Annotated in this window: 50 protein-coding genes and 1 pseudogene (1 of these 51 only partly in view); 29 read left to right on the forward strand and 22 right to left on the reverse strand. The window is 73.0% G+C overall.

The genetic code is table 11. The features are described from left to right. Positions 1 to 355 precede the first annotated feature (355 nt). From CLV63_RS26080 to CLV63_RS26095, 4 genes and pseudogenes are all read right to left on the reverse strand, one after another. Positions 356 to 934, reverse strand: a complete 579-nt coding sequence (locus CLV63_RS26080; RefSeq protein ID WP_106585872.1) for a dihydrofolate reductase family protein — start codon at positions 932 to 934, stop codon at positions 356 to 358. Positions 935 to 1,115: 181 nt separating this feature from the next. Further along, the gene (locus tag CLV63_RS26085; protein ID WP_106585873.1) at positions 1,116 to 1,679 is read right to left on the reverse strand and encodes a dihydrofolate reductase family protein; all 564 of its coding nucleotides are present in this window, start codon (positions 1,677 to 1,679) and stop codon (positions 1,116 to 1,118) included. Positions 1,680 to 1,870: 191 nt separating this feature from the next. Then, positions 1,871 to 3,256: pseudogene (locus CLV63_RS26090) on the reverse strand (sugar porter family MFS transporter). 47 nt (positions 3,257 to 3,303) lie between these two features. After that, complete coding sequence (locus tag CLV63_RS26095) at positions 3,304 to 4,089, reverse strand: 6-phosphogluconolactonase (protein WP_211301479.1); 786 nt, start codon at positions 4,087 to 4,089, stop codon at positions 3,304 to 3,306. 86 nt (positions 4,090 to 4,175) lie between these two features. Between CLV63_RS26095 and CLV63_RS26100 the strand changes: the two genes are divergently transcribed. The 4 genes from CLV63_RS26100 to CLV63_RS26115 all read left to right on the forward strand — a co-directional run bounded on the left by CLV63_RS26100 (position 4,176) and on the right by CLV63_RS26115 (position 6,528). Next, positions 4,176 to 4,943: a GntR family transcriptional regulator gene (locus CLV63_RS26100; protein WP_146165664.1), complete on the forward strand. Its 768-nt coding sequence runs from the start codon at positions 4,176 to 4,178 to the stop codon at positions 4,941 to 4,943. Continuing rightward, complete coding sequence (locus CLV63_RS26105; protein ID WP_106585876.1) at positions 4,940 to 5,173, forward strand: hypothetical protein; 234 nt, start codon at positions 4,940 to 4,942, stop codon at positions 5,171 to 5,173. The genes CLV63_RS26100 and CLV63_RS26105 overlap by 4 nt, the downstream gene beginning before the upstream one ends. Before the next feature lie 246 nt (positions 5,174 to 5,419). Beyond that, positions 5,420 to 6,091, forward strand: coding sequence for a MerR family transcriptional regulator (locus CLV63_RS26110; protein ID WP_106585877.1), 672 nt, complete (start codon positions 5,420 to 5,422; stop codon positions 6,089 to 6,091). Further along, positions 6,088 to 6,528, forward strand: coding sequence for a PIN-like domain-containing protein (locus CLV63_RS26115; protein WP_106585878.1), 441 nt, complete (start codon positions 6,088 to 6,090; stop codon positions 6,526 to 6,528). Before CLV63_RS26110 ends, CLV63_RS26115 begins: the two co-directional genes overlap by 4 nt. A 131-nt stretch (positions 6,529 to 6,659) precedes the next feature. Here CLV63_RS26115 and CLV63_RS26120 read toward each other — a convergent pair whose 3' ends face one another. Then, positions 6,660 to 8,963 carry an ATP-binding cassette domain-containing protein gene (locus tag CLV63_RS26120; protein WP_106585951.1) on the reverse strand — a complete coding sequence of 768 codons (2,304 nt, stop codon included), beginning with the start codon at positions 8,961 to 8,963 and terminating at the stop codon, positions 6,660 to 6,662. Between the two features lie 96 nt (positions 8,964 to 9,059). On the opposite strand from CLV63_RS26120, the gene CLV63_RS26125 reads away from it, so the two are divergent. After that, positions 9,060 to 9,854 carry a TetR/AcrR family transcriptional regulator gene (locus CLV63_RS26125; RefSeq protein WP_106585879.1) on the forward strand — a complete coding sequence of 265 codons (795 nt, stop codon included), beginning with the start codon at positions 9,060 to 9,062 and terminating at the stop codon, positions 9,852 to 9,854. A 174-nt stretch (positions 9,855 to 10,028) separates the two neighbouring features. On the opposite strand, the gene CLV63_RS26130 is transcribed toward CLV63_RS26125, so the two are convergent. The 3 genes from CLV63_RS26130 to CLV63_RS26140 all read right to left on the reverse strand — a co-directional run bounded on the left by CLV63_RS26130 (position 10,029) and on the right by CLV63_RS26140 (position 13,807). Beyond that, the gene (locus CLV63_RS26130) at positions 10,029 to 11,789 is read right to left on the reverse strand and encodes an arylsulfatase (protein ID WP_106585880.1); all 1,761 of its coding nucleotides are present in this window, start codon (positions 11,787 to 11,789) and stop codon (positions 10,029 to 10,031) included. A 314-nt stretch (positions 11,790 to 12,103) separates the two neighbouring features. Then, complete coding sequence (locus CLV63_RS26135) at positions 12,104 to 12,817, reverse strand: DUF7144 family membrane protein (RefSeq protein ID WP_106585881.1); 714 nt, start codon at positions 12,815 to 12,817, stop codon at positions 12,104 to 12,106. Between the two features lie 576 nt (positions 12,818 to 13,393). Further along, positions 13,394 to 13,807 (reverse strand): DnaJ family domain-containing protein, encoded by a 414-nt coding sequence (locus CLV63_RS26140; protein WP_106585952.1) that lies wholly within the window; start codon positions 13,805 to 13,807, stop codon positions 13,394 to 13,396. Positions 13,808 to 13,964: 157 nt separating this feature from the next. On the opposite strand from CLV63_RS26140, the gene CLV63_RS26145 reads away from it, so the two are divergent. Then, the gene (locus tag CLV63_RS26145; RefSeq protein ID WP_106585882.1) at positions 13,965 to 14,582 is read left to right on the forward strand and encodes a TetR/AcrR family transcriptional regulator; all 618 of its coding nucleotides are present in this window, start codon (positions 13,965 to 13,967) and stop codon (positions 14,580 to 14,582) included. Between the two features lie 87 nt (positions 14,583 to 14,669). Here the strand turns inward: CLV63_RS26145 and CLV63_RS26150 are convergent, their stop codons facing one another. From CLV63_RS26150 to CLV63_RS26165, 4 genes are read right to left on the reverse strand one after another with little or no spacing between them, the layout of a single operon-like run. Next, on the reverse strand, positions 14,670 to 15,590 hold the full coding sequence (locus CLV63_RS26150) for a carbohydrate ABC transporter permease (protein WP_106585883.1): 921 nt from the start codon (positions 15,588 to 15,590) through the stop codon (positions 14,670 to 14,672). Further along, the gene (locus tag CLV63_RS26155) at positions 15,590 to 16,510 is read right to left on the reverse strand and encodes a carbohydrate ABC transporter permease (protein ID WP_106585884.1); all 921 of its coding nucleotides are present in this window, start codon (positions 16,508 to 16,510) and stop codon (positions 15,590 to 15,592) included. The genes CLV63_RS26150 and CLV63_RS26155 overlap by 1 nt, the downstream gene beginning before the upstream one ends. Beyond that, positions 16,507 to 17,853, reverse strand: coding sequence for an ABC transporter substrate-binding protein (locus tag CLV63_RS26160; RefSeq protein WP_106585885.1), 1,347 nt, complete (start codon positions 17,851 to 17,853; stop codon positions 16,507 to 16,509). The genes CLV63_RS26155 and CLV63_RS26160 overlap by 4 nt, the downstream gene beginning before the upstream one ends. 59 nt (positions 17,854 to 17,912) lie before the next feature. After that, positions 17,913 to 19,934 (reverse strand): beta-galactosidase, encoded by a 2,022-nt coding sequence (locus CLV63_RS26165; RefSeq protein ID WP_211301480.1) that lies wholly within the window; start codon positions 19,932 to 19,934, stop codon positions 17,913 to 17,915. A 191-nt stretch (positions 19,935 to 20,125) separates the two neighbouring features. On the opposite strand from CLV63_RS26165, the gene CLV63_RS26170 reads away from it, so the two are divergent. Beyond that, positions 20,126 to 20,848 carry a FadR/GntR family transcriptional regulator gene (locus CLV63_RS26170; protein ID WP_106585886.1) on the forward strand — a complete coding sequence of 241 codons (723 nt, stop codon included), beginning with the start codon at positions 20,126 to 20,128 and terminating at the stop codon, positions 20,846 to 20,848. 63 nt (positions 20,849 to 20,911) lie between these two features. On the opposite strand, the gene CLV63_RS26175 is transcribed toward CLV63_RS26170, so the two are convergent. Beyond that, on the reverse strand, positions 20,912 to 21,718 hold the full coding sequence (locus CLV63_RS26175; protein WP_106585887.1) for an IclR family transcriptional regulator: 807 nt from the start codon (positions 21,716 to 21,718) through the stop codon (positions 20,912 to 20,914). A gap of 100 nt (positions 21,719 to 21,818) precedes the next feature. Between CLV63_RS26175 and CLV63_RS26180 the strand changes: the two genes are divergently transcribed. The 9 genes from CLV63_RS26180 to CLV63_RS26220 all read left to right on the forward strand — a co-directional run bounded on the left by CLV63_RS26180 (position 21,819) and on the right by CLV63_RS26220 (position 31,067). After that, positions 21,819 to 22,511, forward strand: a complete 693-nt coding sequence (locus CLV63_RS26180; protein WP_245929066.1) for an ABC transporter permease — start codon at positions 21,819 to 21,821, stop codon at positions 22,509 to 22,511. Next, positions 22,492 to 23,523 (forward strand): ABC transporter ATP-binding protein, encoded by a 1,032-nt coding sequence (locus CLV63_RS26185; RefSeq protein ID WP_342751441.1) that lies wholly within the window; start codon positions 22,492 to 22,494, stop codon positions 23,521 to 23,523. The genes CLV63_RS26180 and CLV63_RS26185 overlap by 20 nt, the downstream gene beginning before the upstream one ends. Beyond that, the gene (locus CLV63_RS26190) at positions 23,524 to 24,300 is read left to right on the forward strand and encodes an ABC transporter permease (RefSeq protein ID WP_211301481.1); all 777 of its coding nucleotides are present in this window, start codon (positions 23,524 to 23,526) and stop codon (positions 24,298 to 24,300) included. It begins immediately after the preceding gene. 1 nt (position 24,301) lies between these two features. Next, positions 24,302 to 25,270 (forward strand): glycine betaine ABC transporter substrate-binding protein, encoded by a 969-nt coding sequence (locus CLV63_RS26195; protein WP_106585888.1) that lies wholly within the window; start codon positions 24,302 to 24,304, stop codon positions 25,268 to 25,270. Between the two features lie 250 nt (positions 25,271 to 25,520). Further along, complete coding sequence (gene fae / locus CLV63_RS26200) at positions 25,521 to 26,030, forward strand: formaldehyde-activating enzyme (protein ID WP_106585889.1); 510 nt, start codon at positions 25,521 to 25,523, stop codon at positions 26,028 to 26,030. Between the two features lie 36 nt (positions 26,031 to 26,066). Next, positions 26,067 to 27,173, forward strand: coding sequence for a mandelate racemase/muconate lactonizing enzyme family protein (locus tag CLV63_RS26205; protein WP_106585890.1), 1,107 nt, complete (start codon positions 26,067 to 26,069; stop codon positions 27,171 to 27,173). Between the two features lie 62 nt (positions 27,174 to 27,235). Further along, positions 27,236 to 28,759 carry an aldehyde dehydrogenase family protein gene (locus tag CLV63_RS26210; protein ID WP_106585891.1) on the forward strand — a complete coding sequence of 508 codons (1,524 nt, stop codon included), beginning with the start codon at positions 27,236 to 27,238 and terminating at the stop codon, positions 28,757 to 28,759. A 5-nt stretch (positions 28,760 to 28,764) separates the two neighbouring features. Further along, a complete protein-coding gene (locus CLV63_RS26215) occupies positions 28,765 to 29,808 on the forward strand; it encodes an NAD(P)-dependent oxidoreductase (RefSeq protein WP_106585892.1) in 1,044 nt (347 codons plus the stop codon). A gap of 41 nt (positions 29,809 to 29,849) precedes the next feature. Then, complete coding sequence (locus tag CLV63_RS26220; RefSeq protein ID WP_106585957.1) at positions 29,850 to 31,067, forward strand: iron-containing alcohol dehydrogenase family protein; 1,218 nt, start codon at positions 29,850 to 29,852, stop codon at positions 31,065 to 31,067. A 49-nt stretch (positions 31,068 to 31,116) separates the two neighbouring features. Here CLV63_RS26220 and CLV63_RS26225 read toward each other — a convergent pair whose 3' ends face one another. Beyond that, a complete protein-coding gene (locus CLV63_RS26225) occupies positions 31,117 to 31,437 on the reverse strand; it encodes an ArsR/SmtB family transcription factor (RefSeq protein ID WP_106585893.1) in 321 nt (106 codons plus the stop codon). Between the two features lie 79 nt (positions 31,438 to 31,516). Further along, positions 31,517 to 32,128 carry a LysE family translocator gene (locus CLV63_RS26230; protein WP_106585894.1) on the reverse strand — a complete coding sequence of 204 codons (612 nt, stop codon included), beginning with the start codon at positions 32,126 to 32,128 and terminating at the stop codon, positions 31,517 to 31,519. Between the two features lie 83 nt (positions 32,129 to 32,211). Here CLV63_RS26230 and pdxR point away from each other — a divergent pair, with 83 nt between their 5' ends. Together pdxR and CLV63_RS26240 are read left to right on the forward strand one after the other, a co-directional pair. Further along, a complete protein-coding gene (gene pdxR / locus CLV63_RS26235; RefSeq protein WP_106585895.1) occupies positions 32,212 to 33,690 on the forward strand; it encodes a MocR-like pyridoxine biosynthesis transcription factor PdxR in 1,479 nt (492 codons plus the stop codon). A gap of 154 nt (positions 33,691 to 33,844) precedes the next feature. Beyond that, a complete protein-coding gene (locus CLV63_RS26240; RefSeq protein ID WP_106585896.1) occupies positions 33,845 to 34,879 on the forward strand; it encodes an aminoglycoside phosphotransferase in 1,035 nt (344 codons plus the stop codon). Positions 34,880 to 34,921: 42 nt separating this feature from the next. Here CLV63_RS26240 and CLV63_RS26245 read toward each other — a convergent pair whose 3' ends face one another. The 3 genes from CLV63_RS26245 to CLV63_RS26255 form a co-directional block, all read right to left on the reverse strand. Beyond that, the gene (locus CLV63_RS26245) at positions 34,922 to 35,344 is read right to left on the reverse strand and encodes an RDD family protein (RefSeq protein ID WP_211301482.1); all 423 of its coding nucleotides are present in this window, start codon (positions 35,342 to 35,344) and stop codon (positions 34,922 to 34,924) included. 258 nt (positions 35,345 to 35,602) lie between these two features. Further along, entirely contained in the window at positions 35,603 to 36,163 is a 561-nt protein-coding gene (locus CLV63_RS26250) for a dihydrofolate reductase family protein (protein ID WP_106585898.1), read from the reverse strand. 71 nt (positions 36,164 to 36,234) lie between these two features. Then, complete coding sequence (locus CLV63_RS26255) at positions 36,235 to 36,822, reverse strand: NADPH-dependent FMN reductase (protein WP_106585899.1); 588 nt, start codon at positions 36,820 to 36,822, stop codon at positions 36,235 to 36,237. Positions 36,823 to 36,986: 164 nt separating this feature from the next. On the opposite strand from CLV63_RS26255, the gene CLV63_RS26260 reads away from it, so the two are divergent. Continuing rightward, positions 36,987 to 40,310, forward strand: coding sequence for a BTAD domain-containing putative transcriptional regulator (locus tag CLV63_RS26260; protein ID WP_106585900.1), 3,324 nt, complete (start codon positions 36,987 to 36,989; stop codon positions 40,308 to 40,310). Between the two features lie 12 nt (positions 40,311 to 40,322). Here the strand turns inward: CLV63_RS26260 and CLV63_RS26265 are convergent, their stop codons facing one another. After that, a complete protein-coding gene (locus tag CLV63_RS26265; RefSeq protein WP_106585901.1) occupies positions 40,323 to 41,561 on the reverse strand; it encodes a phospholipase D-like domain-containing protein in 1,239 nt (412 codons plus the stop codon). A gap of 305 nt (positions 41,562 to 41,866) precedes the next feature. Here CLV63_RS26265 and CLV63_RS26270 point away from each other — a divergent pair, with 305 nt between their 5' ends. Both CLV63_RS26270 and CLV63_RS26275 read left to right on the forward strand, forming a co-directional pair. Next, positions 41,867 to 42,748, forward strand: coding sequence for a CPBP family intramembrane glutamic endopeptidase (locus CLV63_RS26270; RefSeq protein ID WP_106585958.1), 882 nt, complete (start codon positions 41,867 to 41,869; stop codon positions 42,746 to 42,748). Between the two features lie 32 nt (positions 42,749 to 42,780). Next, on the forward strand, positions 42,781 to 43,959 hold the full coding sequence (locus tag CLV63_RS26275; protein ID WP_106585902.1) for an oxygenase MpaB family protein: 1,179 nt from the start codon (positions 42,781 to 42,783) through the stop codon (positions 43,957 to 43,959). 243 nt (positions 43,960 to 44,202) lie between these two features. On the opposite strand, the gene panF is transcribed toward CLV63_RS26275, so the two are convergent. From panF to CLV63_RS26290, 3 genes are read right to left on the reverse strand one after another with little or no spacing between them, the layout of a single operon-like run. After that, complete coding sequence (gene panF, locus CLV63_RS26280) at positions 44,203 to 45,708, reverse strand: sodium/pantothenate symporter (protein ID WP_106585903.1); 1,506 nt, start codon at positions 45,706 to 45,708, stop codon at positions 44,203 to 44,205. 6 nt (positions 45,709 to 45,714) lie between these two features. Then, positions 45,715 to 46,056 (reverse strand): YhdT family protein, encoded by a 342-nt coding sequence (locus CLV63_RS26285; RefSeq protein ID WP_106585904.1) that lies wholly within the window; start codon positions 46,054 to 46,056, stop codon positions 45,715 to 45,717. A 17-nt stretch (positions 46,057 to 46,073) separates the two neighbouring features. Next, positions 46,074 to 47,189: a M20/M25/M40 family metallo-hydrolase gene (locus CLV63_RS26290; RefSeq protein WP_106585905.1), complete on the reverse strand. Its 1,116-nt coding sequence runs from the start codon at positions 47,187 to 47,189 to the stop codon at positions 46,074 to 46,076. Between the two features lie 72 nt (positions 47,190 to 47,261). Between CLV63_RS26290 and CLV63_RS26295 the strand changes: the two genes are divergently transcribed. The 8 genes from CLV63_RS26295 to CLV63_RS26330 all read left to right on the forward strand — a co-directional run. Beyond that, positions 47,262 to 48,929, forward strand: coding sequence for a PucR family transcriptional regulator (locus tag CLV63_RS26295; RefSeq protein ID WP_106585906.1), 1,668 nt, complete (start codon positions 47,262 to 47,264; stop codon positions 48,927 to 48,929). 36 nt (positions 48,930 to 48,965) lie between these two features. Further along, positions 48,966 to 50,303, forward strand: a complete 1,338-nt coding sequence (locus CLV63_RS26300) for a M20/M25/M40 family metallo-hydrolase (RefSeq protein WP_106585907.1) — start codon at positions 48,966 to 48,968, stop codon at positions 50,301 to 50,303. Next, the gene (locus CLV63_RS26305; RefSeq protein WP_211301484.1) at positions 50,300 to 51,058 is read left to right on the forward strand and encodes an SDR family NAD(P)-dependent oxidoreductase; all 759 of its coding nucleotides are present in this window, start codon (positions 50,300 to 50,302) and stop codon (positions 51,056 to 51,058) included. The genes CLV63_RS26300 and CLV63_RS26305 overlap by 4 nt, the downstream gene beginning before the upstream one ends. Positions 51,059 to 51,192: 134 nt before the next feature. Then, positions 51,193 to 52,038 carry a polysaccharide deacetylase family protein gene (locus CLV63_RS26310; RefSeq protein WP_106585909.1) on the forward strand — a complete coding sequence of 282 codons (846 nt, stop codon included), beginning with the start codon at positions 51,193 to 51,195 and terminating at the stop codon, positions 52,036 to 52,038. Positions 52,039 to 52,365: 327 nt separating this feature from the next. Continuing rightward, positions 52,366 to 52,803 (forward strand): GntR family transcriptional regulator, encoded by a 438-nt coding sequence (locus CLV63_RS26315; protein WP_245929067.1) that lies wholly within the window; start codon positions 52,366 to 52,368, stop codon positions 52,801 to 52,803. Next, positions 52,800 to 53,984 carry a DUF1648 domain-containing protein gene (locus CLV63_RS26320; protein WP_106585910.1) on the forward strand — a complete coding sequence of 395 codons (1,185 nt, stop codon included), beginning with the start codon at positions 52,800 to 52,802 and terminating at the stop codon, positions 53,982 to 53,984. Before CLV63_RS26315 ends, CLV63_RS26320 begins: the two co-directional genes overlap by 4 nt. Before the next feature lie 185 nt (positions 53,985 to 54,169). Next, positions 54,170 to 55,150, forward strand: coding sequence for a CPBP family intramembrane glutamic endopeptidase (locus tag CLV63_RS26325; protein ID WP_106585911.1), 981 nt, complete (start codon positions 54,170 to 54,172; stop codon positions 55,148 to 55,150). Positions 55,151 to 55,352: 202 nt separating this feature from the next. Continuing rightward, a protein-coding gene (locus CLV63_RS26330) for an SWIM zinc finger family protein (RefSeq protein WP_106585912.1) crosses the window boundary here: on the forward strand, positions 55,353 to 56,523 show its 5' portion. It continues 146 nt past the right edge of the window; 1,171 of the gene's 1,317 nt are visible here — the first part of the coding sequence; it begins with the start codon at positions 55,353 to 55,355; its stop codon lies off the right edge, out of view.

The raw sequence follows: 56,523 nt of genomic DNA on the forward strand, positions 1-56,523 counted from the left end.
GCAGGCCTGGTGGGACGGCGGCACCACCGACCTTTCCAACGCCCAGCCGCTGTGCCGGGCGCACAACCTGGAAAAGGAACACCGCCGGGCCCGCAAAGACCTCCACCGCACCCGCACCCCCCCCCCCCCCACCGATCCCCCCGGGCCGCCACCCCCCAGGCCCTGACCCACCCCACACCAGCAATGACCCGCCGGGACCCCCACCCCGGCGGGCCACACCCACGCCCCCACCACAACCGGACCCCGCCAGCACACCCGTACTCAACGCCCGCAGACATCCACACCCGACCGACAGGTATCTGTCAGCCTTTGCGGGCTTCCGATGCAGGGCTGGTGGTTGGGACTGGTGCGGGGGCTAGCGGTGCAGGGTGGGGCGGTAGATGAGTCCCTGGGTGCGGCCGTCGAACGTTCGGCTGTCGATCAGTTCAAGGTCGAAGTCTGCCGCGCCCTTGAAGATCGGGTCGGTGCCGGTCTGGCCGCTGATCACGGGAAAGAGCGTCAACTGGACGCGGTCCACGAGCCCGGCGGCCATCAGCGCCCGGTTCAACGACAGGCTGCCGTGCGAGCGCAGCGGCACCTTGGACTCCTCCTTGAGCCGGGCGACGACGTCGACGGCGTCGCCCGCCTCGACGGTGAGGTCCGGCCATGTGATGGGTCCTTCGAGCGTGTTCGACACCACCGTTGTCGGCATGCTTCGCATCCGGGAGTTCACCGGGTCGATGTCGGCCTCTGAGATCGGGCCCAGCAACTCCACGAACTGCCGGAAGGTGGTGGCCCCGAGGACCATCCGCTGCTCCTCGCCGATCACGGCGAGGCGGTCGGCAAGGTACTCAGGGCCCTGCTTCCCCCAGTAGCCGCCCCAATCACCGTCGGGGCCGTAGGAGCCGTAGCCGTCGAGGGTGGAAAAGACGTCCCAGGTGTAGGTGGCGGTCATGGAACTCTCCTTGAGCGCGGTTGATGGCGTGTTGTGGATACAGAGGGGGACCCACGCCCAAACTCATCTGCCCCCGGGTTTCCGGGTCGTGTGGGCTGTGTAGCCGCGACTGCTCGGGGCGTATAGGGGGCGGCAACACATCACCGCGCCCAGGATCGGCAGAGAACACGGGGCCGACCGGCTAACGCCGCTTCGGGCGGTAGGTCCGCCCGAAGCTCCGCGGACTGTCCTCGTAGATCTCCACCAACTCCCAGTCGACCCGTTGCCCGCCAGGAACGTCGAAGATGCGGATGCCATCACCGAGGAACACCGGGGCGACGAAGACCTGTAGTTCATCGATGAGGTCGTGCTCGATCGCCTGCCGGGCGATATCGGCGCTGATGATCTGCACATCCCGGTCGCCGGCGATTTCCTGAGCGCGACGGATCGCCTCCACGATGTCGCAGTTCAGCGCGATGATGGTCGGGTCGTCGGCGATCTCCTCCGGCCGGTGGGTAAGGATGAACTCGATCCCGGACCACGCGCCGCCGTATGCCTCGGATGTCGTTTCGTCCCGCTCGTCCTGCTGCGCTTTCGCCGCGTCGTAGCCGGCCCGGCCCGAGATGATGACTGCGACATCTCCCGCCATTCGCTCGATGGTGCCCTCGGCCAGCGGTTCCCCGGCGGACATCCAGCTCATGTCGTGACCCGGTCCGGCGATGAAACCGTCGATCGAGCACGTGAACCCCCAGGCGACCTTTCCCACATGTCCTCCTTGCCGGTCGACGGCCCCGTCGACATTCGATGTGTCATGGATACAGAGGAGGCACCACGGCAAAACTCATCGCCCTTGGGCTCCCGGATTCGGGGCACCTTCGATTCAGGCCACCCCTGGGTTCCCGGGCCGCGTGGGCTGTGGAGTGTTGATTGCTTGGGAGCGAGGCCTCGGCTACACCACTATCCGAGGTCCCGTTCGACCTCTTCCAGGGTGCGGCCCTTGGTCTCGGGGACCAGGAGGATCGTGAACGCCAGGAACGCGGCGCATACGACGGCGAACACCCAGAACGTCGCCGCCGTGCCGAGTGCGAGGAGCATGGGCAGGAACGCCAGGGCGACGATCAGGTTCGCCACGAAGTTGACCAGCAGCGACAGGCTGGTGGCCTTCCCGCGGAGGCGCAGCGGGAAGATCTCGGAGATCACGACGAAGCACAGCATGCCAGGGCTGACGGCGTAGGCCACGATGTAGACGGCCAAGCATGCGAAGGCGACCCAGCCCGACCCCGTTCCGACGGTGAAGGTCGTGGCGAGCACCGCCAGACTGACGGTCATCCCGATGACGCCGATGGCCAGCATCGGCTTGCGTCCGACCCGGTCGACGAGCAGCATGCCGACCACGGTCAGCAGCACGTTGACCACCCCGAGGCCGACCGTCGCGAGGAGCGCCGCCGCGGTGTCGAACCCGCTGCTCTGGAGGATCTGCGGCGCGAAGTAGATCACCGCGTTGATCCCGCACACCTGCGCGAAGAACGCCATCAGCATGCCGACGACCAGCCTGCGCCGGACCCGCGGCGCGAACACGTCGCGCCACGCGCCCTGGTCGGCGTTCTCCCTGCCGACGCGGGTGATCTCGGCGAGTTCGGCCTCGACACCGCCCGCCCCGCGCAGCCGGCCGAGGACCGCCCTCGCCTGGTCGGTGCGCCCTGCGGTGACGAGCCAGCGGGGGGACTCCGGGACCGCCAGGATCCCCAGCGCGAGCAGCACACCGGGGACGGCGGCCAGGCCGAGCGACCAGCGCCACGCCTGGGTGTCGGCGAAAGCGGCGTTCACCCCGTAGGCGACGAGGATCCCGATCGTGATGAGCAGTTGGAACGCCGACACCAGGGCGCCGCGGACGCGGGGGGGCGCGAGTTCGGCGATGTACACGGGCACCAGCACGGAGACCGCGCCCACGCCCACGCCGATCACGACGCGGGACACGAGCAGGACGCCGAGGTCGGGCGCGAGCGCCTACATCAGCGCGCCGAGCGCGAACACCAGCCCGGACGCGATGATCGTCGGCCGCCGCCCGCGGCGGTCGGCGATCGGCCCGCAGAGGAGCGCGCCGACGGCGCCGCCCACGAGGACGGCGCTGACGACCACGCCCTCCATGAACCCGGACAGCCGGTACTGCTCCGCGACGAAGCCCGCCGCGCCGCCCGCGATCCCCGTGTCGTAGCCGAACAGGAGGCCGCCGATCGCGGCCACGGCGATCACCAGGTAGACGTGGCCCTTCGCGCGGGGCGGGTGCTCCGCTGTGTTCGCTGCGTCCGCTGTAACGGCAGAGTCCATGTCTCGCCCTTTCATCGCCGGGCCGCGGCCCGGTGTGCGCTCCGCGCGGCGGGGTGTCCGGCTCACCGGTCGGCCGCGGCGTCCACGTACAGGTCGGGTCGGGTGCACGCGGCGATCACCGTCGCGGGCCACTCGGGTTCGTAGCCGTCCGCCGCGGAGATCCGGGCCGCCGCGGCGCGCTTGTCGTCGCCGTGGACCACCATGACGACGCGGCGGCTCTGGTCGGCGATGGTGCGCGGCCCGACCGTCACGCCGTGCCGGGGGACGTCGTCGAGGCCGCCGAAGTCGGGGAAGGTGACGAGGTTGTCCTGCCGGGTGGTGTCGGCCAGCTCGACCGTGCGGCTCCGCGCCTCGAACGGGGTGCCGGGCGGGTTGAACGCCACGTGGCCGTCTGAGGCGCCCGAGGCCAGGATGAACAGGTCGACGCCGCCGGCGTCGGCGAGCCGGTCGTCGTAACGGGCCGGGTCGGCGGGGTCGGGCAGCCAGACGCGGTCGGGGCCGATGCCGCCGTCGGCCGCCGCGGCGCTGAGGGGCGCGGCGATCTCCGTCCGGGCGAACCGGGCGCAGCTGTAGTGGGCGTCGGCGGGTGCCGGTGCGAGGCCGCCGTCGGCCGCCGGTACCGCGTAGTCGTCCATCATCGCGATGACCACGTGGGAAAGGCCCAGGCCGCGATCAACGACCGTGCGGGCGAGCGCCTGGTAGGTGGATCGCGGGGTGCGCCCGCCGGGGCACCCGAGGACGTAGCGGCGCCCCTCGCGCTGCGCCGCGGCGATGCCGTCGGCGATCTCGGTGGCGAGTGCGGCGCCCAGTTCCGCGGGTGTCGCGAACACCGATGTCGGGACGCTCATGACCATACTCCTTAGACCAGATGTACCAATTTCTATGAGGTGGTCCGAACATACAGCAAGTGGTCTACCTGGTGTACTCTGCCGTCATGGCTGATGACACATCGGACCCCGACCGGGCGCCCGGCGCACCGGGGCAGCTCGACGTCGTGGCCCGGGCGCACCGCGTCCTCAGCGACGAACTCAACCGGGGCGTCTTCGCCGCCGGCAGCCGGCTGCCCGGCGAACGCGAACTGTCCGGCCGCCTCGGCATCAGCAGGGGGACCCTCCGCAAGGTCCTCGCCCGGCTGGCCGAGGAACAGCGCATCGAACCCTCACCGCACCGCGGCTGGTACGTCGGCTCCTCGCAGATGGTGAGCGAACCGGCCAGCGAACTCATCAGCTTCACCGAGATGGCGCGCGCCCGCGGGCTGCGGCCCACCGCCCGCGTCCTCGACCGCACCGAGCGGCCCGCGGGCTACGAGGAGGCGGCCCGGCTGGTCCTCGGCCCCGCGGCACCGCTCATCGAGCTGCGGCGGCTGCGCGGGCTCGACGACCGCCCGGTCTGCGTCGAGACCGCGAAGATCCCCCGCGGCGTCGCCCCGCAGCTCGCCGCCGCCGACATGACCGACCGGTCGATCCACGCCGCGCTGGAGGAGCACTCCGGTGTCCGCGTGGTCCGCAGCGACTTCATGGTGTGGGCCGCCGCCGCGCAGGCCGAGACGGCGGAGCTGCTCGACCTCGAACCGGGCGCGCCCGTGCTCATCGGCGAAGCCCTCACCTACGCGCAGACCGGCAGCCCGGTGCTACTCACCCAGACCGTGTACCGCAGCGACGCCTACCGGTTCGCCGCAACCCTGACAAGGACACACCCATGACCTCCGCGATCCGCCGCCCCACCCCGCGGCCGACCTACGACCACCCGACCGTCATCCGCCACACCGATGCGGCGCGCCACCTCTGGGGCGACCCCGGCGGCTCCGGGTACGTCAGCGACCAGGTCTACGTGTCATCCTCCGACCTGCACGTCCTCCAGTACACGCTCGGACCCCGGGGGCGGTTCGGCTGCGGGACGGCCAAGTCACAGTGCCGCATTCGGGTGGCCTGAGAGGAAAGCAGCAATGATGGTGGGGGGCCGAGCTGGAAGGGATCATCCCCGCGGCAATTGGGAGTAGTCCGATGTACTTCGGTTTCTCCGCAGCGAGTGTCGGCTTCAAGCGCTTCACGAACGACCGCATCTCAGCGTCGTTCCGGCCGGATCCGGCCAGCAAGTGCAAACAGCTACCCCGGTGATCCTGGCTCGACCACACTGTGGTTCCTTCGTGTCCATGGGTTGTAGTGGGAGAATAACGACGTGACCAGCGTGTTGGAACGCGAGATGTACCCCGAGGCCGAAGCTGCCCGGCTACTTGGCGTTGCCCAATCCACCCTGCACTACTGGCTTGAAGGCGACGAGCGCGCAGGCAAGAGCTACCCGCCGATCATCCGTGAGTCGCCGCGTCATGTGAGGACCGTGACCTGGGCCGAGTTCGTCGAGGCCAGCTTCCTTCGGGAGTACCGGCGCAAGCACAAGGTGCCCATGATCGAGCTGCGCAAGTTCGTCGGCATGCTTCGGGAGAAGTTCGGGGTGCCCTATCCGCTGGCGGATCGGCGACCCTACATCTCAGGGCGGGAACTGGTATACGAGGCGCAGACCAAAGCTGGGCTCGACCCGGAGTTCTGCCTGGTGGCCGTCGCCAACGACCAGTTGCTGCTGACGCCGCCATCGGAGTCGTTCCTCGACAGGATCACCTGGGACGATGACATCGCCGCAGCGTGGCGTCCCGACCCCCACGCGCAGTCGTCGGTACTCATCAGCCCCACGATCCGATTCGGACGCCCTGCCGTTCAGGGTGTCAGCACCGAAGCCATCTGGGAGCAATCCGAGTCCGGCGAGGAGGTCGAGGACATCGCGCGCGTGTACCAGTTGGACATGACTGATGTGCGCTGGGCGTTGTCCTATGAGAACTCCCGCCGCGCCGCGTGAGCCGCACAAAGCCCGCCGATGTCCGCTTCTACTTCGACGCTGACGTCTTGGGGCTGGCACACGTATTCGCTGCTCTCCGCTCCGACATCACGTATCCCGGTGATCCCGGCGGAGTGAAGTTCAAGCGCAGTCGGCCGCCGTGCCCGATCAAGGAGACACGAACCAGCGACGACGTGTGGATCCCCGAAGTGACCTCGCGAGGATGGCTGATCGTCACCCGGGACAGCATGATCCAGAACCACACCCGCGAGGTCAACGCTGTTCGCGAGCACGGCGCCCGGATGGTCGCACTAAGCGGGGTCGAGGCTGTGGGCACCTTCGCACAACTAGAACTGATCATGTGCCGATGGCAGAACATCTTGCGCTGCCTTGACGAGCCCGGGCCGTTCATCTATGCCGCTACCCGCACGAAATTCCGGCCGGTTCCCCTGGGATGACAAGGAACGCGGCATCGCGCCCCGGGGCGCCGCCCGTCCGCCGTGCCGAACTGGGCACCGACTCCGGCCTCATCGGGGCGGCGCGCGCCGTGCACGCCGCCGCCCCGAGTGACACCGGGGCCTAGGCTCGGCTAGGCGGTCGTTCCCACGTAGTCGCGCAGGTGCCGGGCCGTGAGGGAGTCGCCGCGGGTGACCAGCTCGGTCGGGGTGCCGGTGAACACCACGCGGCCGCCGTCGTGCCCGGCGCCGGGGCCGAGGTCGATGATCCAGTCGGCGTGCGCCATGACCGCCTGGTGGTGCTCGATGACGATGACGGTGTTGCCGTCGTCGACGAGCCGGTCGAGCAGGGCGAGCAGGCGGTCGACGTCGGCGAGGTGCAGGCCGGTGGTGGGCTCGTCCAGCACGTACACCGCCGCCGGCTTCGCCATCTGGATGGCGAGCTTGAGCCGCTGCCGCTCGCCGCCGGACAGCGTGGTGAGCGGCTGGCCCAGCCCGATGTAGCCCAGGCCGACATCGGAGAGGCGGTCGAGGATGACCCGCGCCTTGCCGGACGGGAAGAAGTCGCGCGCCTCGGCGACCGACATGGCGAGGACCTCGCTGATGTCCTTGCCGCGCAGCGTGTGCGTGAGGACCTTGGCGGTGAACCGCCTGCCCTCGCACTGCTCGCACACCGAGGCGACCCCCGCCATCATGGCGAGGTCGGTGTAGATCAGGCCGATCCCGTTGCAGTTCGGGCAGGCGCCCTCGGAATTGGCGCTGAACAGTGCGGCCTTGACCCCGTTCTCATTCGCGAAGGCGGTGCGGATGGGGCCGAGCAGCCCGGTGTAGGTGGCGGGGTTGCTGCGGCGCGACCCGCGGATGGGCGACTGGTCGGCGACCACGACACCGTCCCTGCCGGGGAGGGAGCCGTGGATCAGCGAGCTCTTGCCGGACCCCGCGACCCCCGTGACCACGGTCAGCGCGCCGAGCGGGATGTCGGCGTCGACGCCCTTGAGGTTGTGCAGGGTCGCCCCGGTGATGGACAGGTGCCCGCGGGGGGTCCGCACCTCCTCGCGCAGCCGGGCCCGGTGGTCGAGGTGGCGCCCGGTGAGGGTGCCGGACGCGCGGAGCCCGGCGACGTCGCCCTCGTAGCACAGCCGCCCGCCGTCGGCCCCGGCCCCCGGCCCGAGGTCGACCACGTGGTCGGCGATCTCGATGGTCTCGGGCTTGTGCTCCACGACGAGGACGGTGTTGCCCTTGTCGCGGAGCCGCAGCAGCAGGCCGTTCATCCGCTGGATGTCGTGCGGGTGCAGCCCCACGGTCGGTTCGTCGAAGACGTAGGTGACGTCGGTCAGGCTGGACCCGAGGTGGCGCACCATCTTCACCCGCTGCGCCTCGCCGCCGGACAGCGTGCCGGACTCGCGGTCGAGACTGAGGTAGCCGAGGCCGATCTCCACCAGCGAGTCGAGGGTCTCGCGCAGGGTGTCGAGGAGCGGGCCCACAGTGTCGTCCTCGACGCCGCGCAGGAACTCGGCGAGGTCGCTGATCTGCATTGCGCCGCAATCGGCGATGTTGCGGCCCTGGATCTTCGCCGACAGCGCCTCAGGGTTGAGCCGGCTGCCGCCGCAGGCGCGGCACTCCGCCAGCGCGACGGCCCGGTCGGCGAACTCCCTGTCCTTGGGCCGCAGCGACTCACGGTCCTTGCCGAGGTAGCTCCGCCGCACCCGGAGCACGACCCCTTCGTAGGAGATGTTGCTCGTGCCGATCTTGATCGTGGCGGCCGGCCGGTACAGCAGGTCGTGCCACTGCTCGGGGGTGTAGTCGCGCAGCTTCATGTCGGGGTCGACGAACCCGGACTCGGCGATGATCTGGAGGTACCACGAGCCCGCCGGGAACCCGGGCGCGAGGATCGCGCCCTCGTTCAGCGAGCGGTCGACGTCGACGATCTGGTCGACGTCGATCTCGCCGACCCGGCCCAGCCCCTCGCATTCGGTGCACATGCCCTCGGCGCTGTTGAAGCTGAACGCGGTCGAGGTGCCGACGTAGGGGGTGCCGATGCGGCTGAAGATGATGCGCAGCATGGTGTGCGCGTCGGTGGCGGTGCCGACCGTCGAGCGGGAGTTGGCGCCCATGCGCTCCTGGTCCACCACGATCGCCGCGCTGAGGTTGCGCAGGCCGTCGATGTCGGGGCGGCCGAGGCTGGGCATGAACGACTGGAGGAACGCGGTGTAGGTCTCGTCGATCAGCCGGCGGGACTCCGCTGCGATGGTGCCGAAGACGAGAGAGGACTTCCCCGAGCCCGAGACACCCGTGAAGACGGTGAGGCGGCGCTTCGGGATGTCGAGCGAGACGTCGGCCAGGTTGTTCTCCCTGGCGCCGCGGATCTCGATCCGGTCGTGGCTGTCGGCGGCGGTCCGCTGCGCGGTGGTCGCCGGGCCCGTCTCGGGGGATCTCATGCGGTGGGCGGCGGCATCCATACGTGTCTCCCCTGAAAACTTTAGACTGTATAGAGATAAGGTGATGAGATTAGTTTATGGCATAAGGAGATGCAATTGGTCGTCTATGCAGGGCAGGGCGATGCCGCGCGCGCGATGGCGCTGCTGTGGCGTACTGCCGGTGCGGAGGAGCGGACCGGACCAGGGCCCAAACCGGGGCTGAGCGTCGACGGGATCCTCGACGCCGCAATCGCCGTTGCCGACGCCGACGGAATGGCCGCGCTCTCGATGCGCACAGTGGGCGAACGGCTCGGGCGGACTGCCATGGCATTGTACACCTACGTGCCTGGCAAGAGTGAGCTTATCGATCTCATGTACGACCACTGCATGGCCGAGCTGCCCACCCACTACGACCTCGCCGAGGGCTGGCGCCCGGCGCTGACCTCCTGGGCCGGGGACGTCTGCGCGTTCTACGTGCGGCACCCGTGGATGCTCCAGGTGTCCCAAGTCCGGCCCGTCCTCGGGCCCAACGAGTACACCGAGCTCGAAACCCTCACCCGCATCGTCGTCTCGACCGGACTGCACCCCGTGAAACTGCGACGCATCGTGGGCACCCTGCCCCACTTCGTCCGCGGCGCCGCCCAGTCCATCGCCGAGTCGCGGCACGCCGCCGAGGCGACCGGCGTCTCCGAGGAGGACTGGTGGTACTCCCGCTCGGCCCTGCTCACGGAGACCGCGCACGACTTCGCCGAGCGCTTTCCCCTGCTCTGCCGCCTCCAGGCCGAGGGCGCCGAGGAGCATCCCGACGACGGCATGCTCTACCAGGAGCGCGAGGCGCGGGAGAACTTCGCGGTCGGCCTCGGCGTGCTGTGCGACGGCATCGAGGCCCTGCGGAGCGGCGCCGCGACCTGAGCACGGCGCCGCGCTCTCGTCCGGCCGGAGTATCGGTCCGGACGGCGCTGCCGCGGGCTACGTTCCGAGCACCGCTCCCCCGGGCCGCTCCTTCGGGCCCCGTTCCCCCGGGCCCCGCGCCTTCGGGCTTCGCTCCTTCGGACCGCGCGGCTACCGGTGCCTTGACTCCCGCGCCTACCGGTGTCTCGGCCTGCCGCCGTCGGCCAGGGCTTCACCGTGGCGTTCCCGCTGAGCGGGGACGTCCCCGGGTGCGACCGCCCCGGATCGCCCCGCGCCTGCGCGGCGTGCCCGGCGGGCCTCGCCCCACGGGGGTTCGTCCCGCGGGAAGACGTCGAACCGCGACGCCTCGATGATGAACTTCAACTGCAACTCGGCGAGCTTCTCGGGATGCTCCTTGCTGAGGTCGCGGGCCTGCGTCCAGTCGGTGCGGGTGTCGTAGAGCTCCCAGGCGTCCTCGCTGAAGCCGCCGCCCGTTGCGAGCGCGTCCCACGGAGTCGGGTGCTTGGTGACCGCCGTCCAGCCCTGGTCGTAGATGGCGCGGTCGCCCATCAGCTCGAAGTACTGGGTGTGGTGCCGTTCGGCCGCGTCGGGCGCGTTGAACGAGTACGCCAACGACGTCCCGTGCATGGGCGCCTGCGGCACACTGTCGACGGTCTCCGGCGGGGTGATCCCGGCCAGTTCGAGGACCGTCGGGGCGATGTCGATGACGTGGTGCCACTGGTGCCGCAGCCCGCCGCGCTCCTCGATCCCCTTCGGCCAGTGCACGATGGTCGCGTTGCGGGTGCCCCCGTAGTGGGAGGCCCCTTCGCGGGTCCACCGGTACGGGGTGCACAGCGCATGGGCCCAGCCCGCCGCGTGGTCCGCGGCGGCGTCGGGCCCGTCCGGCGGGGGATGCGGTGCGGCCGGCTCGCCGTTGCGGGCGGCCGCGGCGGGCAGGGGCACGCCGTCCGGCCCGGTGTCCGACGGCGCCCCCACCATGTACACGACGAGGGTGTCCGCCAGGAGGCCGGTCTCCTCCAGCGCGTCTACCACCCGGCCGGCCTGGCGGTCGGCGTACTCCAGGCTCGCGGCGGCGACCTCCATCCGGCGGCGCAGAGCGGGCTTCCACTCCTCGGCGACGTCGTCCCACGCTGGCAGCGCGTCCGGGCGCGGCGTCAGCACCGAACCGGGGTCGATGACCCCGAGTTCCCGCTGCCGCGCGAAGGTGTCCGCGCGGAGCGCGTCCCAGCCGCCGTCGAACCGGCCCCGGTAGCGGCCGACCACGTCCTCGGGAACGTGCTGCGCGTGAGCGGCGCCCGGCGCGAAGCAGGCGAAGAACGGGGTGTCCGGCGCGCGGTGCCGCCGGGTCCGGAGGTACTCGATCGCCGTGTCGGCGAGCTCGGACACCAGGTGGCCGCCCGAGGAGGCGGCCCCCTCGGCACGGAGCGGCCGCCGGCGGTCCGTTTCGGCGTCCATGGCCCCGCAGCACCGCGCGAACACGCCGGACTCCGGCTGGTACGGGACGGCGGCGCCCGGCGCCCAGGCCGCCGCCTCATGGCAGGAGCCGAACTGCGCGGTGCTGTAGCCGTTGCGGCGCAGGATCTCGGCGAGCGGGGCCGCGGAGATTCCGGCGGAGTGCTGGTTGCGCCCGGTGAGCAGGGCCGCGCGGGTGGGCGGGCCCATCGCCGCGGTGTGGAAGCGGGTGTAGCGGAGGCCGGACGCGGCGAGGCGCTCGGCGGTCGGGGTGCGCACGGGTCCGCCGAACGCGGTCGCCGCCCCGAATCCGGCGCCGTCCAGCAGGATCACGAGGACGTTCGGCGCGCCGCCCCGCGACCGGGTCGGCGGCACCGGGCGCGGCCGCACCCTGGGGTCGCGGACCTCGTGTCTGAGGCGGTGATGAGTGCGCTTGTCCTGGTTGGAAGCGCGCGTGCTGGTGGTGGTCCGGGTACTGGTCATGCAGGTTCTCCAATCGGCCACCGCGCGGCACGATGGCACTGACGTTCGGACCGGCGCCGCATGGCGCGGCACCGAACCCGCGTCCGTTCCGGTGCCGACCCCGCTACCCAATATCACACACAGGCACCGTTCAAGCGCAATACGTTACAAGTCGGCACACACTTCGGCCCGGCACGCATGGGAACGGCCATCGCCCACCCCGGGCCCCTGGAGACGGGCGCGGGATGAGCGGAATGGCGCCGTGCCCCGGGCCCCAACAGGGCGTCGGGCCCCAACGACGCCAGGCCCCGACGAGGGCGCGCCGGGAGCGGTGCCTAGGGAGTCGCCTCGTGGGCTCCCCTGGTCGGGCGCTCGGGGACGCCGTGCGGCTCGGGTTCGGCGGCCGACGCGGGCGACGAGCCGCGCGACGCATGGGTGCCCCGGGACTCGGGCTCGCCGCGAACGGCGGCGTCGGAGTAGGCGGACTCAGAGCGGGCGGCGTCCGAGCGGGTGGCGTCGGAGTACGCGGGCTCGGAGCGGGTGGCGTCAGAGCCGGCGCTGTCAGAACGGACGTCGGCGTGGCCGGTGGCGTCGGACCGGGTGTCGACGTGACCCGTGGCGTCGGCGTGGCCGGACCGGTAAGAAGCACGTTCATCCACCGACGGCCATCCGGCGGTCAGGCCGTAGATCACCAGCACGTCTATGGCGATCACGACCATCGTCCACAGCGGGAACGCCGGCAGGAACCCCAACTGGGCGATCGCGTTGAGCGCGGCGAGGACCACACCGAGGACGCGGGCCCACATTCGGCCGCTCATGAGCGAGAACCCGGTCGCGAGCAGGACGATCCCCCAGATACCGAGGCCCAGGCCCCAAATCTGGAAGTTGAAGAAGAGCAGGTCGCCGGATGCGCTCAGGTAGTAGTCCGGCACGAACATCGCGACGAACCCCTGAATGAGGTTGATCGCGCCGACCATCAGGATCATTGTTGCGGAGAAGATCGCCCATCCGTTGGATGAGGCGGCCCTGGACCGGTCGCCGGTGTCCATGTGGTTTCCCTTCATCGCGCGGGGCCGTCGTCGACCCCGGGATCGCGCCGCGAATTCCGGCAAGCGGTATCGCGCCTGTCGGTGGCCAGCGTCTCGCCGCGGATCGGAAATCATCCACCCGTACCCGGTCATTTATCTGCAAAGACGCATTTCAAAAACGCACGATGGTGAACACTCCGCAAAGAGATCCCCGGAATCCGACCACGCCCACGCCCACGCCGCATGCGCCGGGTGGGGATTCGGCTTTCGTGGGGACGGACCGCCTGCGGGGCGGCCTTGCCGCCGAGCCGCATGCGGGTGGTCTGCGGTGAAGAGCAGCAAAGGCGGCGGTGGGGTCCGGTCGGCGGTCACCCGCAGCGTGCCAGCGTTGCAGAGCGCCGTGTCCATCCCAGCGGCCGGCCTCCGTGAAGCAATTTCCACTTCGGGCGCCTAGGAGTGGAAATTACTTCACGGAGGCCGCTGACAACGCCGGAAGCCCACCCGCCGCCGTTGGTGCTGCTTGTCCCCACCGCACACCCGCACGCGGCCCGGCGACAAGGCCGCCCAGCGGACGTGACGAACGGGCATGACGAGGTACTACTCGCCCTCCGTGCCCTCCCTGTGCTCGCGCCATTGGGTGACGACGCGTTCGGGGTCGAAGGGCATGCGGTTGAGCGGCGGGCCGGCCGGCGGCCGTGCGTTCATGGCGGTGATCTTCGCGTTGATCTCGGTGACGATCCGGCGCACCGCCGCCTCGGTCCGCGCGCCCATCGCCTCGGCGTGCGCCTCCTCGGCCTCCTTGCGCAGGGCGAGCGTCGGCGGCAGCAGCGACACGTTCTCTTCGCGGAGCTTCTTCTTCACCCACCACATGTCGTCGCGGGGACGGTCGATATCGGGGATCGGCTTCCCGGCTCCCGACAGACCGTCGAACTCCCCGCGTTCGGTCGCCTCCCGGATCTGCTTGTCGACCCAGGTCTCGAACTCGACCCCGGGCGGCTTGCGCTCCGTCATGGTGCGGCCCACCTCTCTCCTACGGCGTCTGGTGCCGGACCACCCCGTCGGCACCCGGGCAGCCCTACCAAATCAATATGATCACATTGATCTGCTAGATTCAACGCATCGAACCCGGCCACAGCGGCCAAGCGGCGGAATCCGGGGAGGACGCGACATGGGCGGGCGCACACGCGGGCCCGGCATCCGGCACGACGTGCGGCGCCGGGAGATCGCCGACGCCGTGCTGGAGATCGTCGCCGAGCACGGCCTCGCGTCCGTGTCCCTGAGCGCCGTCGCCGCGCGCGCCGGCGTCTCACCCGGCCGCGTCCAGCACTACTTCCCGGCAAAGGACGGGCTCATCGCGGCGGCCTTCGACCGCGGCAACGCGCTGAGCAGCGCACGCATCAGTGCCCTGGTCGGGAGCGACCCCGGATCGGCCGCCCCGCGCGACGTGCTCAGCGCCGTCCTCACCGAACTCATCCCCCACGACCCCGCCACACGCGCCCACATGCGCGTCCGCCAGGCGTTCGCCGCCTTCGCACTCTCCGACGAGGCCATCGCTGCGCGCCTGCGGACGGAGTACGCGCGCCTGCACCGGCGGCTCGCCGATCTCCTGCGCCGCGACCAGGACGCAGGGCGCGCCCCCGCGTCCTTGGAACCCGATACCGCGGCGGTCGGCTTGACCGCACTCGCCGAGGGACTCGCCTACTACGTGCTCATCGGGGTCGGCTCCTGCGACGCCGCCCGCGAACAGGTTCGCGCGGCGGTCGACGCTGCGTACCGGTCCCGGTGACGTGGTGCGCCGCCGTGATCGGGCGGCGCACCGCCGCGGGCGGACGTCCTACGGCTCGGCGCGCTCGGCAGTGAGGGCTAGTGAGGGCTAGGACTTAACGCCTCCTTCTGTGAGGCCGGTGCGCCAGAAGCGTTGGAGCACGATCATCATGACGGCCAGTGGGACCACCGCGACGAACGAGCCGGTGACCACCAGGCCCACCGTTTCGGGGACCCGTTCGCTGATGGAGTTCAGCGTCACGAGGCCCAGCGTGATCGGGTACAGCCGGTCGTCGGAGAGCATCACCAGGGGCAGGAAGAAGTTGTTCCAGATGGACACGAACTGGAACAGCAGCACCGTCACCAGCGCCGGGGTCATGATGCGCAGGGCGATCGTCGCGAAGATCCGGATCTCGCCCGCCCCGTCGACCCGCGCCGCCTCGATCAGCGCGTCGGGCACCGCGGCCGCGGCGTAGATGCGGCACAGGTACACGCCGAACGGGCTGACCATGCTCGGCAGCAGGATGGCCCACACGGTGTTCGACAGCCCCAGCTCGGTGAACAGCATGAAGCTGGGGAGCGCGAGCGCCGTGCCGGGCAGCAGCACCCCGGCGAGCACCACGTTGAACACGGTGTCGCGGCCGCGGAACTCGAACTTCGCGAGCACGTACCCGGTCGACGCCGCCAGCAGGGTCGCCACCACCGAGCCGACACCGGCGTACAGCAGGGTGTTGGCCGACCAGCGCAGGAAGACCCCGCCGTCGTGGGTGAACAGCGCGGTCAGGTTGGCCCAGAGCTGCGGTTCGCTGAACCAGAGCCCGAAGCTGCCGTACAGCCCGCCGAGGCTCTTGGTGGCGGCGACCGCCAGCCAGTAGGCGGGGATGAGGAAGTACAGGGCCGCGAGAGTGAGGGCGGCCACGATGATGATCCGCGACGTGCTCGGGCGCCGCCGGGCGCCGAGGGCGCGCCGTCCGGTGCCGTTCGCCGGGCTCTCCTGCGGGGCGGCAGCGGGCCGCACATCGGCCGCCATCAGGTCCTCCTCCATCCGACGAGCCGCAGGAAGCCGAAGGACAGGACCCCCGCCACCACGGCGAGGATCACGGCCTGCGCGGCGGCGAGGTTCGGGTTGTTGTTGGTGAACGCCTCCTTGTAGGCGCTGAGGTTGGGCGTGTAGTCGTCGGTGATGGCGGGTGCGAGCAGTTGCAGTACCAGCGGCTCGGAGAAGAGCTGCATGGCGCCGATGATCGAGAAGACCGCCGTCAGGACGAGCGCGGGGCGGATCAGCGGGATCTGGATGCGCCACGCGATGGTCCACAGCGACGCGCCGTCGATGGCCGCCGCCTCGTAGAGGTCCCGCGGGATCGCCTTGAGCTGCGCCACGAGCACCAGCACGTTGTACCCGGCGAACTGCCAGACGGCGATGTTGACGAGGGACCACAGCACGGTGTCGTAGCCGAAGAAGTCGACCTGGAGCCCGGCCCGGCCGAGCAGTTCGGTGATCGGGCTGGTCCCCGGCGTGTAGAGGAAGCCCCACAGCAGCGACGCGATGACGCCCGGCACCCCGTAGGGCAGGAAGAACCCGGCCCGGAAGAGCCCGGCCCACCGGTCGGACAGCGTCTCCAGCAGCAGCGCCAGCAGCGTCGCCAGGGCGAGCATCAACGGGACCTGGACGAGCGCGAACAGCGCGACCGTCCCGAATCCTTCGATGAAGCCGAGCTGGTTGAACGCCTCGATGTAGTTGTCCAGGCCGACGAACACGGTCCGGCTGCCCTCAAGGCCCAGCGCGCCCATCCGCTCGACGCCGATCACGCTCTGGTACATCGCGTATCCGATCGGGCCGACGAACGTCAGCGCGAACAGGGCGAGGAACGGGCCGAGGAGGACGGCGATGGCGGCGCCGTTGCGCCGGCCGGCGGGTCCGCCGCGCGGCGGGTGCTTGGTCGCCATCATGCCTCCCGCACGTCGAGGCCCTTGGCGCGCAGGTCGTCGCCCGAGAGCCGGGCGGCGCGCTCGTAGGCGCCCACCAGGCTGGTCCCCTCGGCGACGGCCGCGGCAACGGCGTCGTTGATGTTGCTGTACATCTGGAGCGTCGTCGGCGGGAACCGCTGGCTGGTGTCGATGTTCCGGTCGGCCTCGGCGAACACCTCGTTGTAGACCTGCCCATCAAAGAACGGGTCGGGCTCCTCCAGCAGGGAGCCGTCGAACCCGCCGACGGCGGCCGGCCAGCCGTAGCCCGCCTTGACCAGCAGGTCGATGGACTCCGGGTCGGTGTTGAGCCAGTGCGCGAACGCCGCGGCCTCGCGCGGGTACTCGCACGAGCGGAGGACGGCCGTTGCCGAGCCGCCCCAGTTCGCCGAGGTCTTGGCCCCGGCCTCCCACTGCGGCATGCGGGCGACCCGCCAGGAGCCCTCGGTGTCGGGGGCGTTGCCCTTGATGATGGCGTCGTACCACGACGCGCCGAGCAGCGTGGGGGCGTCCCCGGTCTGCAACTGCTTGAACCAGGAGGCCGTGGAGATCGGGGCGAGGTCGACGAGGTCGTCCTCGATCATCCCCGCCCAGAACTCGAGGACCTTGCGGGTGGTGGCGTCGACCATGTCGAGCACCCAGGTGTCGCCGTCGGTGCGCACCCAGTGCGCGCCCGCCTGGTGCGCCAGCGCCATCATCCACTGCGCGCCGATCGGCGAGAACGTCTCCATCCGGACGCCGGGGGCCGCCTCGCGCACCGCCCGCGCGGCGTCGCGGTACTCGTCCCACGTCGTGGGGACGTCGATGCCCCACTCGTCGAAGAGGTCGTGACGGTAGTAGAAGGCCATCGGCCCGGACGCCTGGGGGATGGCGTAGACCTGGCCGCCGGAGGAGCACATCTCCCACTGCCAGTCGATGAAGTCGTCCTTGTACTGCTCGACGTCGTAGAGGCTGAGGTTCTCCAGGCCCTGCTCCAGCAGGAACGCCGGGAGCTGCTCGTACTCGACCTGGGCCAGGTCGGGCCCCGTTCCCGCCTCCAGCGCGGAGAACATGCTCTGGTAGCCGCCCTCCGGACCGGCGGTGATCACGCGCAGGCGTACCTGGATGTCGGGGTTCTGCCTGTTCCACAGCTCGACGCTGGGCTTGCAGGGCAGCCACGTCCAGAAGTCCAGTTCGACGCGTTCGCCCGCGGGCGGCGGCGGTTTCGGCTCGGTGGCGACGCGCCGGGGCGGCGCGCAGGCGCTGAGCGCCGACGCCCCCGCCCCGGCGAGCACCCCGGTCCCCGCCCACCGGAGCAGGGTCCGTCTGTCGATCGTGCGGATGGCCATCGCGACCTTCCTTGGGTGGAGGGTGGAGTGCGGCTGGATCGAGGGGGCCGCGGTACCGGTCAGCGCATGACCGCGACACCCCCGGGTTGCAGTGCGACGTGGTCGGCCGCCTCGGCGCCGACGGTGAGCAGGTCGGTCATTGCCGTGCGCAGCCGCACGGTCCGCTGTTCGCCGCCGTGGTTCAGCAGGAACAGGTAGGGGCCGTCGGGGCCGTGGCGCTCGGCGACCTGGACGTCCTCGGGCGGCGCTTCGACGGGGGCGCGCACCCCGGCGGCGGCAAGGGCGTCGCCGAGCACGGCGTCCATCGGCACGGGGTCGAGCAGCGTGGCGGTGTAGAAGGCGGTGCCGGACCCGAAGGCGTGCCGGGTGACGGCCGGCAGACCGGCGAGGTCGCCGGTGCCGAAGGACGCCACCGTCTCGGCGCCCTGCGGGACGACGGCCTCCGACCACCGGGTGCCGGTCCACGCCGGCCCGCCGGGGTCCAGCGGGGCCGAGACGCCGTCGGGCAGTGGGGCGAACTCCTCGACGGCGAGCCCGAGGACCTCGTGGAGGGGTGCCGCGAAGCCGCCGGTGTGCAGCCGGTCGTCCTGGTCCACGATGCCGGAGAAGAACGTCACGACGAGGACGCCGCCCTCGCGCACCCACGCGGTCAGCCGCGCCGCGTTCTCCGCCGACAGCAGGTACAGCGCCGGGGCGATGAGCACCCGGTAGGCGGACAGGTCGCCGCCCGGGTGCACGGCGTCGCAGCCGACGCCGCGGCGCAGCAGCGAGCGGTGGAACGCCTGGGCGGTCTCCTGCTGGGTGACCTCCGCGGAGGGGTGGGAGTCGATCTCCAGCGCCCACCAGTTGTGCCAGTCGAGCAGCAGCCCGCACTCGTTGCGCGCCACGGTTCCGGTGATCCCTGCCGCGCGCCGCAACTCCGCGCCGAGCGCGCGGACCTCGCGGTGCACCCGGGTGTCGGTGCCGCTGTGCGGCACCATCGCGGAGTGGAACTTCTCGGAGCCGCCGAGGGACTGCCGCCACTGGAACGACAGCACCGAGTCCGAGCCCTGGGCGACGGCCTGCCAGCTGCCGCGCCGCAGGCCGCCGGGCGGCTTGGGCGCGTTGACGCCGCGCCAGTTCACCGCGGAGGGCGCCTGCTCCATGAGGAGCCACGGCGCGCCGCCGCCCGCGCCGCGGGTGACGTCGTAGCAGTACGCGGCGTCGCGCCAGGAGTCGGTGTCGACGGGGTCGGGGTAGGAGTCGACGGACACGACGTCCTGGTACCGGGCCCAGTTGAACCCGTCGACCGGCTTGTGCACGCCGATGAAGTTCGTGGTGATGGGGATGTGCGGGGTGACGCGGCGGAGGACGTCCTCCTCGCCGCGGTAGCAGGCGAGCAGCGCGTTGTCGCTGAACCGCCAGAAGTCGAGCTGCTGCGCGGGGTTGGCGAAGGCCGACACCTCGCGCGGCGGCAGGACCTCGGCGAAGTCGGTGTAGCGCTGCGACCAGAAGACCGTCGACCAGGCGGCGTTCAGCGCGTCGATGGTGGTGTAGCGCGCACGCAGCCAGCGGCGGAAGTCGGCCGCCGAGACGTCGCAGTAGCAGGCGGGGACGTGGTTCCCGTACTCGTTGCCGATGTGCCACATGCCGATGGCAGGGTGCTCGGCGTAGCGCGCGGCGAGCTTCTCGACGAGCCGGACGGCGTGCGCGCGGTACACGGGGCTGGAGGGGCAGTAGTGCTGGCGGCCCCCCGGCGACAGGGTGGTGCCCGAGGCGGTGACGGGCAGGGTCTCGGGGTGGCGGTGCGACAGCCACGGCGGCGGCGACGCGGTCATGGTGGCCATGCAGACCGACACGCCGTGGTCGTGCAGGAGGTCGAGGACGGTGTCGAGCCAGCCGAACTCGGCGGTGCCGGGTTCGGGTTCGACCGTGGCCCACGCGAAGATCCCGAGGGTGACGACGTTGACCCCGCAGTCGCGCATGAGCTTGGCGTCCTCGGCCCAGACCTCGGGCGACCACTGCTCGGGGTTGTAGTCGCCGCCGTAGGCGAGACCGCCGATGCGCTCGCGGAACTTCCGCATGCGCGCGTGCTTGTCCATAACAGCCCTTCAGGGTCGCGGCACGGTCTGCGCACCACTCCGGCACGGGACGTCGGGGGGCGCTCGCGCCGCCCGGCCGAGTCGGGTGCTGCGACAGTTGAACCCGGATCGCGATGTGATGTCAACCATTAATCAGATAATTACGCCGGAAAGTGCGGCGCCGCTGGTGGTGGTCGTGGCACCATGCCGGTATGTCCCGATACCCCAGCCGCGGCCGCCATGGGCACGTGGTGGACACCCTCGGAACGCGCATCGTCACCGGGCGGGTGCCGCCCGGCAGCCCGATCGACCCGGTGGCGCTCGAACGGGAGTTCCGCGTCTCGCGCAGCGTCGTCCGCGAGTCGCTGCGCGTCCTGACCGCGAAGGGCCTGGTCGACGCGCGGCCCCGGCTGGGCACCTACGTGCTGGCCCGCGAGGAGTGGGTGTCGCTCGACCCCGATGTGCTGCGCTGGCGGTTCTCCGGCCCGCCGGACCCCGGGTTCCTGGACGAGCTGTTCGAGGTCCGGCTGATCGTCGAGCCCATGACGACGCGCCTCGCCGCGCTCCGCCGCACACCCGACGACCTCGCCGCGCTCGGCGACGCGCTGGAGGCGATGCGCACGGCCCGCGGCGACTCGCCTGAGGCGCACGTCGTGGCCGACGTCGCCTTCCACGCCGCGCTGCTCGCCGCGGCGCACAACAGCCTGCTGGACCACCTGTCGCCGGTGGTCGAGACCGGCCTCCAGGTGCGCGACGCGTTCGTCCACGACACGCTGGCGCACGACGCGGTCGGGGAGCACGAGGCGGTGCTCGACGCGGTGGCCGCCGCCGATCCCGCCCGGTCCGAGCACGCCATGCGCGCCCTGCTGGAGCGCTCGGCCGCCGACGTCGACACGGCCTGGGCGATGCGGGAACCCCACCCCGACCCGACCTGACCACCGGGGCCGCCCGCGGCGGCCCCCGCGGCGACCACCTCGCCGACCGCCCGGTGCCGCCGGTCAGCCCAGTTCGGCCGAGAGTTCCAGCGCCACCTGGCGGGTGAGCGCCCCGGCGCCCTCCAGGCGCGCGCCCAGGCGGGCCTTCGGCGCGGAGATGTTGACGGCGGCGACGATCCGCCCGGAGAAGTCGCGCACCGGCGCGGAGACGCCCACGAGCCCCGCCTCGAACTCCTCGTCGACCATCGCGAACCCGTTCCGGCGGATCCGGTCGACCTCATCGGCGAGGCTCTCGTACCCGTAGACGCCCTCGCCGCCCGGGGTCGCCGCGAGCTCCTGCGCGCTGAACCAGCCGTGCAGCGTCTCGGGGTCCCATTCGCTCACGAGCACCCGGCCCGCCGAGGTGAGGTGCAAGGGCACGCCGATACCCTCCCAGCCGAGGCCGCGGAAGGCGTGCCGCGGCGCCTCGGAGATGAGGGTGACGGCGCCGCCGCCGCGGCGCACGCACAGGTGGGCCGTCTCGTTGACCATCCCCACGAGGCGGCGCAGGTGCGGGGTCGCCGCGCGCACCAGGTGCGCCTCGGAGGTGCGGGCCGCCATGGCGTACAGGCGCCATCCGAGCCGGTAGGTGAGCGTGTCCTCGTCGCGGCTGATGATGCCGGCGTCGGCGAGGGTCGCGAGCGCCCGGGACACCTGGCTCTTGTCGCGGCCGACCCGCTGCGCGAGGCGGAGGACGCCGAGCCCGTCGCCGGTGGCGGACTCGGCGTCGGCGATGGCCTCCAGCAGCTCGACGTCGCGGCGCAGGCCGGAGGCGTTGGGGCGATGGCCTCCGGTAACCGCCGGGTCACCATCCCCGCGTTTGGTTGCCATATGCGCAACCTCCATTGCTCATTGGTTAACCCGACTCTACCGTCTAAGCCGTCCACCTCACGTTTTCCCGGCCTCGACCGGCGGGACTAAGGAGTTCGCATTGGAGGCACAACCCCTCGACGGCACGACCCTGCACGGGCTCGACGCCTACCTGCTCAGGCGATGGGACCGGATCCTGGAACAGGCCGCCGAACACCTCGTCGTGGTCGCCCTGTCCGTCGGAATCGCGGCCGCGATCGGCATCGCCATCGGCGCGCTGGTGTGGAACCGCCCGTTCCCGCGCTCGGTGTCCCTCGGAGTCGCCGGGGTCCTCATCACCATCCCGTCGCTGGCACTGCTCGGCCTGCTGATCCCGGTCCTCGGCATCGGGTGGACGCCGACCGTGGTCTCGCTGGTCCTCTACGCGCTGCTGCCGATCGTGCGCAACACCGTGGTTGGGCTGCGGGAGGTGCCCGCCGCCGTCATGGAATCGGCCCTCGGCATGGGCTACACCCGGACCCAGACCCTCCTGCGCGTGCAGCTCCCGATGGCGTGGCCCGTGATCATCACGGGGATCCGGGTGTCGACCCAGCTCATCGTCGGAATCGCCACGGTCGCCGCCTACGTGTCCGGCCCGGGGCTCGGCAACGACATCTTCCAGGGGCTCGCCAGCCTCGGGTCCATCAACGCGCTCAACCGGACGTTCGTCGCGACGGTCTGCGTGGTCGTGCTCGCGCTCCTGCTCGACGCCCTGTTCATCCTCATCCGCCGCTCCACCACACCGAGGGGGATCCGTGTCCGACCGGCTGCTTGAATCCGCGCCCGACGAGGAGGCGGCCGGGTCGCGCACCGGGCTCGGGATCCGCCTGACCGACGTCTCCAAGACCTACCCGGGCGGCTCCGCCCCCGCCGTCGACGGCTTCACCATGGACATCCCTGCGGGCGAGCTCGTGGTGTTCGTCGGCCCGTCCGGCTGCGGCAAGACCACCACCATGAAGATGATCAACCGGATCATCGAGCCGACCTCGGGCTCCATCACCATCGGCGACGAGGACGTGCTGACCCTCGACCCGGTCCGGCTGCGCCGCCGGGTCGGCTACGTCATCCAGCAGATCGGGCTGTTCCCGCACATGACGATCGCGCAGAACGTGGGCGTGGTCCCGCAGCTGCTCGGCTGGTCGGCGGCGCGCACAGCGGAGCGGGTGGACGAACTGCTGCGGACGGTCGCGCTGGACCCCGGCGTGTTCGCCCACCGCTACCCGCGCCAGCTCTCCGGCGGGCAGCAGCAGCGCGTGGGCGTCGCCCGCGCGCTGGCGGCCGACCCGCCGGTCATGCTGATGGACGAGCCGTTCGGCGCCACCGACCCCATCACCCGCGAGCGCTTGCAGGACGAGTTCCTCGAACTCCAGCGGCGGCTGCGCAAGACGATCGTCTTCGTCACCCACGACTTCGCCGAGGCGGTGCGGCTGGGCGACCGGATCGCCGTGCTGGGCGACCGCTCCCGGATCGTGCAGTACGACACCCCGCGGCGCGTCCTGGCGGCACCGGCGGACGACTACGTCGCCTCGTTCATCGGCTCCACTGCGGCGCTCACCGGGCTGGGCCTGGTGCGGGTCGCCGACGCGGAGCTCGGCCCGGCGTCCGAGGCGCCCGACACCGCGGGCGTGCACCCCGACACCGACCTGCGCACTGCATTGGACCTGCTGGTCTCCTCCTGCGGCGAGCGGATCGCCGTGCGCGACGGCGGCCGGGTCGTGGGCTCCCTGGGCCTGGCCGCGATCGCCGCCGCACTGGCCGCGCACACCTCATCGAACGGGGGTGCGTGAGTGAGCACGGCGATCGCCGAACCCGGCCGCAGCCCGGACCCCGCGGCGTCCCGCTGGCAGCGCATCCGCACCCCCGGCCGGCTGATCACCCCCCTCGGGGTGCTCCTCGTGCTGGCCGGGCTGTTCGCCTGGGTCGCGACCCGGGACCTCGACAGCATCGAGCAGCGCACGCTCAACGCCGAGTACATCGTCACGAACACCTTGCAGCACGCCAAGATCACCTTCGTGGCGGGGGCGCTCGTCGTCCTCATCGCGATCCCCCTCGGGGTGGTCGCCAGCCGCTCCCGGGTGCTCGCCCCGGTGATCCTCGCGCTCGGCAACGTCGGCCAGGCGGTCCCGGTGATCGGGCTGATGGCGATGCTCACCATCGTGTTCGGCATCGGGTTCACCATCGCGATGGTCGGCATCGTGCTGTACGCGCTCCTCCCGACGCTGCGCAACACCGTGGTCGGCCTCCAGCAGGTGGACCCGGCGACCGTCGAGGCGGCGCGCGGCGTCGGCATGACCGACGCCCAGATCCTGCGCCGGATCGAGTTCCCCCTCGCCGTCCCGGTCATCCTGGCCGGGCTGCGCACCGCGCTCGTGCTGTGCGTGGGGGTCGCGGTCCTGGCGACGTTCGTCAACGCGGGCGGGCTGGGCGACATCATCGTCAACGGCATCAAGCTGCAACGGATGACCGTGCTGGTCACCGGCAGTGTGCTCACCGCGGCGATCGCGCTGCTGGTGGACTGGCTCGGCGGCCTCGCCGAGGACCTGCTACGCCCCCGGGGGATGTGACATGGCCATGCGAGACGCGCAGACCCGACGCCCGGCCGGGATCCGGCTCGCCGCCGCGGCGGTCGCCCTGGCGTTCGCGGCGGGCGGGTGCGGCAGCGGCGGGGAGTTCGTCGAACCCGAGGGGCCGCTCGCCGGGCTGGAGCTCCAGGTCGCGGCGAAGGACTTCTCCGAGCAGCGCATCCTGGCCCGGATCGCGGCGTACGCGCTCCAGACCCTCGGGGCCGAGGCCGTGCCCGTCGACATGGTCGGCTCCAGCAACACCCGGGCCGCGCTGGAGGCCGGCGAGGTCGACATGTACTGGGAGTACACCGGGACGGCCTGGATCAGCTACCTGGGCGAGACCAAGCCGCTGCCGGACCCCGAGGAACAGTTCACGGCCGTCGCGGAACGCGACCTCGCCGACAACGGCATCCACTGGACCGCGCCCCCGGCGTGGTTCAGCAACACCTACGCCATGGCCGTGCGCACCGACCTCGCGCGGAAGTGGGACCTGAAGACCCTCTCGGACCTGGCCGGGTTCGCGCGCGAGCACCCCGACAAGGCCACCTTCTGCATCGAGACGGAGTTCTCCACCCGCGACGACGGCTGGCCGGGGCTCCTCGACGCCTACTCCATGGAGGTCGACAAGGAGCGGGTGCACATGGTCGACACCGGCATCATCTTCACCGAGCTGGCGAAGGCGTCGACCTGCGCGTTCGGCGACGTCTTCGCGACCGACGGCCGGATCAAGGCGCTCGGGCTGACGACGCTGGAGGACGACCGCGCCTTCTTCCCCAACTACAACCCCACCCCGACGTACAGCAGCGAACTCGCAGCGGAACACCCGGAGATCGACGAGCTGCTGGGGCGGATCAACAAGGAGCTCACCGAGAAGGAGATCCTCGCCCTCGCGGAGCGCGCCGACTACTACGGCGACGACCCCGAGGAGATCGCCGAGGACTGGCTCCGCGAGAAGGGATTCCTGGACTAGGGGGCAGCGAGCAGGGGGCCGTCCAGGCCCGGTGCGGCGCCGCACCGGGCCTGGACGGCCCGTTTTTCACACCTTGTTTCCGCTGGTCAGGCGGCATTTCGCAATTCGGTGCACGAGTTGTTGCCATTGGCACAACTCGTGTTGTCAGTGCTGGCGCGGCGAACTACGTTGCGGATGACGGGACGCCGCGCCGATACGGGCGCGGCCCCCGCGGCTCCCGCACCCACCGACCACCGCGAAGGGGATCCCCATGTCCGCGACAGTCCAGATCGGTGAATCCTTCATCAGCGAGGGGCCCGAGGCGGCCCACGTCAACACCGTCCTCGGCGACCGCAGCGGGCCCGCCGGCGCCGCCTGGGCGGGGGCGCTGGCGGCGCCGAGCGCGGGCCACGTGCCGTTCGTCGCGGTGCTGCGCCCCTCCCTGCCGGTGAAACCGCTGACCCTGTTCGTGACCAAGGCCGCCGCCGTCAGCACCGCGCACGGGGAGCTGACCTGGGGTGCCGCCCAGGCCGGGATCGCCGGAGGGGTCGCCGACGCGGTCGCCGACGGCGTCATCACCCGGGAACAGGCCGACACCTGGGTGCTCGTCGCCGCGGTGTGGGTGAACCCCGAGGCCGCCGACGCCGACGCGGTCTACGCCAACAACCGGCGCGCGGTCGCCGAGGCGCTGCGCAACGGCGCCGCGGGCCTGCCCGGCGTCGACGCCGTCCTCGCCGAACGGCACGCCGTCCGCAACCCGTTCTACACACCCGCCGGCTGAACGCACACCGCACCGATCAGAACAGGACGCCCACAGGTGAAGATCACCGAGATCCGACTGGACCGCCTGCGCCTCCCCCTCGACCCCCCGTTCCCCGCCGCGTGGGACCCCGAACCGCGCCGCCGCTTCGACGCGACGGTCGTGCGGGTGTCCACCGACGAGGGCATCACCGGGATCGGCTCCGGCGACACGATGGACGGGTTCGCGGCCTTCGAGCACCTGTTCCTCGGCAAGGATCCGCGGCGCATCGCCGAACACGTGCGCAGCATCGAGACCATCGACTTCCACGCGGGCCGCTACTGGCCGCTGGAGGTCGCACTGTGGGACATCATCGGCAAGGCCGCCGGCCTGCCCGTCGCGCACTTCTTCGGCAACAGCGCCGACCGGCTGCCCGCCTACGCGTCGTCCGGGATGCTGCTGCCCCCGCAGGAGCGCGCGCAGAGCGCCCTCGCGGCGAAGGAGCGCGGCTTCCGCGCCATGAAGATCCGCATCAGCCGCGACCGGATCGAGGAGGGCGTGGCCTCGGTGCGGGCCGCGCGCGACGCCGTCGGCGACGACTTCGACCTGATGGTCGACCTCAACCAGACCTGGCGGATGGCCGGGGACACCGCGCCCGCGCTCGCCCTGCCCAAGGTCCGGCGGCTCGCCGAGCGGCTGCGCGACCTCGGCGTCCTCTGGTTGGAGGAGCCGCTGCCGCAGTACGACACCGCCGGGTTCGCGCACCTGCGCGCCGAGACCGGCATCGGGGTCGCCGGGGGCGAGATGGTCCGCGGCTTCAACGAGCTGCTGCGCCTGCTCGACACCGACTCCCTCGACGTCTACCAGCCCGACGTGGTCCTCGCCGTCGGGATGCACCGCGCCCGGACCCTCGCCGAGGTCGCCGCGGCACGGCACCGGCAGTTCACCCCGCACACCTGGAGCAACGGGATCGGGCTGCTCGCCAACCTGCACGTCGCGGCGGGTGTCGGCGCGGGCCCGTACCTGGAGTTCCCCTACGATCCCCCGTTCTGGGGCCCGGAGCGCCGCGACTTCATGCTCGAGCGCCCCATCGACATCGACGCCGCCGGGGACCTCGCCGTCCCCGACGAACCCGGGCTCGGCGCCGTCCTCGACGACGACGCGCTGCGCCGCTACCGGCTGTGAAGGCCCGGCCCGGCGCCGCCCCCGGGCCGCCCGCACCGCACGACCCACTGCGAGGTGCCAGCATGACCGACCCCCGCCCGGCCACCACACTCGACCACTGGCGGCACCGTGCCGCACTGCTCACCGACAGCGGCCCGGACAGCGGCCTGATGATCGGCGGCGCGCCGCGCGCGGCCCGCTCGGGCGCGGCGTTCCCCTCGGTGTCGCCGCGCGACGGCGCCGAGATCGCCCGCGTCGCAGCGGCGCAGCCGGAGGACGTCGAGGACGCGGTGCGCGCCGCCCGCGCCGCGTTCGACTCCGGCATCTGGTCGCGCGCCGACCCGCGCCACCGCCAGGAGGTCCTGCACCGGCTGGCCGACCTGGTCGAGGCGCACCTCGACGAGCTCGCCCTCCTCGAAAGCCTCGACACCGGCAAGCCCATCGCCGACACGGTCGCGGTGGACGTGCCCTCGCTGGCCCGGACGCTGCGCTGGTACGCCGAGGCCGTCGACAAGGTGTCGGGCGAGGTCGCACCCGGACCCGACTCGGCGCTGGTCACCGTCACCCGGGAGCCGCTCGGCGTCGTCGGCGCGGTGGTGCCGTGGAACTACCCGCTCATCATCAGCGGGTGGAAGATCGCACCGGCCCTCGCCGTCGGGAACTCGGTGCTGCTCAAGCCGGCCGAGCAGTCCTCCCTCTCCGCGATCCGCCTCGCGGGCCTCGCCGCCGAGGCGGGGATCCCGCCCGGGGTCCTCGCGGTGCTGCCCGGCCCCGGCGAGGTCACCGGGCGGGCGCTGGGCCTGCACGGCGACGTCGACAAGATCGCGTTCACCGGTTCGGTCCCCGTCGGCCGGATGTTCCAGTGCTACGCGGGGCAGAGCAACGGCAAGCAGGTCGCGCTGGAGCTGGGCGGGAAGTCCCCGCAGCTCGTCCTCTCCGACGCCGCCGACCTCGACGCCGTCGCCGAGAGCGTCGCGTGGGGGATCTTCTACAACGCCGGGCAGACCTGCCACGCGGGGTCGCGGCTGGTCGTCCACGAGAGCCTGCACGACGCCCTGGTGGAGCGGGTCGCCGCGGTGGCGGCCGCCATGGCGGTGGGCGACCCGCTCGACCCCGCCACCCGGATCGGGCCGATCGTGGACGAGCGGCAGTACGGCGCCGTGCTGGCGCACCTCGACCACGCCGCGGACACGGGGGTCGCGGCCGCGCTCGGCGGTGCCGGTGCCGCCGCGGCGGCGCCGGGCCTGTGCGTGCCGCCCACCATCCTCACCCGCGTGGACCCGGCGTCCCATCTCGGGCAGGAGGAGGTCTTCGGGCCCGTTCTCACCACCCACACCTTCACCACAGCGGAGGAGGGGGTCCGGATCGCCAACGGCACGCGGTTCGGGCTCGCCGCCGCCGTCTGGACCCGCGACCTGGCCACCGCCCACCGGGTCGCGCGGCGGCTGCGCGCGGGGACCGTGTGGGTGAACACCTACGACGCCGCCGACCTCATCACCCCGTTCGGCGGGGTGAAGGAGTCGGGAGCGGGGCGCGACCGGTCACTGGGCGCCCTGGAGTCCTACACCGCAGCGAAGACCACCTGGATCGACCTCGGCAAGGAGTGAGCGGCATGCGCATCGGTTTCATCGGGCTGGGCAGTATGGGCGCCGGAATGGCGCGCAACATCGCGCGCGCCGGATTCGCGCTCACGGTCAACGACCTGCGCCGGGAATCGGCCGAGGCGCTGCTGGCGGAGGGCGCGGCGTGGGCCGCGACGCCCGCTGAGGTCGCCGCGGCCAGCGACGTCGTCATCACCTCCCTGCCCGCGCCCCGGCACGTCGAACAGGTGGCGCTCGGCGCGGACGGGCTCGTCGCCGGGCTCGCACCGGGCTGCTACTGGGTGGACATGTCCACCTCGGTGCCGTCGGTGGCGGACAAGGTGCGGGACGCGGTCGCCGGGCGCGGCGCGCACATCGTCGACGCACCCGTGTCGGGGATGAGCGCCGGCGCCCGCGACGCCACCTTGCAGATCTTCGTCGGCGCCACAGCGGAGCAGTTCGCTGCGCTGCTCCCCGTCCTGCGCAGCATGGGCGACCCGGACCGGATCCTGCACGTCGGCCCCGCGGGGGCCGGCTACGCCGTCAAACTCATGATCAACCTGCTGTGGTTCTCCCAGCTCGTCGCGACGGCGGAGGTCCTCGCCATCGGCGCGCGCGCCGGTGTCGACCTCGGCGTGCTGCGCTCCTCGCTGCTCGCCTCCCCGGCGAACTCCACGTTCCTGGAACGCGACGTGATGTCGGTGCTGGAGCACGGCGACTACGACGAGGGGTTCGCCATCGCGCTGGCGTGCAAGGACCTCGGCCTCGCCGTCGACCTCGCCCGCGACCTCAACGTCCCCGCCGAGCTGTCGGCCCTCGTGGAGCAGATCTATCGGCGGGCCCGCGCCGCGTACGGCGACGCCGCGGGTGAGATGAGCCCGGTGCGCCTGTACGAGGACATCATCGGCGGCGCGCTGCGCACGGCCGCCACCGTTGTCGAGGAGATCCTCCCCGACCAGCGCGGCGGCGACGGGCTCGCCTACGAGCAGACCCCGCAGCTCGCCGCCCAGGTGGTCGCCCAGGTCGTGGCCGAGCAGACCGCCGAGACCGAGCGGCACGAGGACCGCGCGCAGTGAGCGCGCCCGACCGCCGTCCGACATCCGGAACCGAGGTGACCATGACCGAGCCCGAAACGCGCCCGGGCGACGGCGCCGCGGAGTGCACGCCGCACCCGCTGAGCCGCACCGAGCTGCGCCTGTCCCCCGCCCCCGAAACGGTCTTCTGGTCCGGCGCCGTGGCCGAGACCGGGGCGCTCGCCCGCGCCGCCGCCGACGGCGCGACGGCCGTCCTCGTGACCGACGCCGCGCTGGCCCGCACCCCGGTGATCGCCGCTGTGCGCGACGCCGTCGAGGCCGCCGGGACGGCGACCGTCCTGTTCGACGGCGTCGTCGCGAACCCGACGACCGAAGCGGTCGACGCGGGCGTGCGGGCCGTCGCCGACAGCGGCGCCGGGGCGATCGTCGCCGTCGGCGGCGGCTCCTCCATGGACGCGGCGAAGGCCATCGCCCTCGGCGCCGCCGCGGGCGTGCCGGCGGCCCGGCTCGGCGAGCCCGGGTTCGCGTCGGCGCGCGGCCTGCCCATCGTCGCGGTCCCCACAACAGCCGGAACGGGGTCGGAGGTCAACGGCTTCGGCGTGGTGACCGACAGCGCGTCCCGCCGCAAGGTGTACATCGGCAACGCCTCGACGGTGGCGCGCGCCGCCGTCCTCGACCCGGACCTGACCCTCGGCCTGCCCGCGTCGCCGACCGCCGCCACCGGGATGGACGCGCTGACCCACGCGATCGAGTCGTTCTGCTCGGTGCGCGCCAACCCTTACAGCGACGGGATCGCGCTGGAGGCCGTCCGCACCGTCGGCACCCACCTGGAACGGGCGGTCGCCGACGGCGCCGACCTGGAGGCGCGCTCCGCGATGCTGCTGGCGGCCCACGTCGCCGGGATCGGCTTCGCGTCCACCGGGCTGGGCCTGGTCCACGGCATCGCCCATCCGCTGGGCGCCCGCTACGGCATCGCGCACGGGCTCGCGCTGTCGGTGGTCCTCGGCGATGTGCTGCGCTTCAACCTGCGTGCCCGCACGGCGCGGACCGCGCGGATCGCGTTCGCGCTCGGTGTCGGCCGGACCGACCGCGGCGACGACCGCAACGCCGGTGCCGCGATCGAGCGGGTCGAGGAGCTGGCCGCCCGGGTCGGCATGGCGGCCCGGCTGCGCGACCTCGGCGTCCCCGAGGACGGCATCGACGCGCTCGCCGCCGACACACTGGCGGACCCGGTGACGGCCAACACCCCGGTCGCCCCGTCCCACAGCGACGTCACCGGCCTCCTGGAGCGCGCCTGGTGACCGGCCCGACCGCCGCCCGGGGCGGGCCCGCCCCGGGCGCCGGTCCCGCTCAGTCGCAAGGGCGCCGGGACAGGGCGGCCTGTTCGGCGCGGGCGGCGAGGTCGCCGAGGCTGCGCGCGAGCACGGAGAGCGCTTCGGGGCGCAGCCTGTAGTAGGTGTAGCGGCCGTGCGGCTCGGTGGCGACGAACCCCGCCTCGCGCAGGACCCGCAGGTGGTGGCTGACCGTGGGTTGGCGCGCGCCGGTCTCCTCGATGAGGTGGCAGGTGCAGAGCTGCTCCTCGGCGAGCAGCCGGACGATGCGGGCGCGCAGGGGGTCGCCGAGCAGTTTGACCACGGCGGTCTCGACCGGTGGATCCTCCGGCATCAGCATAGGTTGATGCCATCACGCGGCGGCGGCCGCGTCAAACCCCCGGTCCGGTCCCAAGGGGCGGCGTCCGGCGGTCGACCTGTCACGGCTCGGCGACCGCGAGCCGCGCGGCGAGGAGGACGAACGCGCCGGCGAAGGTCCGGCGCAGCCAGGTCAGCACGCGGGGCCGGGCGATGACGCGGCTGCGCACAGCGGCGGCGAACCGCCCGTACCCGAGGAAGACGACCAGCGTGAGCAGCATGAACACGGCGCTCAGCTCGATCATGCGCGGCAGCGCGGCGGGATCGCCGGGGCGCACGAACTGCGGCAGGAACGCGAAGAAGAAGATCGTGAGCTTCGGGTTGAGCATGTTGACGAGCACGCCGGAACCGATCAGGCGCCCCGCTGAGCGCGGTGCGGCGTCGGCCGCCACGGTGAGCGCCCCGTTGTCCCTGAGCGTGCTCCACGCCATGAACAGCAGGTATGCCACCCCGGCGTAGGTGAGGAGCTGGAACGCGAGCGCGCTCGTGTGCAGCAGTGCGGCGAGGCCCGTGATCGCCGCCAGCATGTGCGGGACGATGCCGAGCGTGCACCCGACCGCCGCGACGGCGCTCGCGCGGGCGCCGAGGGACAGCCCGGCCGACATCGTGTAGAGCACGCCGGTGCCCGGCGTCACGACGACGATGAGCGATGTCACCAGGAACTCGATACCCACGGGACTCCCTTTACGGCGGATCGGGACGGGCGGCGGCACGCCCGCGCCGCCCGCCCCGATCACACTGCCGCTACCGTGGACCGATGAACAGGTCCAAAAAGGACCCCTTTGACAGGTCCATACCGCACGGGGCGGACTTCCTCCAGCTCGACACCCGCGACGCGCCGCCGGGCGGGCTGGCGGACTGGCTGTCCCGGCGGCTCCGGACCGCGATCTCCGACGGCCGCCTGCCGGTCGGGAGCAGGCTGCCCGCCACCCGGGTGCTGGCAGCGGAGCTGCGGGTCTCCCGCGGCGTCGTCACCGAGGCGTACCGGCGGCTCGTCGAGGACGGGCACGCGGCCGGGCGGGGGCGGGGCGGGACGGTCGTCGTCGCGGCACCGGCGACGGCACCGCAGCGGGCCGCCGCCGCACCGGTGTCCGGCGGCCCCTTCGCCGCCGTGCCCGGCGCGGACGCCTTCGACGCGCTGCGCGCGGCACCGGCCCGCGTCGACCTGACACCGGGCGTGCCCGACCTCGCCGCGTTCCCGCGGGCGGCGTGGCTGCGCGCCGAACGCGGCGTCCTCGCGGAGCTGTCGGCGGCCGACTTCGGGTACGGCGACCCCCGCGGCGCGCTGCCGCTGCGCCGCGCCGTGGCCGACTGGCTGGCACGGTTCCGCGGGATCCGGGCGGACCCCGGCGAGGTGCTCGTCGTCGCCGGGGTCGCCCAGGCGCTCGGCCTGCTCGCCGAGGTGCTGCGCGCCGACGGGGTCGACCGGGTCGCGGTCGAGGACCCGGGTTCGCTCGGCGCGCGCCAGCACCTGCACGCGCGGGGGCTGGCCACCCCGCCGGTCCCGGTCGACGCCGACGGGGTGGACGTCGACGCGCTGCGCGCCGAGGGCGCGCCCGCCGTCCTGCTCACCCCCGCCCACCAGTTCCCGACCGGGGTGGTGCTCGGCGGCGAGCGGCGCCGCGCCCTGATGCGGTGGGCCGCGGACGGCGGGCTGGTCATCGAGGACGACTACGACGCCGAACACCGCTACGACCGCCCGCCGGTGCCCGCCCTGCGGTCGATGCTCCCGGAGCGGGTCTGCTACACCGGCAGCGTCTCCAAGCTGCTCGCCCCCGCGATGCGGGTGGGATGGGTGCTCGCGCCGCCGATGTACCGCGACGCGCTCGTCGCCGCCAAGCGGTTCGCCGACCTCGGCAACGCGGTCCTCCCGCAACTGGTCCTGGCCCGGCTGCTGGAGTCGGGGGCGATGGAACGCCACCTGCGCTTCGTGCGCAGGCACCACCGCAGGCGCAGGGACGCCATGATCGACGCGATCCGCGCCCATCTGCCGGGCGCCGCCGTCCACGGCGCCGCCGCGGGGCTGCACCTGACCATCACCTTCGACGCCGACCGGTTCGCCGACACCGACCTCGCCGCGGCGGCACTCGCCCGCGGGGTGAAGGTGCAGCCGCTGTCGTGGCACTGCCGGCGCCCGCACCCGCCCGGGCTGGTCCTCGGCTACGGCGCGAGCACCCCGTCCGACATCGGCAGCGGGCTGGCCGCCGTCGCCGCGGCCCGCCGAAGCCTGCGCTGACCCGCACCCGCCCGCGGCACCGCCGAACCGCCGGGCGCCGCGCAGCCGCGGCGGCCCCGTCGCGTGGCAGCATCGGACGGCGGCGGCCGCGCGGCGCCGGGCGTTCGTCCGGCGGAGGGCCGCCGCCCGCCGCGCACACGGAAGGGGACCGCACATGAGCCGCGACGTCCCGTTCGGCCGCGCCCTGCGCGAACGGCTCGGCGCACCGCAGCGGGCCCGCCCGCTGGACAGCAGCCCGAGGTCGCACGTGTGGCAGGTCGAGCTGGCGGGGGTCCCCGCCATCGTCAAGCAGGTCGTCGGCGGGGCCGACGCCGGGGAGCGGTTCGCCCGCGAGGCCGCGGCCCTGCGCCTCGCCGGGCGCGGTCCGGCACCCGTGGTCCCGGCGCTGCTCGGCACGGACCCGGACGAGAACGTGCTCGTCCTGGAACGGCTGGACCACCGGCACCCGGGCGACGACTGGATCGTCGGCTACGCCGCCGCGCTCGCCCGGTTGCACGCCGCGACCGGGCCCGGCGACGCGGGCGCCCTCCCCCGCTGGGTCGGACCCACGCGTGCGGACGCCGACGCGTTCCTGGCCCTCGCAACGGAACTGGGCGTCGCGGTGCCCGTCGGCGCGTCCGACGAACTGCACGGCCTCGTCACCCGGCTCGGCCGCGCGCGGGGGCACGCGCTGCTGCACGGCGACCCGTGCCCGGGCAACGACCTGCACACCGCCGACGGCGTCCGGTTCATCGACCTCGAAGGGGCGTCCCTCGGCCACGGCCTGATGGAACTCGCCTACCTGCACATCGGCTTCCCCACGTGCTGGTGCGTCACCGCGGCCCCGGCCCCTCTGCTGGAGAGGGCCGCGGCGGCGTACCGCTCGACCTGGCACGCCGCGACCGGCACCCCGCTCGGCGGCGACCTCGCCGACGCCTGCGCGGGCTGGCTGATCCGCGGCGACGCCCTGGTCCAGCGGGCCCGGCGCGGGCCGGTCGACCACCTCGCGCGGATCCCGCACGAGGACTGGACCTGGGGCACCGTGAGTGCCAGGGAGCGGCTGGCCCACCGCCTCGGCGTCGTCGCGGAACTGGCAGCGGACCGCCCCGCGCTGAGCGGACTGGGCCGCCTCTGCACGGACATGCGCGCCGCCATGCACCTGCACTGGCCTGCACTCGCGCCGCCCCCAAAGCACCGCCCGGAACCCTGACACCCGCTCGCGGCGGCACCCGTCGTCGCCGCCTCGCCCTGGTCAGGGGTGCTGCGCGGGGAGCCTGATCACGCAGGTGCCGCCCGCGCTGTCCCACAGTGCGCGCATGCGCCCGGTGCCCATCGAGACGAGGGCGACGAGGAGCATCACCGGGAACACGGCCATGCACAGCGCGAAGACCAGAAAGCGCACCACGGCCGCACCCGGGCCCGGGGTACTGCCCGTCCGCACGCTGATCACTAGCGTCCCCGCGATCCACTTGCCAAGGGTGCGCCCCGCGAGCCAGGTGGGCACGACGTGGTAGGCGGCCACTAGGAGCGCACTGATGACGACCACCAGCGCGGCCTCGACAGGGCCGAATCCTCCTCCGGTACGGGCCAGCGCGACCGCGCCGAACATGACCGCGTAGTTGACCGCGAGGGCCGCCACCGCGTCGACGAGAAAGCCGAGCAGGCGCCGTCCCATGGAGGCGAACCGGGTCTCGGGGGCGGCCGGACCAAGATGCGGGGGGCGCTCCCGGTCGGACGGCGGTGGGGGATTGCGCACGGGAACACGCCCTGACGTGAGGAGGTGGGAGAGGCCGGAGGGCGGAATACTACGGCCGGTCCGCATCCGGGTCCATACCCGCCATGCGCCGCCGGGGCGCACGGGACCCGGGCGGCACCTGACATGGGTGCGGCCGGCCGCGGGGTGTCCGCGGTCGGCCGGTCCGGCGGGGTCCGCTCAGGCGGGCTTCTTCGGGGTGTAGGTGTGGATGACGATCCCGGTGTCGAGGGTGCGGGTCCCGGCGAGCTCCAGCGCGGTCTTGGGGCCCTCGCGGGTGATCATGCCCTCCGTGGTCGCGCTGCCGAAGAGCACCGGGTGCACCCAGATCCGCAACTCGTCCAGGACACCGGCGTCGAGCAGGGAGTAGGCGAGGCGGCCGACCCCGTAGATGAGGATGTCCTCGCCGGGCAGCTCCTTGAGCTTTGCGACCTCCTCGGCGACGTTCTCGCTGATGATCGTCGCGTTGTTCCACTCGGCCTTCTCCAGGGTCGTGGAGACGACGTAGGTGGTGATGCTGTTCATCCGCTCGCCGAAGCCCGCCTCGTCGTCCCTCATCGAGGGCCACGTCTCGGCGAAGCCCACGTAGGTCTCCCTGCCGAGCAGCAGCGCGTCGCTGGCGAACAGCTGGTCGTAGTTGGCCTGCTGCACCTGCTCGCTCATGGAGTCGAAGGCCCACTGCTCGGGGTGGTCGATGACGCCGTCGAGGGACATCAGGGTGGTGGCGATGACTCGTCTCATGGTGTTTCTCCGGTTTCCGGTGTGCTGTGTCGGTGGTGGAGCGGCGGCCGGGACCGGGGCGCCGCTCCGGGTCATGCCGTGTACGGGTGTTTCAGGCGGGCGTCCCGCAGTGCGCGGGCCCACCAGCACAATTGGTCGAGCATGGCCATGACGGTGGTGTTCGCCTCGGCGCTCGGCTTGGGCCAACTGCCGTCGGCGGCGAACTGCTCCCAGTAGCGGGGCAGGCTGACCGCCATCGGGACCGCCACGGCGTGCAGTTCGGCGAAGACCTGCCGGAGTTGGGCCGCGGCGAGGACACCCCCGGACTCCCTGCCGTAGGTGATGAAGCCGACCGGTTTCGCGTGCCACTCGGTGTAGAACCAGTCGATGGCGGTCTTGAGCGGCGCCGGAAAGCTCTGGTTGTACTCGGGTGTCACCACGACGAACGCGTCGGCCGCGGCGAGCCGCGGGGCGAGCGCCCGCACCTGCGCCGGGAGGTCGTCGTCGGGGTCGCCCAGTGTCGCGGGCAGCCCGGCGTCCACGAGGTCGACGAGGTCCACGCGCACCCCGCCGTGCCAGCGGGCACGCGCCGCGAACCACTCGGCCGCCGTGGGGCCGAACCGGCCGGTGCGGGTGCTGCCGATGATGACCGCCACGCCCAGCGGCTCGTCCTCCGCCATGGCCCTGCACCCCCTCTCCGTCCGCCGGTTCCGATGGGTATGAATCTGCCCGACCGGGTTTTCGGTTTCTTTACGGCCGGTTGCCGACCCGCCCTTCCGATGCTGTCACCTGCGACGATGCCGGACAACGAAGGTCCAACGCCGCCCCGGCTATCGTTGCGCCCATGCGATTCTGCGTACTCGGTCCGCTGGCCGTGTGGACGGACGCCGGCGCGCCGGTCCCCGTCCCCGGCCGGAAGGTCCGTGCGCTCCTGGCCGATCTGCTGCTGCACGAGGGGCGACCGGTCCCCGCCGACCGGCTCATCGACGACCTGTGGGGCGGGTCGCCGCCCGGCAGCGCCGCCGCGACCCTGTCGGCGAAGGTCTCCCAACTGCGCCGCGCGCTGGAGCAGGCCGAACCCGGCGGGCGCGCGCTCGTGCGCACCGGCCCGGCCGGCTACCGCCTGGAGACCCCCGCCGAGGCGCGCGACACCCACCGCTTCGAGATCCTGATCGCCGAGGCCCGTGCGTGCGCCGACCCCCGCGCGCTCGCCGACACACTGGCAGCGGCGCTGGCGCTGTGGCGCGGCCCGGCGTTCGCCGACTTCGCCGACGAACCGTTCACGCTGGCGGCGGCGGCCCGGCTGGCGGAGCTCCGGCTGACCGCGCAGGAGGACCACGCCGAGGCGCTGCTCGCCCTCGGTGAGCACGCCGCGCTGGTCGCGGCGCTCGGCGACCTCGTCGCCGCGCATCCGCTGCGCGAGCGCCTGCGCGCGGCGCACATGCGCGCCCTCTACCGCTCCGGACGGCAGAGCGAGGCGCTGGCGAGCTACGCGGACCTGCGCCGGCGGCACGCCGACGAACTGGGGCTGGACCCCGGCGCCGAACTCGCGGCACTGCACGGCGCGATCCTGCGCCAGGACCCGGAGCTCCAACCGCCCGCGCGGCCGCCCGTCGTGCGGGTCCGGCAGCACACCACGAACCTGCCGACCGCGCTCGGCGAACTCGTGGGCCGGGACGACGCGGTCGCCGGTGTCCGCGCGGCGCTCGCCGACGACCGCCTGGTCACGCTGACCGGGCCGGGCGGCGTGGGCAAGACCCGGCTCGCCGTTGCGACCGCCGCGCAGGCCGACGACGCCTTCCCCGACGGCGTGCGGCTCATCGAACTCGCCGCACTCGACCACCCCGGCTCGTCCGCCGAACCGGGCGGCGCGCTGATCGACCTGGTCACCGCGGTGCTCGACATCCACGACTCCGTCGACCCCGGCGACCCGCGATCCCCTCTGCAACGGCTCACCGGGTCGCTGCGCTCCCGGCGGCTGCTGCTGGTGCTGGACAATTGCGAGCACATCGTGGAGCAGGCCGCCGAACTCGCCGACCGGCTGCTGCGGGCCGCCCCCGGGGTGCGGATCCTGGCGACCAGCCGCGAACCGCTCGGTGTCGGCGGCGAGGTCGTCTGGGCGGTCCCGCCGCTGGAGGTGCCCGCGCTGCCCGCTGCGGCCGACCCCGCCGTGCTGGAGCGCTCCAGCGCGGTCCGGCTGTTCGTGGCCCGGGCGCGGGCGGCGGCGCGGGGATTCGCGCTCGACGCCGCGACGGGCCCCGCCGTCGCCATGCTGTGCCGCCGGCTCGACGGCATCCCGCTCGCTCTGGAGCTCGCCGCGACCCGCGTCCCCGCTCTGGGCGTGCACGGGCTGGTCGACCGGTTGGACGACCGGTTCCGGCTGCTCGCCACCGGGCACCGGGGCCGGCCGCCGCGCCAGCAGACCCTGATGGCGATGATCGATTGGAGCTGGGAGCTGCTGAGCGGCCCCGAGCGCGCGGTCCTGCGCCGCCTCTCGGCGCACTCCGACGGGTGCACCGCCGAGGCGGCCGAGGCGGTCTGCGCCGGCGGCGACGTCCCGGCCGCCGACGTGCTCGACCTCCTCGCCCGGCTGGTCGACCGCTCCCTCGTCGTCGCCGTCCACGACGAGGAGGGGTCGCGGTACCGGCTGCTCGAATCGGTGGCGGCCTACTGCGCCGAGCGCATGGCCGACGCCGGCGAGACGGCCGAGGTCCGCCTGCGCCACCACCGCTACTACGCCGACCTCGCCGAGCGGGCAGAACCCCACCTGCGGGGGCACGACCAGCGCCGGTGGCTGCGGCTGCTCACCGCCGAGGCGGCGAACCTGCGGGGCGCGCTCGACGGCGCCGTCGCCGACGGCCATGCGGCGGTCGCACTCCGGCTCGCGGCGTCGCTGGCGTGGTACTGGTTCCTGCGCGGCCGGCTGGGCGAGGCCCGCCGCTTCCTCGACACCGCGCTGGCCGCCGACGGCGGCGACCCCGCCGGGCCCGCGGCGCCGCGGGCGCGGGCGGCGTCCTGGGCGGCGGGAATGGCCTTCCTGAACGGCGATACCGCCCGGTGGGCCGAGCGGAGCGACACGGCGCTGCGGCTGTTCGACGGCGTCGACGACCCGGCCGGGCGGGCACGGGCCGAGTGCTTCCTCGCCTTCGCGGGCAGCGACGCCGGCGACCTCGAAGCGGGCGATGCGCTGCTCGACCGCTCGACGGCGGGGTTCGACGCGATCGCCGACGCGTGGGGGACGGCCGCCGTCCTCCTCGTCCGCGCCAAGCACGCCCACGTCCGCGGCGAACTCGCGGTGCTCGAACGCTACGCCGCCCGCAGCGCGGAGCTGTTCCGCGGGCTCGGCGACCGCTGGGGGCAGCTCCAGGCCACGGCGTGGCTGTCGGCGCTCGCCGAGATGACCGGCGACTACGAACGGGCCGACCGCCTGCAACGCGACGGCCTGCGCGACGCCGAGGCGCTGGGCCTGTGGCCGGAGATCTCCTCGGGCCTGTGCTGGCTGAGCTGGATCGCCCTGCAAACCGCCGACTACGAGCAGGCGCGCGAACTCAGCACCCAGGCCAGGAGCATGGCGGTCGACCAGGGGTCGACGACCACACTGGTGCTCGCCGACCTCGTGCGCGCATTCACCGCACGCAAGGAGGGCCGGTTCGACGACGCCGAGAAGTACCTGCACGAACTGCGCGACAACGCGCCGAAGGACGACACCGGCGCCGGCCACGCCCTGTACCTGCCGATGGTCCTGGTCGAACTCGGCTTCCTCGCCGAGCAGCGGGGCGACCCCGCCGGGGCGGCGCGGCTGCACTTGGAGGCCCGCGCGATCGGGCGCGAGCTGACCTCCCCCGGCGACGTCGCGGGGGCCGTCGCGGGCCTGGCGGGCGCGTGCGCGCTGACCGGGCGCGCCGAGGACGCCGCGGTCCTCCTCGGCGCCGCCGCCGCTGCGCGCGACGAAGCGGGGCGGCCGGTCTCGCCCACCGAGCGCGTCGACATCCACCGCGTCACCGCCGCCGCGCGGGAGGCACTGGGCGAGGCCGCCTACACCGCCGCTTACGCCCGCGGCAGCGCGCTCACCCGCGCCGAGGCCGACACCGCTGTCGACCGGGTCGCCGCCCTCCTCGGCGGCGCCCCGCAGCGCCACCGCCGCGGCGCCCCGGACGCCGGTCCGTGACCCGCGCGGGGCTCAGAGCAGGGGGCGGAGCGGGGCGAGGACGAGCTCGCTGAACTTGGCGACGAGGGGGCGGCCGTGCCACTCCTCCTCCGACAGCGGGCGCGCGTTGGTGCTGTCGTTGGCGAACACCTCCTCCAGGTGCCGCGCGACGCCGTCGTCGAAGATCTCCATGTTGATCTCGTAGTTGCCAGTGAGGCTCAACCGGTCGACGTTCGCGGTGCCGACGGTGCTCCACTTGCCGTCGATCGTCGCGGTCTTGGCGTGCACCATGGCGTCCTGGAACAGCCACAGGCGCACGCCCCCGCGCAGCAGCGCAGAGTAGAGGCCGCGCGCCAGCCAGTCGGCCACGACGTGGTTGGAGGTCTCCGGGACGAGGACGCGGACGTCGACACCCCGCTGCGCCGCCCCGATCAGGGCGGCGAGGATCTCGCGGTCGGGGATGAAGTAGGCCGCCGTGATGTAGATGTGGTCGTCCGCGCGGTCGATCGCTTCGAGGTACATCGCGCGGATGGGGTAGATCAGCTGCACGGGGACATTGCGGTGCGCCCGGATCCGGGAGTCCCAGTGCTTGGTGCCCGAGTCGGAAAAGCGCGGCTGGTGGGCGCCGCGGTTCATGTTCCAGAAGTCGCAGAACGCGTTCTCCAGCTCCCACACCGACGCCCCCGTCAGGCGCAGGTGGGTGTCGCGCCATTCGGTGGCGTACACGGAGCCGATGTTGTAGCCGCCGACGAACCCGACCTCGCCGTCGACAGTGAGGATCTTGCGGTGGTCGCGCCCCGACTTGCGGACGTTCAGCAGCAGGATCCCCGGCCGGAAGGTCGGGTAGCGCATGACGTTGACCGACGGGGGGAACCGGAAGAACGCCGGGGGGACGACGAGGTTGGCGAATCCGTCGTAGATGACGTAGACCTCGACGCCGCGTTCGGCGGCGTCGATCAGCGCGCGCTTGAACGCGCGGCCCGTCGCGTCGTTCTTGACGATGTAGGACTCGAACAGGATCCGGTGCCGTGCGCCGCGGATCGCGTCGAGCATGTCGTTGTAGACGTCCTGGCCGTAGCTGTAGACCGTGACCGCGCTCTCGCCGATGGGCAGTTCCCTGGGCGCGGTCCTGGGGAAGTCGGCGCGGCGCGGCCGGACCCGCTTGCGCCAGGTGTCGATGCCGACGAGGACCGCGACCACGGCGAACTGGGCGGCGAGCGCGCCGAGCAGGATGCGCCTGATCGCGGTCGCGATGGTGGACCGTCGCGGCATTGCGTCGTCTCCAGTCCTGCTCTTGCCGGTGGGGCCGACCGGCGACCGGCGCCGACAGGCGCCGTTGCCGCCAACGCTATCGCCTCGGCGGCGGACGGCAGCGGACCGCACCGCCCGAGTCGGCTGAACGGGTGGCCCTACCCCTACCCGCACACGGGCGGCATCCCCCGTGCCCGGGCGCCGCTGCGCTGATTGCCTTGTCCCTGGCCGAATCCACGGCCGCAGACCCGGTCAGGCGGGCGGAACCGGTTGTGTGCCGACCGCCTCACCTCCGGAGCCAGGGAACAGGAGCGATCACGGTGAGCATGCGGATCCGCGGAGTGGCGGTGTTCCTCGCGCTGACGTTCGGCGTGTCGTGGGCGGGGATGTTCGGCGCGAAGGCGCTGGGGTACTCGCTGGTCGACCCAATGGTGCAGCTTCTCGCCTTCGCCTTCGTCCCCGCGCTGGCGGCCGTGGCGGTGCGCGCCTGGGTGACGCGGGAGGGGTTCGCCGACGCGGGGATGGCGCTGCGGTTGCGCAGCGGGTGGGTCCACTACGTCGCCGCCGGGCTGGGCCCGCTCGCGCTGGTCGCGGCGACGGCGGGGCTGGCGGCGGCGCTGGGGTGGTGGACGCCGGACCTGTCCCCGCTGGACCGCATGGTCCCCGGAGTCCCGGGGTGGCTGTTCGTGCTCCTGCTGGTCGCCGCCATGCCGGTCCTCTCGCTCCTGTACTGGGGCGAGGAGTTCGGCTGGACGAGCTACCTGCGGCTGCGCCTGTTCCCCGGGCGCCCGGGCGCGGCGACCGTCGCCACGGGGCTCATCTGGGCGGTCTGGCACTACCCGCTGGCCTTCCTCGGCTACATCGAGTTCGACAACGTGGCCCTCGGCCTCGCCGTGTGGACCGGCTCGTTCCTGCTCCAGGAGGTCATCCTCACCTGGCTGCGGCTGTCGAGCGGCAGCGTGTGGACCGCGAGCCTCGCCCATGCGGGCAACAACATGGTCCTCGCCCTGCTCAACGGCGTGCTCCTCACCGAGGCCGGCGGCATCCCCGACCTGACCGTGATGCTGCTGGCGATGGTGCCGATGGCCGCGGTGTGCGCGTGGATCGTCGGCACCGGGCGGCTCTCGGCCGACCGGGTCGCACCCGGCGGCGCGCCGATCGGGACGGCGGCCGGCGCCCGGGAGGACACGGCGGGCGCCGGTCGGTAGGGTTCCTGCGGACATTTCCATGGAGGTGCGCGATGGTGATCGGGTCCGGGCATGCGGCCGCGCCGCTGCGGTTGTACAACGCCGCCGAGGTGCGCGAGCGGCACGGGGCCGCGGAACTGGACCTCGTGGTCGGCGCGCTGGGCGAGGGCGACCCGCTGGCCGACGCGGTCATCGCGGAGTTCGCCGAGCACGGTCGGGCGGCCCGGTCGGCGCTTGCCACCGGGCTGGCCGAGGGTCTGGACGCGCTCGCCGACCCCCCGCCCGCCGTCGCGGCGCTGCTGCGCGCGTCGGAGGACGCGATCGCGGCGGCCGACACCGCGCAACTTGAGCGCGGCGACCTCGCCAACCTGGGCGTCGACCCGTTCTGGAGCCGGATCGCGTTCGCGCTCGGTTCCCTCGTGCACACCTACAGCGCCCCGGGCATCGCCCGGGTCCTCATCGGCACGGGGCGGCTCACCGACGGCGCGGCCCGCCGCCTCGCCGAGACCGGCCTGTGGCGCACCAACGCCATCCTGCCCGGCGGGCTGCTGCGCGGCGCGCCCGGCTACACCGACACCGTGCAGGTGCGGCTACTGCACGCGCGGGTGCGCGCCAACGCGCTCGCCACCGGCTGGGACACCGGGGCGTGGGGCGTCCCCATCAACGCGGTGGACGCGGCGCGGACCTGGCTCGACTTCACCGTGGTCCCGTTCAGGGCGTTGGAGCGGGTCGGCGTCACCCTGACCGCCGAGGAGGAGGCCGACCTCTACCGCTACTGGCGGCACGTCGCCGATCTGGTCGGCGTGGACCGGCGGTTCTCCGCGCGCGTGCACGACCACGCGTCAGCGGACGCGCTGCTGACGCTCGTCGACGCCGCCAACGACCCGCCCGACGACACCGCCCGCGCCCTCGTCCGCGCGCTGCTCGACGCCCTGGCCGTCCCCATGGGCAAGGCCCTGGCGCTGCCCGACCCGTCGGTGCGCACCCTGCTCGCCGCGCTGCTTCGGCTGATGCAGGGCGACGCGGCCGCCGACGCGCTCGGGATCGAGGCGGCCGACGCCGCCCCGTTCGTCCCCCTGTTCGCCATGGGCAACGCGGGCACCCGCCGCTGGCAGCGGGCGAGCCCGGAGTCCTGGGACGCCGCGCTGGCCGAGTACACCCGGTACCGGCGCGCCGAGTACCAACTCCCGGGCACCGAGTACCGCAGTGCCGCGGCCGGTTCCGACGGCTGAGGCGTCATCCGCGGCCGCGGATGACGCGCGGGACGCGCCGCCGAACGGGGCGGGCCGCGGACGGGGATCCCCTGGGAGGGTGGCGATCCCCGCCCGCGGTGTCTGGCCGCGGGTGGAGACCCCCTGGGAGGGTCGGGGATCCCCGCCCGCGGCGGGACCGTACGCGCTGGATGGCGGTACGGTCCGGTGGACCGGGGGCGCAAGAGGGAGTTCCACGCCCCCGGGGCGGCAGGACGGCGCCGCCTAGCGTGTCCGGTGCACGGTCTCCCCCAACCGGTCGATCTCGGCCTGGGTGCCCCAGAACTTCACCAGCACCGCGCGCCGCGGCGGCGGGCCGAGGTAGCTGCCGAGCAGGAACAGCACCAGCGCCACCACCGAGGACGTCGCAATGGGGAACATCCCGAGGGCGAGCGCCGGCGCCCAGTTGTTGACCAGGACGTACCAGGCCATCCCGCCCACCATCGACAGCCCGGCGCCCAAGGCGTTGGCGCGCTTCCAGTACAGGCCGAGGACGAGCGGGAAGAAGAACGCCACCTCCAGCCCGCCGATGGCGTAGATGACCAGGAGTTCCAGGTAGGGCGGCGGGTCGAGCGCCAGGTACAGCACCAGCGCCGTCAAACCCAGCGTCGCGGCCGAGGTCACCACGGACGTGCGGCCGTCGCTGATGCGGGGGTTCACGTAGTTGGTGTAGAGGTCGCGGATGATCGTGCCCGAGACGACCAGGATCATCGCGTCGACCGTCGACATCACGGCCGCCAGTGGCGCGGCGAACAGGATCCCCGCCATGCCCTCGGGCAGCACCTCGATGATCGTGGTGGGCAGCGCCAGGTCGCCGACCTCCATGTCCGGCTGGTAGTAGCGCGCCATCATCCCCATGGTGAGGAAGCCGAGGGTGATGACGGTCATGACCAGCGGCCCGACCTTCATCGCCGTGTGCACCGCCTTGGAGTCGCGGTAGCTCATCGCCCGGACCGCGAGGTGCGGCAGCACCGCGAACATCAGGCCCAGTTGCAGTGAGTACGAGGCGATCATCTGCGGCGTGAACCCGCCCGGCCCCGGCAGCTCGAACAGCTCCGGCGCGGTGCTCATGACGTGGTCGTTGACCGGGCCCATCCCGCCGGCGGCGGCGAGCAGCGCCACCCACACCAGCACCGCCCCGACGAGCATGATGATGCCCTGGAACACGTCGCTGATCGCGTCGGCCAGGAAGCCGCCGAAGGTCGTGTAGATGCCGATCACCACGGCGAGGCACACCAGCAGCAGCGTGTAGTCGACCCCCGTCGCCGCCTCCAGCAGCCGGGTGCCGCCGACGAACTGCGGGACCATGTAGGCGGTCAGGAACAGCACGATGCCGACCGAGCTGAGGATCACCACGAACGGGCTCTCGTAGCGGAACCGCAGCATGTCCACGATCGACAGCGCGTTGAGCTTGCGCCCCAGGATGGCGAACTTCTTGCCGAGCACCGCCAGGGCGATGAACGCCGTGGGCACCTGGAAGATCGACACCAGCACCCAGCCGTAGCCCTCGCCGTAGACCAGGCCGGGGCCGCCGATGAACGTCCCCGCGCTCGCCCCGCTGGCGAGCAGCGTGAACATCAGCAGCAGCCAGCCCAGCGACCGGCCGCCCATGTAGTAGTGCTCGGTCTTGGTGCCCTCGGCGGCCTCGCGGCGCCGCCGGTAGCTCCACCAGGCGATCACCATGAGGATCGCGACGTAGAGCAGGATCGGGATGATGATGCCCCAGCGCATCGGCTGCTACCTCCCCGCCCGGTCGGCTTCGGCGCCCTCGTCGGCCGAGAGCGGCATGTCCGTGAAGTACCGGTGGACGAGGACGTAGGCGATCCCGGAGAACACGAGGCACGCCACGGGGACCGACCAGAAGAACCAGTCGGGGAAGCCGAGCACGAACGTCAGCTCCTCGGCCTTCTTGCCGCCCCCGATGAGCCACGCGGTCGCGGTGACCACCACGGTGAACGCCACCCAGTAGCCGACCGCGATGTACATCTCGCGCTCGGCCACGCGGTAGCGCGGGTCCTCCTCGAAGGGCTCGTCCTCGGCGGGTTCGTCGAATGGAGGTCGGGTTCCGGTGTCCGTCATTGAGGATCCTTATCGCGTCAGGGCCCGGTGAGCGGACGTTCGGCCAAGCCGGTGACCAGGGCGACGACCAGGGGCACGCGTTGGCGGGTCGCATGGAGGTCGACCCACTCGTGTGCCGCGTGCGGCCCGCCGCCCACGGCGCCGAACCCGTCGAGTGTGGGGACGCCGAGGGCCGCGCAGATGTTGGCGTCGGAGATGCCGCCGACGGCGGCGGACTCCGGCGGCCGCAGGCCCAGCGCCGCGGCGTGCTCGGCCGTGCGGGACAGCAGCGCGGTGGCGGCGGACTCCTCCATGGGCGGCCGGTTCGGGCCGCCCTCGACGCGCACGTCGACGCCGCCCGCCGCCCCTGCGAACGTGCGGATGCGGGTGTCCACCCGCTGCTGGTCGGCCGCAGTGCCGACCCGCACGTCCAGGTGGAGTTCGGCGCGGTCGGGGACGGTGTTGACGGTCCGCCCGGCGCTGGCCATGGTGGGTGTGACGGTCAGCCCGTCCTCCGGCGCGTTGAGCAGCACCGACTCTGCGACGAGCTCGGCCATGCGCACCAGGGCGTTGCGGCCCTTGTGCGGCTCCAGGCCGGCGTGGGCCGCCCGGCCCCGGCACTGGAGGGTGTAGATCGACCACCCTTTGCGGGCGCGTTTGAACGCGCCGCCGTCAGCGGCGCCCTCCAGGACGAGGACGGCCTGCGCCGCCAGCGCCTCCCGCTCGATCAGCGCGCGGCTCGCAGCCGAGCCGACCTCTTCGTCACCCGTGACGAGGAACGTCACCGGGACCCGCCGGCCGACTGCCGCCATCGCGTACAGGCCGACCAGCAGGCCGGCCTTCATGTCGAACGCGCCGGGACCGAGTGCCCGCCCGCCGTCCACCCGGAACGGCCGCTCGGCGATCGTGCCGAGCGGCCACACGGTGTCGCGGTGGCCGAGCAGGAGGACCCGGCCCGGTGCGTCCGGCGGCCCGTTGCGCCACACCAGCGACGACGGGCCGTCCTCCGACGCCAGGCGCTCGGGAGGCGCCCCGGTGATCCGCTCGCCGAGGTCGGCGAGGAGGTCCCCGCACTCCTCGACCGCGCCGAGGTCGGCGGAGGGCGACTCCGCTTCGACCAGCGCACGCAGCGCTTCGGCGAAGTCCTCGGCCATGGACGGATCTCCTTCGCGACGGGTAGGGAACAGTTTCGGCGAGTGACTGACGCGCTGTAATGATCCGTTGGTATGAAGAACGGCACGGAACTTGTCGTGTACGACAAGGAGGAGTACGTGCAGGGACCACTGTTGAGCACCGTCACCGAGACCCTCGGCACGACGGTCATGGCGGTGTGGGTCGACGCGGCGGACCCCGGTGCGCGCTGCGACGACGTCGTCATCCACGACGCCGCGGCCGAGTTCGCCGCCGGCCCGGGCGACCTGCTGCTCGCCGTGGGGGTCGACCCGGCGACGGCCGTCGGCGTCATCGACGCCGCTGCGCGCCACCAGGTGACCGCCGTCGTCGTCCGGGCCACACCGGAGCTGCGCGCGTGCCTGAGCGGGCCCGCGCGCCGCGCCGGGGTGGCGCTGCTCGGGCTGGCGGCCGACGTCGGCTGGGCGCGCTTCACCGGGCAGCTGCGCGGCCTGCTCACCACCACCGGCGCGGAGGTCGACGCGGGCCCGGCGGGGCCGCCCTCCCGGGAGCTCGCCGACTTCGCGAACGCGCTGTGCGAGTCGGTCGGCGGCTCCGTGATGATCTTCAACCCGCAGCAGGAGGTCCTGGCGTTCTCCCGGCTGGCGGAGTCCGACGACCCGATGCGCCGCCAGGCGGTCCTCGACCAGCGCGGCCCCGCCTGGTACCGGGCGCGGCTGCGCGAACACGGCGTGTACCGGCGGCTGTGGCGCAGCGACGACGTCGTCGACATCCCCGCTGTCCCCGACCGCAATGTGCGGCGCCGCATCGCGGTCGCGGTGCGCTCGGGCGACGAAATCCTCGGCTCCATCTGGGTCGCGGAGCGCGGCGCGCCGCTGGACCCCGACGCCAAGGTCGTACTGCGGGGCGCCGCGGCGTCGGCCGCGCAGTACCTGTCGCGCCTGGGTGCGCGCTCCCACACCCGGCGCCACGCCACCGAGGCGATCGCCCGCCGGGTCCTCGGCGGCGAGACGGACGACGAGGTGGTCGAATGGCTCGACTTCGACTGGGACCAGCCGTCGGCCGCCATGAGCTGCGTGTTCGCCGACACCGGGCAGGGCGACGCCCGCTCCCTCGCCGGCCTGCTCTCGGTCCACCTGCCCGCGATGGACTGCGTGGCCGTGCCGGTGCCCGCGCGGGGACGGGTGGACGTCCTGCTGTGCCAGCTCGGCGGGCGCGACGCCGCCGAACTGGCGACCGCCGCCCGCGAGGTCGTCCAGCGCGCCGCGGCGGCGTCGGGCGCCGCGGTGCTCGCCGCGCTCGGGCCGGTCGTCCCGGGGGCCGAGCGGGTCCCCGACTCGCTGGCAGAGGCCGACCTGGTGCTGCGCGTGCTGCGCCGCAGCGGGGCCGCCGAGACCCGGGTGGCCCGGCCCGAGGAGGTGCGCGCCGCTGCCGACGTCCTGGCGCTCGCCGACGAGGTGGGCAGCAGGCCGCGGTTCGCCCGCGGGCCGGTGCCGGACCTGCTCGCCTACGACCGCGAGCACCACACCGGGTACGCGGCGAGCCTGGCCGCGTACCTCGACGCGCTCGGCGACGTCATCGCCGCAGCGCGCGCCCTGCACGTCCACCCCAACACGCTGCGGTACCGCCTGCGCCGCATGGGTCCGATCTGCGGAATCGACCTGAACGACCCCGACGAGCGGCTCGTCGCGGCCCTGCACCTCCGCCGCGCCGATTTGGACCAGCCGACAAGCCGCGGCACGAAAGCTGAGAGCCCCGTCTGAATCCCCCGGCGGGCCACGGAACGGATACTGGCACGCATGAGCAACGCGGCACGCCTCAAGGACGACGCGCACGCCGCGATCGAGCGGCACGCCGAGGAGATCGCGGCGCTCAGCGACCACCTCATGCACCGCCCCGAACCCGGATACGCCGAGTTCGCGACGGCCGCGCACTTCGCCGAACGGCTGACGCGCATGGGCCTGCCCGTACGGACCGGGCTGGCCCGCACCGGGGTGCTGGCCACCATGGCCGGCCGGGGCGACGGCCCCTGCGTCGCCCTCGTCGGCGAACTCGACGCGCTCACCCTGCCCGAGCACCCCTTGGCCGACCCCGGCACCGGGGCCGCGCACGCCTGCGGCCACCACGCGCAGCTCGCCGCGGTCGCCGGTGCCGCGCTGGGCCTCAGCGCCGTCATGGCCGAACTGGACGGGTCGGTCGCGCTCATCGCCGCACCCGCGGAGGAACTCGGCGACCTCGACAGCCACCTCGACGCCGCCGCCGGAGCCCGCCCGTCCGGCGGCGGGCCGGAGTTCCCCGTGGGAAAGGCCGAACTGCTGCGCGAAGGGGCGTTCGACGGCGTCGACATGGCCCTGCTCGTCCACACCGGGCGCGGCGGCGGGCCGCGCTTCTCCGTGGGCGACACGCTCAACGGTTCGCTGGTCACCCGCGCGCGGTTCCGCGGGCGCTCCGCCCACGCGGGGTCGAGCCCGTGGCTGGGCGTCAACGCCCTCAAGGCGGCGGGGCTGGCTGCGCACGGCATCGACGCGCAGCGGGAGACCTTCGCCGACGAACACGCCGTCCGGCTGAACTACCTCCTCGCCCACGACCAGGGCGCCCTGGGGTCCGTCCCGTCGGCGGCGACGCTCCAGACCCTCGTCCGGGCGCGGACGGTCGAGGCGCTGCACACGGCCGCGGCCACGGTCGGCCGGACCGTGCGCGCCGGAGCACTCGCCTTCGGGGCGCGCGTCGAGGTCGACACCCTGCTCGGTTACCTGCCGCTCGATTCGGCCCCCGCACTGGACGACATCGTCGAGCGCAACGCCCACCGGGTCATCGGCGGCACGGGCACCGCGCGCGGCCGCCACCTGGGCGCATGCACCGACATGGGCGACCTCGGGCACGTCATGCCCGTGTCCCACCCCTACACCGGGGGCGCCGAAGGCGACCACCACAGCGCCGACTACCGGGTGCGCGACCACCGCGCGGCGGCGGTCGAACCCGCCCTGTACCTCGCGGGCGCGGTCATCGACCTGCTCGGCGACGGCGCGGCTGCGGCCCGCCACGTCCTCGGGGAGTCGCCCCCGCGCATGTCCGTACCCGAATACCTGGCCCTGCGAAGGGCGATGAGCCGCCACGACGAATGGGAGGACGTGTGAGCCGCACGGTTCTGGTCACCGGGGCCGCCGGAGGGATCGGCGGGGCGATAGCGCGGTGGTTCCTCGACGACGGCGCGTCCGTCGTCCTGAGCGACCGGGACGGGGAGCGGTGCGCCGCGGTCGCCGATGCGCTGCCCGCCCGCGACCGCGTCGACGTGCTCGCCGCCGACCTCGCCGACCCCGAGGCGGCGCGGGCGCGGGTGCGCGCCGCGTGGGCGCGCACCGGCCCGCCCGATGTCCTCGTGAACGCCGCGGGCCTGTACCCGAGCCGCACGCTCCTCGACATGGACGACGCCGAATGGCGCCGCGTCCTCGCCGTCAACCTCGACGGGCCGTTCGCGCTGGCGACCGAGTTCGGCCGCGCCCTGGCGGCGGAAGGGCGGCCCGGCTGCATCGTCAACGTCACCTCGGGCGCCGGAGAGCGGGCCCGGCGCGGTGCGGCCCACTACTGCACGTCCAAGGCGGGGCTGACGATGCTGACGAAGGCGCTCGCGCTGGAATTCGCCGAGCACCGCATCCGCGTCAACGCGGTCTCGCCGGGGTTCATCGACGTGGCCAGCGAGGTCAACCCGCTGCGGCCGGAGTACGTCCGCGCCATCGAGGCCGGCCGCCCGCTGCCGCGCCCGGGCACACCGGCCGACGTCGCCTCGGCGGTGGGCTACCTGTGCTCCGACGCCGCGGGATGGATCACGGGGTCCACCCTGACCGTCGACGGCGGCGTGGGCGCGGGCAGCGCCGCGCTCCCGATGTCCTAGCCCCTCCGCCGCCCCTGTCCCGCCGGGCGGCACCGCACGAGCGGGTGGGGCCTGGGGCCCGCCGCAACGGGCGGCGCGGCGGTCCCCGGCCCGTCCCACGCCCCGACGCCGTCCCACTGGAGTGAACACCCGCAATGCCTTCCGGATACGTCTGCCTCACCTTCGACTTCGACGCGCTGTCGGTCTGGGTCGACCGCGGCCAGTTGTCCGCCACGCCGCGGTCGCGCGGGGAGTTCGCCGCCGTGGCCGTGCCGCGGCTGCTGAAGACCCTGTCCCGCCGCGGGCTGGCCGCCACCTGGTTCGTGCCGGGCCACACCGCGCACACCTATCCCGACCTGTGCCGGGAGATCCGCGACCACGGGCACGAGATCGCCCTGCACGGCTACGCGCACGAGAACGTCGCGACGATGGCGGTGGACGCGGAGCGGGCCGTCCTCGACCGGTCGATCGCCGCGATCACCGAGGTGACGGGGGTCCCCGCGCGCGGCTTCCGCGCACCTGCGTGGGACCTCTCCGAGAACACGGTCGCGCTGCTCACCGAGCGCGGGCTGCGCTATGACAGCAGCATGATGGGCCACGACCACGCGCCGTACTGGTGCCGCACCGGCGACCGGGTGGACGCGGCGGGCACCGTGTGGGGCGCCGAGGCCCCGCTGGTGGAGGTGCCGGTGAGCTGGACCCTGGACGACCTCCCGTACCTGGAGTTCCTGTCGTCGCCCGCGCGCACCCTGCCCGGCCTGCGCGACCCCGGGGAGATGTTCGCGAACTGGGAGCTGGACCTCCGCTACATGCTGCGCGAGACCGCGCAGGGGGTCCTCACGGTCACCTGCCACCCCGAGGTGATCGGCCGCGGCCACCGGCTGCTCCGGCTGGAGGAGTGGCTGGACCGGATCGCGGAGGAGGACGTCGCCTTCAGCACCGTCGCCGAGGTCGCCGACCTGTTCGCGGCCGGAGTAGAGCTGGGCACCCCGAAGGACTGACCGGAACCCAACCCCCACGCCAGGGGGTGACTGCCGTCGCGGGCCCCCACTGCGCGATACTCCGCGAAGCGGGCGCAGTAGGGGACTGCGAAGCACCCGGCGGCACGAAGCACCACGCCGCCGGATCCCCGCCAGACCCTGGCCACCGCGCGCCTCATTGGGCCGACTCGTCCAACCCCCGTCTTGTCTTTTTGTTCTATTGGAGATATAACAACTAGAGTAGATGGAACAAGGAGGGGATCGGAATGCGACTCGACGCGGGCCGGACAGGCACCGGGAGCGCCGCCGACGCGGTCGCCCGTCGCGCCTGCTGTGGTGGGATCGGGAATGCCACGCACGGTGCACGCCAAGGGGGCACGGGTGATCCTGAACATCGACCTCAACAGTGAGGTACCGATCTACCAGCAGCTGCGCGACCAGATCGTGCACGCCGTCGCGTCGGGGGAACTGCGCGAGGGCAGCTCACTGCCTGCCACCCGTCAGCTCGGCGCCGACCTCGGTGTCAACTTCCACACCGTCAACAAGGCCTACGACCTGCTGCGCCGCGAGGGCCTGCTGCGGCTCAACCGCAAGACCGGCGCCGTCATCCAGCGCGATCCCGCGTCCGGCCCGCCGCACCCGGCCTTCTACCCCGAATGGGAGGCACGCATGGGCGTGCTGCTCGCCGAGGCCATAGCCCACGGTGTCGAACCCGATCAGATCATCGAACGCTGCCGCGACCAGCTCGGATCGCTCCGCGGCGCCGAGAAGGGAAGAGGGACATGACCGCCGTGCTGCTGACCGTCCAACTGGTCATCGTCGTCACCGTCACCGCGCTCATGTGGCTGCTGCCGCGGACCAGCCGCGACACGCTGCCGTTCGGCGTCCGCGTCCCGCCCGGGCGGACCGCCGACCCCGCGATCACCGCCGCGACCCGCGGCTACCGGGCCGCCGTCCTCTGCGTGAGCCTGCTGTCCGTCGTGGCGAGCGCCGTGCTGTGGCCGCTGATGTCGGCCGAGACCGCCATGAGCGGCGGGGCGGCGCTCCTGGTCGCCGGCGGTATCGGCGCCTACGCCGGCGCGCACCGCACCGTCCGGCGCGCCAAGGACCGCGAGCACTGGTACGCGGGGCTGCGCGAAGGCGTCGCCGTCGACACCGGGCTGCGCACCGACCCGGTACGCGTCCCATGGCTGTGGTCGCTACCGTCACTGGTGGTCATCGCCGTCGTCGCGATCACGGGCGCGGTGCTGTACCCGGGGCTGCCCGAGCGGCTGGTGATCTCGGTCCGCTACCACGAAGGCGGCACCGACTACTCGACCGCGGCGACGACTGTGGGGAGCGCGTTCGCCCTCGTCATCATCCAGGTGCTGGTCACAGCCCTCCTGCTGCTGATCCTGCGGTTCAGCGTGCGCGCCCGCGCCGACATCGACGCCGCCAACCCCCGCGAAAGCGCCGAACGCCACCGCCGCTTCCTGCGGATCTGGGCGTACTGCCTGCTGGCGACCGTCTTCGCGCTGAACGTGGCCTTCGGCGGGCTGGCGCTGATCATCTGGACGGGTTCCCTTGCCAGTGCGGGGCCCGCCGTTGCCGCCGTCGTCATCGTCCCGCTCCTCACCGGGGCCGCGCTGCTCACGGGCGCCGGGCTGCTCATCGGGCAGAGCGGCTGGCGGATGCGCGACGGAACCGGCGAGGACACCGGCTTCGTGCAACGCGACGACGACCGGTACTGGCACCTGGCCGGAACGGTCTACATCAACCGCGCCGACCCCGCGATCCTGCTGCCCAAGCGCGCGGCCGGCCTCGGGTGGACGGTGAACCTGGGCCGCCCCGCCATCTGGCTCGTGCTCGGCCTGACCCTGGGCGCCCTCGCGGCCCTCGCCGTCGTCATCGTCTTCGGGCTGTCGGGAGACCTGGAGACCACCCAGTACGGCTGGCAGTTCGGCGCCGGGCCGCTCGGCCCCGAGTAGCCCCGCCCGGCCACCGCCGACAGACCGCACCGACCACTGCTGACCGCGCCGCTCCGCGTTCATCGCACGGCGGGGGCCCGCGCCCATCCGGCCGGGCCCCCGCCGCCCCGCCCCATCCGTGCCGCCGCGCACCGGCGGAGCCATGCCCGCGCGACCCCACCGCCACCGCCATAAGGAGATCAGCCATGCCCGCAGCACCGCCACCGGCCGGCACCGCCGTGCCCGGCTCCAGGATCGCCATCACCGTCTTCTGCCTGCTGTCCTTCGGTCTCGCGTGGGCCGCCGCCGCTCCACTGTGGATCAGCGGCGCGGGCCTGGCGCATCCGCAGGCCAAGCTGTTCATCATGGGGATGATGTTCTCCCCCGCCGTCGCCGCGTTCCTCGTCCTGCGGTTCGTCGCCCGCCCCGCGAGCATCCCGCGCGCGACCGGAATGACGCCGCTGCGCCCCGCACGGACCCTGATCCGCTACTGCGTCATCGGCTTCGCCATCCCGCCCCTGGTCATGCTGGTGGGGGTCCTGGCCGCGGCCGCCGCGGGCACGTACCGGCTCGACCTCGCCGACTTCTCCGCCTTCCGGGCGTTCGCCGCCCCGTTGGGGCTGGTCGGCGACGCGGACGGCACCGGGGTCCCCTTCGCCGCCCTCGGCCTCTTCGCCGCACTGCAACTGGTCGGCTGGGCGGCCGGCCTGCCCATGATGTTCGGCGAGGAATGGGGCTGGCGCGGCTACCTGCTGCCCGCCCTGCTTCACCTGGGCACCCTGCCCGCGCTGCTGCTCCACGGGGCCATCTGGGGCCTGTGGCACGCGCCGGTGATCCTGCTCGGGTACAACTTCGGCCGGCCCGACGCCGTCGGGCTCGCGGCGATGACCGCGTGGTGCGTGCTCATGGGCGTGATCCTCGGCTGGCTGCGGCTGGCCTCCGGCTCACTCTGGCCCGCCGTCATCGCCCACGGCGCGACCAACAGCGGGTCGGCCCTGTTCGTGGTCTTCGGCGACGCAAGCGCCGGCGCCGGCGACGCGGTGCCGATGGCGCTCTGGGTGGCGTCTGGGGCGGCGATGCTCCTGCTGATCACTCTCGGCGCCGCCCTGCCCCCGGTCCGCAACGCTGTGACGTCCCGCCTGCCGGGAGCACGGGGCGCACTCCGGCTCCGGCGCGCCGCCGATTAGCCGCCGGTTCTGCGCGGTCAAGATCGCCGCCGCCGTGCTGCTCGTGTTCTCCGTTCTGGCCACCCTCATCGTGCTGTGCCGGACGTACGGCCAGTAGCACGCCGGTGGGACGTTCTCGGCGCCTGGAATCCCTTGTACGCAGGGATTCCAGCCCGTTCGAGGCCCCGGGAAAATGTCGTACCCGGCGCCTAGAGTCTCCTTTGTGAGCGAACGATGGAGCACCGACGACGTCCTTGCCCTCGCCCCCGATTCCGCCTCGGGCAAGGCGGCCGCGAAGGTCGCCAAACCGGCCCTGTGGCCCGTCAGCGGTTCACGTGCCGAACCCGGTCGCACGGACCCCGTGGTGTTCGGCGAATGCTCCGGCAGCGGCAGCGCCGTGTACCAGGTCTCGGTCGACCTCGCGGCCGCCGGGTCCCCCGGCCACCGCTGCACCTGCCCCAGCCGCAAGTTCCCGTGCAAGCACGTCCTCGGCCTGCTGCTGCTCTGGGCCCGCGGGCAGGACTCCGGGCCGTCCGACGGCCCCGAGTGGGTCGCCGAATGGCTCGCCCGGCGGCAGGCCACCGCCGAACGGGCCGGACGCGGTGCGGCGAAGTCCGCCGCACCGGCCGACCCCGCCGCGGCGGCGCGGCGCGCACAGCGCCGCGAACGGCTCGTCGCCGACGGCCTCGCCGAGCTCGAACTGTGGTTGGCCGACCAGGCGGCCGCGGGCCTCGCGGGCCTGCCCCGCCTCGGGTACGCCCACTGGGACACCATGGCGAAACGGCTGGTCGACTGCCAGGCCGGCCGGGTCGCCGCACGGGTCAGGGAGCTGGGCGGCGCCACCGCCGAGCCCGGCTGGCCCCACCGGGTCCTCGCCGAGTTCGGCCTGCTGCGGCTGCTGTGCGAAGGCCACCGGCGCGAGTCCCTCCCCCCGCGGCTGCGCGCCGCGGTCCGGGCGCGCATCGGGTTCGCCGGCACGCCCGAACCCGCCCCGGCGCCCCGCGAGGTGTGGACGGTCCTCGGCCGCCACGACTTCACCGCCGAGGAGCTCCGCGGCCGCCGCTTCTGGCTGCGCGGCCGCGACTCCGGCCGCACCGCGCACCTGCTCTCCTTCGCGCCGCAGGGCGGCACCCCCGAGTCCCCCGTGCGGGTGGGCACCGAGGTCGACGCCGAACTGCTGTTCCACACCGACGACCACCGGGCGTCCGTCGCCGCGCGGCACGCCGAGCACCCCGCGGTGCCGCCCGCGGGCGGCACCGTCGCCGACGCCCTGCGGTCGTACGCGGCGGCACTGGCCGACGACCCGTGGCTGGAGGCGTGGCCGGTCGTGCTCGACCGGGCGGCCCTCGCCCGCGACGGCGGCTGGTGGGCGGCCGACCCGTCCGGCGACGCCC

It is taken from the genome of Murinocardiopsis flavida (genome assembly GCF_003014485.1).
In the GTDB taxonomy this organism is placed as follows: domain Bacteria; phylum Actinomycetota; class Actinomycetes; order Streptosporangiales; family Streptosporangiaceae; genus Murinocardiopsis; species Murinocardiopsis flavida.

Coding starts and splice junctions, on each gene's coding strand:
- CLV63_RS26215 (WP_106585892.1), top strand. CDS start 28,765: ATGCGCATCGGTTTCATCGGGCTGGGCAGTATGGGCGCCGGAATGGCG.
- CLV63_RS26240 (WP_106585896.1), top strand. CDS start 33,845: ATGAGCCGCGACGTCCCGTTCGGCCGCGCCCTGCGCGAACGGCTCGGC.
- CLV63_RS26250 (WP_106585898.1), bottom strand. CDS start 36,163: ATGAGACGAGTCATCGCCACCACCCTGATGTCCCTCGACGGCGTCATC.
- CLV63_RS26290 (WP_106585905.1), bottom strand. CDS start 47,189: ATGGCCGAGGACTTCGCCGAAGCGCTGCGTGCGCTGGTCGAAGCGGAG.
- CLV63_RS26210 (WP_106585891.1), top strand. CDS start 27,236: ATGACCGACCCCCGCCCGGCCACCACACTCGACCACTGGCGGCACCGT.
- CLV63_RS26260 (WP_106585900.1), top strand. CDS start 36,987: ATGCGATTCTGCGTACTCGGTCCGCTGGCCGTGTGGACGGACGCCGGC.
- fae (WP_106585889.1), top strand. CDS start 25,521: ATGTCCGCGACAGTCCAGATCGGTGAATCCTTCATCAGCGAGGGGCCC.
- CLV63_RS26130 (WP_106585880.1), bottom strand. CDS start 11,789: ATGACCAGTACCCGGACCACCACCAGCACGCGCGCTTCCAACCAGGAC.
- CLV63_RS26160 (WP_106585885.1), bottom strand. CDS start 17,853: ATGGCCATCCGCACGATCGACAGACGGACCCTGCTCCGGTGGGCGGGG.
- CLV63_RS26320 (WP_106585910.1), top strand. CDS start 52,800: ATGACCGCCGTGCTGCTGACCGTCCAACTGGTCATCGTCGTCACCGTC.
- CLV63_RS26245 (WP_211301482.1), bottom strand. CDS start 35,344: ATGGGACGGCGCCTGCTCGGCTTTCTCGTCGACGCGGTGGCGGCCCTC.
- CLV63_RS26220 (WP_106585957.1), top strand. CDS start 29,850: ATGACCGAGCCCGAAACGCGCCCGGGCGACGGCGCCGCGGAGTGCACG.
- CLV63_RS26155 (WP_106585884.1), bottom strand. CDS start 16,510: ATGATGGCGACCAAGCACCCGCCGCGCGGCGGACCCGCCGGCCGGCGC.
- CLV63_RS26170 (WP_106585886.1), top strand. CDS start 20,126: ATGTCCCGATACCCCAGCCGCGGCCGCCATGGGCACGTGGTGGACACC.
- CLV63_RS26300 (WP_106585907.1), top strand. CDS start 48,966: ATGAGCAACGCGGCACGCCTCAAGGACGACGCGCACGCCGCGATCGAG.
- CLV63_RS26255 (WP_106585899.1), bottom strand. CDS start 36,822: ATGGCGGAGGACGAGCCGCTGGGCGTGGCGGTCATCATCGGCAGCACC.
- CLV63_RS26120 (WP_106585951.1), bottom strand. CDS start 8,963: ATGAGATCCCCCGAGACGGGCCCGGCGACCACCGCGCAGCGGACCGCC.
- CLV63_RS26100 (WP_146165664.1), top strand. CDS start 4,176: ATGGCTGATGACACATCGGACCCCGACCGGGCGCCCGGCGCACCGGGG.
- CLV63_RS26150 (WP_106585883.1), bottom strand. CDS start 15,590: ATGGCGGCCGATGTGCGGCCCGCTGCCGCCCCGCAGGAGAGCCCGGCG.
- panF (WP_106585903.1), bottom strand. CDS start 45,708: ATGCGCTGGGGCATCATCATCCCGATCCTGCTCTACGTCGCGATCCTC.
- CLV63_RS26175 (WP_106585887.1), bottom strand. CDS start 21,718: ATGGCAACCAAACGCGGGGATGGTGACCCGGCGGTTACCGGAGGCCAT.
- CLV63_RS26285 (WP_106585904.1), bottom strand. CDS start 46,056: ATGACGGACACCGGAACCCGACCTCCATTCGACGAACCCGCCGAGGAC.
- CLV63_RS26315 (WP_245929067.1), top strand. CDS start 52,366: ATGCCACGCACGGTGCACGCCAAGGGGGCACGGGTGATCCTGAACATC.
- CLV63_RS26165 (WP_211301480.1), bottom strand. CDS start 19,934: ATGGACAAGCACGCGCGCATGCGGAAGTTCCGCGAGCGCATCGGCGGT.
- CLV63_RS26265 (WP_106585901.1), bottom strand. CDS start 41,561: ATGCCGCGACGGTCCACCATCGCGACCGCGATCAGGCGCATCCTGCTC.
- CLV63_RS26325 (WP_106585911.1), top strand. CDS start 54,170: ATGCCCGCAGCACCGCCACCGGCCGGCACCGCCGTGCCCGGCTCCAGG.
- CLV63_RS26275 (WP_106585902.1), top strand. CDS start 42,781: ATGGTGATCGGGTCCGGGCATGCGGCCGCGCCGCTGCGGTTGTACAAC.
- CLV63_RS26135 (WP_106585881.1), bottom strand. CDS start 12,817: ATGGACACCGGCGACCGGTCCAGGGCCGCCTCATCCAACGGATGGGCG.
- CLV63_RS26195 (WP_106585888.1), top strand. CDS start 24,302: ATGGCCATGCGAGACGCGCAGACCCGACGCCCGGCCGGGATCCGGCTC.
- CLV63_RS26080 (WP_106585872.1), bottom strand. CDS start 934: ATGACCGCCACCTACACCTGGGACGTCTTTTCCACCCTCGACGGCTAC.
- CLV63_RS26310 (WP_106585909.1), top strand. CDS start 51,193: ATGCCTTCCGGATACGTCTGCCTCACCTTCGACTTCGACGCGCTGTCG.
- CLV63_RS26295 (WP_106585906.1), top strand. CDS start 47,262: ATGAAGAACGGCACGGAACTTGTCGTGTACGACAAGGAGGAGTACGTG.
- CLV63_RS26105 (WP_106585876.1), top strand. CDS start 4,940: ATGACCTCCGCGATCCGCCGCCCCACCCCGCGGCCGACCTACGACCAC.
- CLV63_RS26095 (WP_211301479.1), bottom strand. CDS start 4,089: ATGAGCGTCCCGACATCGGTGTTCGCGACACCCGCGGAACTGGGCGCC.
- pdxR (WP_106585895.1), top strand. CDS start 32,212: ATGAACAGGTCCAAAAAGGACCCCTTTGACAGGTCCATACCGCACGGG.
- CLV63_RS26140 (WP_106585952.1), bottom strand. CDS start 13,807: ATGACGGAGCGCAAGCCGCCCGGGGTCGAGTTCGAGACCTGGGTCGAC.
- CLV63_RS26145 (WP_106585882.1), top strand. CDS start 13,965: ATGGGCGGGCGCACACGCGGGCCCGGCATCCGGCACGACGTGCGGCGC.
- CLV63_RS26270 (WP_106585958.1), top strand. CDS start 41,867: ATGCGGATCCGCGGAGTGGCGGTGTTCCTCGCGCTGACGTTCGGCGTG.
- CLV63_RS26225 (WP_106585893.1), bottom strand. CDS start 31,437: ATGCTGATGCCGGAGGATCCACCGGTCGAGACCGCCGTGGTCAAACTG.